Source organism: Variovorax sp. P5_A3, assembly GCF_056400665.1.
The window spans coordinates 1-55,333 of record NZ_JBFUKW010000017.1 but is presented as its reverse complement, the minus strand read 5'-3'; the positions used below and the strand labels follow the sequence as shown (position 1 = coordinate 55,333).

The 55,333-nt window shown below is 66.7% G+C and carries 55 protein-coding genes and 1 tRNA gene (1 of these 56 cut by a window edge); 24 read left to right on the top strand and 32 right to left on the bottom strand.

From position 1 onward, the window contains the following. On the top strand, positions 1–54 hold the 3' portion of the coding sequence (gene gluQRS, locus AC1D3B_RS23555) for a tRNA glutamyl-Q(34) synthetase GluQRS (RefSeq protein WP_478193092.1). It extends 861 nt beyond the left edge of the window; 54 of the gene's 915 nt are visible here — the last part of the coding sequence; the start codon falls outside the window, past its left edge; the stop codon is at positions 52–54. Next, positions 54–803: a tRNA (guanosine(46)-N7)-methyltransferase TrmB gene (trmB, locus tag AC1D3B_RS23550; RefSeq protein WP_478193091.1), complete on the top strand. Its 750-nt coding sequence runs from the start codon at positions 54–56 to the stop codon at positions 801–803. The genes gluQRS and trmB overlap by 1 nt, the downstream gene beginning before the upstream one ends. A 10-nt stretch (positions 804–813) precedes the next feature. On the opposite strand, the gene AC1D3B_RS23545 is transcribed toward trmB, so the two are convergent. Both AC1D3B_RS23545 and AC1D3B_RS23540 read right to left on the bottom strand, forming a co-directional pair. Further along, positions 814–1,293 (bottom strand): hypothetical protein, encoded by a 480-nt coding sequence (locus AC1D3B_RS23545; protein ID WP_478193090.1) that lies wholly within the window; start codon positions 1,291–1,293, stop codon positions 814–816. 207 nt (positions 1,294–1,500) lie between these two features. Further along, a complete protein-coding gene (locus AC1D3B_RS23540; protein ID WP_478193089.1) occupies positions 1,501–1,923 on the bottom strand; it encodes a hypothetical protein in 423 nt (140 codons plus the stop codon). A 240-nt stretch (positions 1,924–2,163) separates the two neighbouring features. Here AC1D3B_RS23540 and AC1D3B_RS23535 point away from each other — a divergent pair, with 240 nt between their 5' ends. The 3 genes from AC1D3B_RS23535 to AC1D3B_RS23525 all read left to right on the top strand — a co-directional run bounded on the left by AC1D3B_RS23535 (position 2,164) and on the right by AC1D3B_RS23525 (position 4,894). Further along, complete coding sequence (locus AC1D3B_RS23535) at positions 2,164–3,342, top strand: ABC transporter substrate-binding protein (protein ID WP_478193088.1); 1,179 nt, start codon at positions 2,164–2,166, stop codon at positions 3,340–3,342. 159 nt (positions 3,343–3,501) lie between these two features. Further along, entirely contained in the window at positions 3,502–4,095 is a 594-nt protein-coding gene (locus AC1D3B_RS23530; protein ID WP_478193087.1) for an HD domain-containing protein, read from the top strand. Positions 4,096–4,126: 31 nt separating this feature from the next. Further along, the gene (locus AC1D3B_RS23525; protein WP_478193086.1) at positions 4,127–4,894 is read left to right on the top strand and encodes a class II aldolase/adducin family protein; all 768 of its coding nucleotides are present in this window, start codon (positions 4,127–4,129) and stop codon (positions 4,892–4,894) included. 17 nt (positions 4,895–4,911) lie between these two features. On the opposite strand, the gene AC1D3B_RS23520 is transcribed toward AC1D3B_RS23525, so the two are convergent. The 15 genes from AC1D3B_RS23520 to AC1D3B_RS23450 form a co-directional block, all read right to left on the bottom strand. Continuing rightward, positions 4,912–6,207, bottom strand: coding sequence for an MFS transporter (locus AC1D3B_RS23520; RefSeq protein WP_478193085.1), 1,296 nt, complete (start codon positions 6,205–6,207; stop codon positions 4,912–4,914). Positions 6,208–6,248: 41 nt separating this feature from the next. Then, positions 6,249–7,217, bottom strand: a complete 969-nt coding sequence (locus AC1D3B_RS23515; protein WP_478193084.1) for a PDR/VanB family oxidoreductase — start codon at positions 7,215–7,217, stop codon at positions 6,249–6,251. Positions 7,218–7,295: 78 nt separating this feature from the next. Then, complete coding sequence (locus tag AC1D3B_RS23510) at positions 7,296–8,321, bottom strand: Rieske 2Fe-2S domain-containing protein (RefSeq protein WP_478193083.1); 1,026 nt, start codon at positions 8,319–8,321, stop codon at positions 7,296–7,298. 41 nt (positions 8,322–8,362) lie between these two features. Next, positions 8,363–8,581, bottom strand: a complete 219-nt coding sequence (locus AC1D3B_RS23505) for a recombinase-like helix-turn-helix domain-containing protein (RefSeq protein ID WP_478193082.1) — start codon at positions 8,579–8,581, stop codon at positions 8,363–8,365. Positions 8,582–8,628: 47 nt separating this feature from the next. Then, complete coding sequence (locus tag AC1D3B_RS23500; protein ID WP_478193191.1) at positions 8,629–9,552, bottom strand: Bug family tripartite tricarboxylate transporter substrate binding protein; 924 nt, start codon at positions 9,550–9,552, stop codon at positions 8,629–8,631. A gap of 140 nt (positions 9,553–9,692) precedes the next feature. After that, positions 9,693–10,664, bottom strand: coding sequence for a VOC family protein (locus tag AC1D3B_RS23495; protein WP_478193081.1), 972 nt, complete (start codon positions 10,662–10,664; stop codon positions 9,693–9,695). Between the two features lie 109 nt (positions 10,665–10,773). Continuing rightward, complete coding sequence (locus AC1D3B_RS23490) at positions 10,774–12,252, bottom strand: aldehyde dehydrogenase (RefSeq protein ID WP_478193080.1); 1,479 nt, start codon at positions 12,250–12,252, stop codon at positions 10,774–10,776. Between the two features lie 23 nt (positions 12,253–12,275). Continuing rightward, on the bottom strand, positions 12,276–13,085 hold the full coding sequence (locus AC1D3B_RS23485) for an aspartate dehydrogenase (RefSeq protein WP_478193079.1): 810 nt from the start codon (positions 13,083–13,085) through the stop codon (positions 12,276–12,278). A 14-nt stretch (positions 13,086–13,099) separates the two neighbouring features. Then, positions 13,100–14,797: a thiamine pyrophosphate-binding protein gene (locus tag AC1D3B_RS23480; RefSeq protein WP_478193078.1), complete on the bottom strand. Its 1,698-nt coding sequence runs from the start codon at positions 14,795–14,797 to the stop codon at positions 13,100–13,102. Beyond that, positions 14,790–15,629 (bottom strand): SDR family oxidoreductase, encoded by an 840-nt coding sequence (locus AC1D3B_RS23475; protein WP_478193077.1) that lies wholly within the window; start codon positions 15,627–15,629, stop codon positions 14,790–14,792. The genes AC1D3B_RS23480 and AC1D3B_RS23475 overlap by 8 nt, the downstream gene beginning before the upstream one ends. Positions 15,630–15,654: 25 nt before the next feature. After that, the gene (locus tag AC1D3B_RS23470) at positions 15,655–16,488 is read right to left on the bottom strand and encodes an IclR family transcriptional regulator (RefSeq protein ID WP_478193076.1); all 834 of its coding nucleotides are present in this window, start codon (positions 16,486–16,488) and stop codon (positions 15,655–15,657) included. A 28-nt stretch (positions 16,489–16,516) separates the two neighbouring features. After that, positions 16,517–17,389, bottom strand: a complete 873-nt coding sequence (locus tag AC1D3B_RS23465; RefSeq protein ID WP_478193075.1) for an alpha/beta fold hydrolase — start codon at positions 17,387–17,389, stop codon at positions 16,517–16,519. An 8-nt stretch (positions 17,390–17,397) separates the two neighbouring features. Beyond that, the gene (locus AC1D3B_RS23460; protein ID WP_478193074.1) at positions 17,398–17,943 is read right to left on the bottom strand and encodes a cupin domain-containing protein; all 546 of its coding nucleotides are present in this window, start codon (positions 17,941–17,943) and stop codon (positions 17,398–17,400) included. A 25-nt stretch (positions 17,944–17,968) separates the two neighbouring features. Next, positions 17,969–18,784 carry an SDR family oxidoreductase gene (locus AC1D3B_RS23455; protein ID WP_478193073.1) on the bottom strand — a complete coding sequence of 272 codons (816 nt, stop codon included), beginning with the start codon at positions 18,782–18,784 and terminating at the stop codon, positions 17,969–17,971. A gap of 3 nt (positions 18,785–18,787) precedes the next feature. After that, positions 18,788–19,768, bottom strand: a complete 981-nt coding sequence (locus AC1D3B_RS23450) for a Bug family tripartite tricarboxylate transporter substrate binding protein (protein WP_478193190.1) — start codon at positions 19,766–19,768, stop codon at positions 18,788–18,790. Between the two features lie 155 nt (positions 19,769–19,923). Between AC1D3B_RS23450 and AC1D3B_RS23445 the strand changes: the two genes are divergently transcribed. The 3 genes from AC1D3B_RS23445 to AC1D3B_RS23435 all read left to right on the top strand — a co-directional run bounded on the left by AC1D3B_RS23445 (position 19,924) and on the right by AC1D3B_RS23435 (position 22,495). Beyond that, the gene (locus tag AC1D3B_RS23445) at positions 19,924–20,283 is read left to right on the top strand and encodes a hypothetical protein (RefSeq protein ID WP_478193072.1); all 360 of its coding nucleotides are present in this window, start codon (positions 19,924–19,926) and stop codon (positions 20,281–20,283) included. Positions 20,284–20,417: 134 nt separating this feature from the next. Next, a complete protein-coding gene (gene tcuC / locus AC1D3B_RS23440; RefSeq protein WP_478193071.1) occupies positions 20,418–21,725 on the top strand; it encodes a tricarballylate/proton symporter TcuC in 1,308 nt (435 codons plus the stop codon). A gap of 17 nt (positions 21,726–21,742) precedes the next feature. Beyond that, entirely contained in the window at positions 21,743–22,495 is a 753-nt protein-coding gene (locus AC1D3B_RS23435) for a transporter substrate-binding domain-containing protein (RefSeq protein WP_478193070.1), read from the top strand. A 12-nt stretch (positions 22,496–22,507) separates the two neighbouring features. Here AC1D3B_RS23435 and AC1D3B_RS23430 read toward each other — a convergent pair whose 3' ends face one another. Continuing rightward, the gene (locus tag AC1D3B_RS23430; protein WP_478193069.1) at positions 22,508–23,524 is read right to left on the bottom strand and encodes a 2-dehydropantoate 2-reductase; all 1,017 of its coding nucleotides are present in this window, start codon (positions 23,522–23,524) and stop codon (positions 22,508–22,510) included. Continuing rightward, complete coding sequence (gene alaS / locus AC1D3B_RS23425; RefSeq protein ID WP_478193068.1) at positions 23,521–26,157, bottom strand: alanine--tRNA ligase; 2,637 nt, start codon at positions 26,155–26,157, stop codon at positions 23,521–23,523. Before alaS ends, AC1D3B_RS23430 begins: the two co-directional genes overlap by 4 nt. A 116-nt stretch (positions 26,158–26,273) precedes the next feature. Here alaS and AC1D3B_RS23420 point away from each other — a divergent pair, with 116 nt between their 5' ends. Continuing rightward, entirely contained in the window at positions 26,274–26,645 is a 372-nt protein-coding gene (locus AC1D3B_RS23420; protein ID WP_478193067.1) for a DUF2784 domain-containing protein, read from the top strand. 36 nt (positions 26,646–26,681) lie between these two features. Here AC1D3B_RS23420 and AC1D3B_RS23415 read toward each other — a convergent pair whose 3' ends face one another. From AC1D3B_RS23415 to thpR, 3 genes are read right to left on the bottom strand one after another with little or no spacing between them, the layout of a single operon-like run. Beyond that, positions 26,682–30,806, bottom strand: a complete 4,125-nt coding sequence (locus AC1D3B_RS23415) for a PAS domain S-box protein (RefSeq protein ID WP_478193066.1) — start codon at positions 30,804–30,806, stop codon at positions 26,682–26,684. Between the two features lie 7 nt (positions 30,807–30,813). Next, a complete protein-coding gene (locus AC1D3B_RS23410; protein ID WP_478193065.1) occupies positions 30,814–31,776 on the bottom strand; it encodes a diguanylate cyclase domain-containing protein in 963 nt (320 codons plus the stop codon). 31 nt (positions 31,777–31,807) lie between these two features. Further along, entirely contained in the window at positions 31,808–32,335 is a 528-nt protein-coding gene (gene thpR / locus AC1D3B_RS23405; protein ID WP_478193064.1) for an RNA 2',3'-cyclic phosphodiesterase, read from the bottom strand. A gap of 206 nt (positions 32,336–32,541) precedes the next feature. On the opposite strand from thpR, the gene AC1D3B_RS23400 reads away from it, so the two are divergent. From AC1D3B_RS23400 to AC1D3B_RS23380, 5 genes are read left to right on the top strand one after another with little or no spacing between them, the layout of a single operon-like run. Continuing rightward, positions 32,542–33,663, top strand: a complete 1,122-nt coding sequence (locus AC1D3B_RS23400; RefSeq protein WP_478193063.1) for a sugar ABC transporter substrate-binding protein — start codon at positions 32,542–32,544, stop codon at positions 33,661–33,663. A gap of 10 nt (positions 33,664–33,673) precedes the next feature. Then, entirely contained in the window at positions 33,674–35,194 is a 1,521-nt protein-coding gene (locus tag AC1D3B_RS23395; RefSeq protein ID WP_478193062.1) for a sugar ABC transporter ATP-binding protein, read from the top strand. Then, positions 35,194–36,177: an ABC transporter permease gene (locus tag AC1D3B_RS23390; protein ID WP_478193189.1), complete on the top strand. Its 984-nt coding sequence runs from the start codon at positions 35,194–35,196 to the stop codon at positions 36,175–36,177. The genes AC1D3B_RS23395 and AC1D3B_RS23390 overlap by 1 nt, the downstream gene beginning before the upstream one ends. A gap of 8 nt (positions 36,178–36,185) precedes the next feature. Beyond that, positions 36,186–37,154: an ABC transporter permease gene (locus AC1D3B_RS23385; RefSeq protein WP_478193061.1), complete on the top strand. Its 969-nt coding sequence runs from the start codon at positions 36,186–36,188 to the stop codon at positions 37,152–37,154. A 32-nt stretch (positions 37,155–37,186) separates the two neighbouring features. Then, positions 37,187–38,125 carry an SMP-30/gluconolactonase/LRE family protein gene (locus tag AC1D3B_RS23380; protein WP_478193060.1) on the top strand — a complete coding sequence of 313 codons (939 nt, stop codon included), beginning with the start codon at positions 37,187–37,189 and terminating at the stop codon, positions 38,123–38,125. Between the two features lie 6 nt (positions 38,126–38,131). On the opposite strand, the gene AC1D3B_RS23375 is transcribed toward AC1D3B_RS23380, so the two are convergent. Continuing rightward, entirely contained in the window at positions 38,132–39,298 is a 1,167-nt protein-coding gene (locus AC1D3B_RS23375) for an acyltransferase family protein (protein WP_478193059.1), read from the bottom strand. An 83-nt stretch (positions 39,299–39,381) separates the two neighbouring features. Between AC1D3B_RS23375 and AC1D3B_RS23370 the strand changes: the two genes are divergently transcribed. Next, positions 39,382–39,455, top strand: a tRNA-Gly gene (locus AC1D3B_RS23370). A 43-nt stretch (positions 39,456–39,498) separates the two neighbouring features. Here the strand turns inward: AC1D3B_RS23370 and AC1D3B_RS23365 are convergent. From AC1D3B_RS23365 to AC1D3B_RS23345, 5 genes are read right to left on the bottom strand one after another with little or no spacing between them, the layout of a single operon-like run. Next, on the bottom strand, positions 39,499–40,158 hold the full coding sequence (locus tag AC1D3B_RS23365; protein ID WP_478193058.1) for a hypothetical protein: 660 nt from the start codon (positions 40,156–40,158) through the stop codon (positions 39,499–39,501). Between the two features lie 38 nt (positions 40,159–40,196). Beyond that, entirely contained in the window at positions 40,197–41,171 is a 975-nt protein-coding gene (locus AC1D3B_RS23360; protein WP_478193057.1) for a Bug family tripartite tricarboxylate transporter substrate binding protein, read from the bottom strand. A 54-nt stretch (positions 41,172–41,225) separates the two neighbouring features. Continuing rightward, positions 41,226–42,182, bottom strand: coding sequence for a Bug family tripartite tricarboxylate transporter substrate binding protein (locus AC1D3B_RS23355; RefSeq protein WP_478193056.1), 957 nt, complete (start codon positions 42,180–42,182; stop codon positions 41,226–41,228). Continuing rightward, positions 42,175–43,551: an amidase gene (locus AC1D3B_RS23350; RefSeq protein ID WP_478193055.1), complete on the bottom strand. Its 1,377-nt coding sequence runs from the start codon at positions 43,549–43,551 to the stop codon at positions 42,175–42,177. The genes AC1D3B_RS23355 and AC1D3B_RS23350 overlap by 8 nt, the downstream gene beginning before the upstream one ends. Then, a complete protein-coding gene (locus AC1D3B_RS23345) occupies positions 43,548–44,216 on the bottom strand; it encodes an RraA family protein (protein WP_478193054.1) in 669 nt (222 codons plus the stop codon). The genes AC1D3B_RS23350 and AC1D3B_RS23345 overlap by 4 nt, the downstream gene beginning before the upstream one ends. Before the next feature lie 74 nt (positions 44,217–44,290). Between AC1D3B_RS23345 and AC1D3B_RS23340 the strand changes: the two genes are divergently transcribed. The 5 genes from AC1D3B_RS23340 to AC1D3B_RS23320 all read left to right on the top strand — a co-directional run bounded on the left by AC1D3B_RS23340 (position 44,291) and on the right by AC1D3B_RS23320 (position 49,844). Beyond that, positions 44,291–45,238 (top strand): LysR family transcriptional regulator, encoded by a 948-nt coding sequence (locus tag AC1D3B_RS23340; protein WP_478193053.1) that lies wholly within the window; start codon positions 44,291–44,293, stop codon positions 45,236–45,238. Between the two features lie 192 nt (positions 45,239–45,430). Further along, complete coding sequence (locus AC1D3B_RS23335; protein ID WP_478193052.1) at positions 45,431–47,269, top strand: CocE/NonD family hydrolase; 1,839 nt, start codon at positions 45,431–45,433, stop codon at positions 47,267–47,269. A 46-nt stretch (positions 47,270–47,315) separates the two neighbouring features. After that, positions 47,316–48,308, top strand: a complete 993-nt coding sequence (locus AC1D3B_RS23330; protein WP_478193051.1) for a Bug family tripartite tricarboxylate transporter substrate binding protein — start codon at positions 47,316–47,318, stop codon at positions 48,306–48,308. Between the two features lie 10 nt (positions 48,309–48,318). Beyond that, positions 48,319–49,302, top strand: a complete 984-nt coding sequence (locus AC1D3B_RS23325; RefSeq protein ID WP_478193050.1) for a Bug family tripartite tricarboxylate transporter substrate binding protein — start codon at positions 48,319–48,321, stop codon at positions 49,300–49,302. A gap of 8 nt (positions 49,303–49,310) precedes the next feature. Then, complete coding sequence (locus AC1D3B_RS23320; RefSeq protein WP_478193049.1) at positions 49,311–49,844, top strand: GAF domain-containing protein; 534 nt, start codon at positions 49,311–49,313, stop codon at positions 49,842–49,844. On the opposite strand, the gene AC1D3B_RS23315 is transcribed toward AC1D3B_RS23320, so the two are convergent. After that, complete coding sequence (locus AC1D3B_RS23315; protein WP_478193048.1) at positions 49,735–50,760, bottom strand: LysR family transcriptional regulator; 1,026 nt, start codon at positions 50,758–50,760, stop codon at positions 49,735–49,737. The two genes, AC1D3B_RS23320 and AC1D3B_RS23315, sit on opposite strands and share 110 nt — an antisense overlap. A 255-nt stretch (positions 50,761–51,015) precedes the next feature. On the opposite strand from AC1D3B_RS23315, the gene AC1D3B_RS23310 reads away from it, so the two are divergent. From AC1D3B_RS23310 to AC1D3B_RS23300, 3 genes are read left to right on the top strand one after another with little or no spacing between them, the layout of a single operon-like run. Continuing rightward, positions 51,016–51,351, top strand: coding sequence for a hypothetical protein (locus AC1D3B_RS23310; protein WP_478193047.1), 336 nt, complete (start codon positions 51,016–51,018; stop codon positions 51,349–51,351). Positions 51,352–51,405: 54 nt separating this feature from the next. After that, the gene (locus AC1D3B_RS23305; protein ID WP_478193046.1) at positions 51,406–51,843 is read left to right on the top strand and encodes an Hsp20/alpha crystallin family protein; all 438 of its coding nucleotides are present in this window, start codon (positions 51,406–51,408) and stop codon (positions 51,841–51,843) included. Between the two features lie 19 nt (positions 51,844–51,862). After that, positions 51,863–52,267, top strand: coding sequence for an Hsp20/alpha crystallin family protein (locus AC1D3B_RS23300; RefSeq protein ID WP_478193045.1), 405 nt, complete (start codon positions 51,863–51,865; stop codon positions 52,265–52,267). Positions 52,268–52,321: 54 nt separating this feature from the next. Here AC1D3B_RS23300 and AC1D3B_RS23295 read toward each other — a convergent pair whose 3' ends face one another. Then, positions 52,322–53,731, bottom strand: coding sequence for a toll/interleukin-1 receptor domain-containing protein (locus AC1D3B_RS23295; protein WP_478193044.1), 1,410 nt, complete (start codon positions 53,729–53,731; stop codon positions 52,322–52,324). A 435-nt stretch (positions 53,732–54,166) separates the two neighbouring features. On the opposite strand from AC1D3B_RS23295, the gene AC1D3B_RS23290 reads away from it, so the two are divergent. Next, the gene (locus tag AC1D3B_RS23290; protein WP_478193043.1) at positions 54,167–54,568 is read left to right on the top strand and encodes a GreA/GreB family elongation factor; all 402 of its coding nucleotides are present in this window, start codon (positions 54,167–54,169) and stop codon (positions 54,566–54,568) included. 22 nt (positions 54,569–54,590) lie between these two features. Here AC1D3B_RS23290 and AC1D3B_RS23285 read toward each other — a convergent pair whose 3' ends face one another. Further along, the gene (locus AC1D3B_RS23285; protein ID WP_478193042.1) at positions 54,591–54,941 is read right to left on the bottom strand and encodes a hypothetical protein; all 351 of its coding nucleotides are present in this window, start codon (positions 54,939–54,941) and stop codon (positions 54,591–54,593) included. A gap of 170 nt (positions 54,942–55,111) precedes the next feature. Then, positions 55,112–55,333, bottom strand: a 222-nt coding sequence (locus AC1D3B_RS23280; RefSeq protein ID WP_478193041.1) for a DUF2950 family protein, incomplete at its 5' end; no start/stop codon positions are given.

Here is a 55,333-nt window from a genome sequence, read left to right as displayed (position 1 = left end):
GCGCTCGCGGCCTGGGTGCCGCAATGGCGCGATCTCTACAATCCCGGGCCGTGATGACCAGCCCCACTACCGACCTCCCCCGCGACCCGCCGGACGACAGTCCCGCCGTCGAAAAACTCACCGGTGAGGCGCACCCGCTCCACCGCCGCCTGAAAAGCTTCGTCAAGCGCGGCGGCCGCACGACCGACGGGCAGGCGCGCGCGTACGAAGAATTCGGCCCGAAGTTCCTGTTGCCCTACGCCGCCGCGCCGCTCGACTTCCAAGCGACTTTCGGCCGAAATGCGCCGACCATCCTGGAGATCGGCTTTGGCATGGGCGAAGCCACGGCGCACATCGCCGCGCTGATGCCGGAGAAGAACTTCCTGTGCTGCGAAGTGCACGAGCCCGGTGTCGGCGCGCTGCTCAAGCGCATCGGCGAGCAGAACCTCCAGAACATCCGCATCTGCGCCCATGACGCGGTCGATGTGCTGGACCACATGCTGCTGCCGGCAACGCTGGCCGGCGTGCATGTGTTCTTTCCGGACCCATGGCACAAGACGCGGCACAACAAGCGCCGGCTGATCCAGTCGCCCTTCGTTCGCAAGCTGGCGGAACGCCTCGCGCCGGGCGGTTACCTGCATTGCGCCACCGACTGGAAGCCCTACGCCGAACAGATGCTCGAAGTGCTTTCGCAGGAGCCCCTGCTTCGCAACACGGCGGAGGCCTATGCGCCGAAGCCCGCCTATCGCCCGCTCACCAAGTTCGAAAACCGCGGACTCAAGCTGGGCCACGGCGTGTGGGACGTGGTGTTCGAACGCCGCTGACCGCTCAGGCTCAGTTCGCCAGGATCGGATTGCGCTTTTCTTCCTCGAGCTGCTGCTGCCTGCGCACCGCTTCGCACTGCGGGTGAGGCTTGAATGCAGGCTTGAGGCATTGCGCAGCCATGCAACGCGCCGCGGAAAAGAAGTTCAACCCGCTGCAGGCCGCACTCGGATCGACCGCTTCGGCATGCTGCCGGTTCGGTCGCAACACTGCGACAGGCTTGGCGACTTCCTCCTGCAGGGATGGCGCAGATGGCGGAGATGGCGGAGATGACGGAGACAGCGAACTGGGCCGCTTCACGGCCGCCACGGGTTCGACCGGAACCGGCCCCGTCGGCCCCGCCGTGGGAGCCGGCAACGCGATCGGCATGGCGATCTGGACCGCGCTCGCCCCCGGCTCCGTCTTGTAGACAGCACCCGGGCCCGCAAGCATCCAGCCTGCCGCCGTACCCACGGTCAGCGCAAGGACGAGGCCACCAACGCTGAACCACAAGCTCCTTTTCGGCGCATCGATCGGAGTGAATGCAGTCGTCGACCGGGATTTGCGTGGCGCTTCCGGCGGCGGGGCATATTCCGTCCGAGCAAATCCGGGCGCGGCGAATGCCGTCGGCAGCGGGTTGACGCATTCGATGCAGAACTTGGCGATACCGCGGTTCTCGGTGTCGCAGATCGGGCATCTCACCTGCATGTCGGCCGTACGTCAGTGGTGCACGGCGGGGACATCTTCCGCTTCCGGCGCAAGGCCTTGCGCCGCAAGGACGTTCTTCTGCGCCGCCATGATGAGCGCCGCCCGGTAGGCGGAGCGGCTCGCGATCTTGGTGTGGGTGATCAGCGCCTGCCAGTCGCGCTCCAGTTCCTCGCGGGACCGATCGACCGGCTTGCTCATGAGCGCCTGGCTGACGTCGACCAGCGCGGCTGCGGAACTGAGACAGATGTTGATGGCGGATTGGGCGGCGCTCGCCCGGAACTGCTGCTCCTCGGTGCGCAGGGCTTCCAGGGGAACGTTGGCGGTGGGCCCGCGATAGGGGGTGCCCTGCAGTTCGCTGTCGGCGTGCGCGAGCACCCTTTCGATGGTGGCCAAGGCGCTTTCCAGCAGTGCGATATCGATTGACGTTTGCTTCATTTCATCCAGCCGGATGGATTCCGGTCCAGGCGGAATGTTGACAGCGGACGGCACTTTCGCACTGTGCAAAAAGCCACACTGAACATACAAAAGTTTACAAATTTCGAGCCATCAACCGGCGATTTCAGGCGCCGAAGGTGCCAGAAGTGCCCCATCCATGGCGTGTGCGTGACTTAGTACCTTCTATTGCGGCATCGAAGTTGCTACATTTTTTTGTCAATTACAACGAAAGGTGTCCCGATGAACCTGTCACGCAGGGCCTGGTTCGGCACGGCGGGTGCCGCGCTGGTGGTCGGTGGAGGCTTGTGTTCCGGCCGGATCAGCCATGCCCAGACGACAACGCGCCCCGCGGGCAGCGCCGGAGGCGCGCGCACCGTGGTTCTGGGTCAGTCGGTCCCGTTGACCGGTGCCGCCAGCGAGATCGGCCTTGCATTCGCCGCGGGTTGCCGCCTTTACGCGAGCGGGTTCAATGAAAGCAGCGCGAGCAGCGGCATCCAGCTCAAGCTGGTGCAGCTCGACGACGGCTATGACGCTGCGCGCGCGACCGCCAATGCCCGCACCCTCCTGACCGCCGACAAGGCGGACATGCTCTTCGGCTTCGTCGGGACCGCCAGCAGCGAAGCCGGCGCGGTCGCCGCGGCGCAGCAGGGGACGGTCCTGTTCGCCCCCTTCGCCGCTGCGGACAACCTGCGCGCAGCGAGCCATCCCAACGTGTTCCATGTCCGGCCCAGCATGGCCGACGAAGCCTTCAAGATCGTTCGCCAGTGCGCCACGGTCGGGCAGACGCGCATCGCGCTGATCGGCGACGACGACGCCATGGGTCGTGCCGGCCTGGCAGCCGTGCAGCAGGCCGTCACCGAACTCAAGCTGTCCCCGCTGGTCACCAGCGCGCTCGTGCCCGCCAGCGGGGACAAGCTGGATGCAGCGCTCTCGGCGGTGCAGAAGGAGTCGCCGCAGGCGATCATCCTGGTGTCGCTGTCGACCACGACGGCCAATGTGATCCGGAAGCTGCGCAAGGGCGGTTATGCCGGCGCCTTCATGGCGTTCTCGATCGTGGGCATCGACCCGCTCTACACAGAACTCGGCAAGGACATCGGCGGCATCGTGATTTCGCAGGTGGTGCCCTCGCCGCGCTCCTCGGCGATCCCGATCGTCAAGGAGTACCTCGCCGCCGTCGACAACTCGGACCAGTCCCCTTCCTATGAAGGCCTCGAGGGATTCATCGCCACCAAGGCGGCGGGCGAAGCCATCAAGCGCGCCGGCCGCGGCTTCACGCCCGCGGCACTGCAGCGCGTGATGGCGGGCATGACGGACTACGACGTCGGCGGCTTCCGCATCAACCTGCGGCCGGGCCTGCGCGACCCGGGGAGGACCATCGATCTCATCAGCATCACCAAGGACGGACGCGTCCTTCGCTGACGACAAGGGCTATCCCGCACTGCCGAGTTGCTGCAGCGGTCGAGGCAGTGAAGGCAAGGGTCGAGTGGGGTTTACGAGGGCGCCCCATTGTCAAATTCCTGACAGTTGAGCGTCACGCACAGGTCTACAGTGGGCCGCATACCCACAGGAGACCCCACGATGAACGCAAGAGCGAATTTCGTCCGCATGCAGGACAGCACACGCGAAGACTGGCAAGTGATCGGCGGCGAATTCATGCAGTTCGCGACCGGCCTGCCCGAGCGCGTGATCAAGCACCTCCAGATCCTCGAAGGCGACTACGGCGGCTTTCCGATCGACCGCTACACGCACTCGCTCCAGACCGCCACCCGCGCCCTGCGCGACGGCCGCGACGAGGAGTACGTGGTCTGCGCGCTGTTGCACGACATCGGCGACACGCTCGGCACCTTCAACCACCCCGATATCGCGGCCGCGATCCTCAAGCCCTTCGTGACGGAGGAGAACCACTGGATGGTCCAGCACCACGGCATCTTCCAGGGGCACTACTTCTTCCACCACATCGGCCTCGACCGCGACCTGCGCGAGAACTTCCGCAGCCACCCGAACTTCGAGCGCACTGCGGAGTTCTGCGAGCTGTACGACAACCCCGCCTTCGATGCCAAGGCCGAGACCTTGCCGATCAGCGAATTCGAGCCCATGCTGCGACGTGTGATGGCGCAGCCCCGCCAGAGCATCTACAAATCGGCGGTGACGGCCGAGACGGCCGCCGCCTGACAGCACCCCCACTCATCCCAGGAGACCCTCGATGAACGCCACCTCCCAAAGCGAAGTACAGAAGCTCGTGAGCGCCGAAGAATGGCAGCTGCGCGTGGACCTCGCGGCCTGCTACCGGCTGGTCGCGCTGTATGGCTGGAGTGATCTCGTCTTCACGCACATCAGCGCGCGCGTGCCCGGACCGGAGCACCACTTCCTGATCAACCCGTACGGACTCATGTTCGACGAGATCACCGCGTCGAGCCTGATCAAGGTCGACAAGGACTGCAACAAGGTGATCGAGTCGCCCTACCCCGTGAACCCGGCGGGCTTCGTCATCCACAGCGCGGTGCATGCGGCACGCGAAGACGTGCAGTGCGTGCTCCACACCCACACGCGTGCGGGCATCGCGGTGAGCGCACAAAAGAACGGCGTGCTGCCGATCAGCCAGCAATCGACCTTCGTGCTCGCGTCGCTGGCCTATCACGACTACGAAGGCGTGGCCTTCCGCGACGACGAGAAGCCGCGCCTGCAGGCCGACATGGGGAACGCGAACTTCCTCATGCTGCGCAACCATGGACTGCTCACGGTCGGCAAGACGATCGCGGACGCCTTCCTGAGCATGTATACCTTCGAGAACACCTGCCAGATCCAGATCGCCGCGCAAGCCGGCGGCGGGGAGCTGACGCAGGTCGACCCGCGCATCGTCGAAGGCGTGGGCCACGCGATGAAGGTGCAGACGGGCGGGATGGGCGGGGCATTCGTCTGGCCGTCATTGATCCGCAAGCTGGATCGCGTCGACCCGAGCTATAAAAACTAAGCCCGCCCCGGGCTGGCTTACGCCAGCGTCGCGCCCACGCCCGGCAGTTCATGCCGTCGCTCGCGCAGCCACAGCACGAAGCCGCACGCGAACACCACGAGTTGCGTGCCAATGAGCAGCGCGAATCCCGCGAAGAAGCCCGATGCGGCGCCGCCGGAAGCGCCCTGGCCGCCTGACACCGCTGTGATCACGCCGCCCATCAGGGCCGGCATGAATCCGGCGACCAGGCTCCCGGTTCCGTTGACGACGCCGAAGGCGCTGGCGACATGCTCGGGGCGCGAGCAATACTGCACCGTGCTCGGAATCGCGGGGCTCTGCAATCCCCAGAAGAAGTTGGCCGCGATCAACGCATAGGCCGCGAGGTAGCGGTCCTGCGCATTGATGGCGAGCAGCACCGACAGCGCCACGCCCACGCTCGCCCACATGAAGATGAAGGGCACACGCTGACGCTCGATCCTGTCGATGATCACGCCGCCCAGCAGCACGGCCAGGACCGTCGCGTATTGCGGCAGCGAAGCCAGCCAGCCCATCTCCTTGAGCGAGAAGCCGCGCGCCTCCTTCAGGTAGGTCGGCAGCCAGTTGCTGCTGCCCCAGAGATAGGCCAGCGTCGCGGAAGTCAGCACCGTGATCAGCACCAGGTAGCGCGTCTGCAGCGCTCCCTTGACGATGTCGCCCACGTGCGTCATCGCATCGCCGAAGGACTTCGGCTTCCGCGTGCCGCCGTATGCGGTCGGCATCTTGACGAAGGCGAGCACCAGCGGAATGCCGAGGGCGATGTTCACCACGCCCAGCACGTAGAACGAGGTTTCCCAATGGAAGCAGGCAAGCATGTAGCCGATGAGCGGATAGCCCAATGCCAGGCCCAGGCCCGTCCCCATGTTGACGAAGGAGTTGGGCTTTCCGTTCTCGTGGCTTTCGAAGTGCGCCTTGATGTACGACGAAGCCAGAGAGAACAGCGGCCCTTCGGAGACGCCGAGCAGCACGCGCGATGCGAGCAGCATCCCGTAGCCGTTGAACCAGGGCGTGATGAAGGTCACGACGCCCCACAGCCCGAGGCCGATGATCAGGCTGCGCCGCACGCCGAACAGCGCCGCGCAGAACGGCGTCAGCACGAAGGCCGACACCCCGTAGCCCACCATGAACGCCGTGGCCAGGAGCCCCTGGCTCACGCGATCGCCCTTGGCGATCCCCACGTGTTCCAGGAACGCCGAGTCGGTGATCAGGACCGCGATGTTGATCCGGTCGACATAGGAGATGGCAACGATCACGAACAGCGTGATGACGCCATACCAACGAAATGCTCTGGCTTGCATTGCCTCTTTCCTTGGGGAAATGTGCTGACGCTGGCAGGCGGCTAAATGTCGAGCACGAGCGGGCCGCGCTTGCAGCCCGATACGCAAATCATCATGGTCTTGTTCGACGCACGTTCCAGCTTGGTGAGGATGCCGTCGTGATGGTCGATCTCTCCATCCAGCACCTTCGTTTCACAAGCGCCGCACACGCCTTCCTTGCAGCTGTGATCGGGATTGAGCCCCGCGTCAATCAGGCTGTCGAGGATCGATTTGCCTGGGGGAACCTCCACGGTCTTGCCACTCTTCGCGCACTCGACCATGTAGCTCTGTGTTGCGCTCGGCGCCTCGACATGAACCGCCGCGAAGCGTTCGATGTGGGCGTGCGGGTAGCCGAGTTGCTCGCAGGTCTTTTCGAAGCCATCGAGCATCGGCGTGGGGCCGCAGCAGTAGTAGTGGCTGTCGGCGCCCTTGTCGCCGAGCAGCGCCGCGAGATTGGGCGGCCCCCCCTTCTCCTCGTCGAAGTGCCAGGTGAGTTGCACCGACTTCTCGGCCGCCAACGCGGTGATGGCCTCGACGAAGGCCGCTTCCTTGCGGGCCCGCGCGCAGTACAGCAGTTCGACCGGCTTGCCGATCGCCACGAGCCGCTGCAGCATGCACCAGATGGGCGTCACGCCGATCCCCCCGGCCACCAGCACCGAGCGCTCGGCGCCCTCTTCGAGCTTGAAGTTGTTGCGCGGCACCGAGATCGGCAGCGTCATGCCCACGCGCAGCTGCTGGTGCACATAGCGCGATCCGCCCCGGCTCTTGCGATCGTTCAGCACGCCGACCACGTAACGCTGGCGATCGGTCGACGGGTTGCACAGCGAATAGCTGCGTACCAGGCCGTTGGGCAGGTGCAGGTCGATGTGGGAACCGGCTTCGAAGGCGGGGAAGTCCACTTCCGGCGTGGCCGGTCGGAACTCGACGCTGACGATGCCGTCGGCTTCGTAGCGCATCGTGTGCACCAGGGCGTTCAGCGTGGGGGATGACATGGCGGGAACCTCGGGGAAACGATTCAGTTCAGGGGGCCGTTCGCGGGTCGATGTCGAGCCGCGCGAATGCGGCGAGGGTCATGACGCGTTCGCGCCTTCCAGTTGTTGCGTCGCCAGGCCGCGCAGGTGGCGGCGCAGGCGCACGACGCCGAGGTCGTGCTGGTAGAGCTGCTCGTGCTTGTTGGCGTCGGGTTCCATGTTTTCGATCAGCACGCGGTCCTGTTCGAGCACGTGCCAGTGGCGCGCCTCGAGGCGGTTCTTGTAGAGGAAGCGCCAGGTGTCGCGCTCCCAGCCGACCGGCAGCTTGCGCACGCGCCAGTGGAAGGCGCACGAGAGCGTCGGCGAGATCGGCGTGTAGCTGCCGACGATGATGAAGTTGCCGCCGGGGCCGCCCGTCTTGGGATACGGGATCTCCAGCCGCATCCAGTGAAGTCCGGTGTCGGCCCATTCGGTCCAGTCGAAGTTGACGTTACGCTGGCCTTCCTTCTCGAACACGAAGCCGGTGTCCGTCGCGCGGATGCCGAACTTGGCCGTGGAGTCGCCCTCGGCCATCGAGTGCGACTGCTTGTGCAGGAAGGTGCCGTGCATGGGGTCCATCACGTTGTCCAGCACGTAGCGGTAGTCGCCCTTCCACTCCGCATAGCAAAGGAAGCTGGAGTACTGCGCGTCGTCGGTCAGCTGCTCGGGGAGCACCAGCGGCGGCGGCGTCTCGACCGATTCCTTGGAGTTGTAGAGCCACACCGCGCCGGCTCGCTCTTCCACGTGATAGAAGCGCGTGGCCTGCGAGCCTTCGAGCTTGCAACCGGGGCTGCCGGGAACGCGGGTGACGACGCCATCGCAGCGCACTTCGACGCCGTGGTACGGGCAGGACAGGCGGTCTCCGAGGATCACGCCCTGCGACAGCGGCGCGCCGCGGTGCGGGCAGCGGTCTTCGAGCGCATGCAGCTTGCCGGCATGGTCGCGCCAGAAGGCGAACTTGCGGCCGAGGCGGCGCAGCGAGACGGGCGATTCCTTGATGAAGCTCGTCGGGCAGATCGGATACCAGAGATCCTTCAGGCCGATCTCGAGCAGTTGGTCGACCGGGTCATCGTGGGTGGTGGTCATGACGGTTCCTCTTGAATGGGGAAAAGGGGACGATCGAAGACTCAGGCGCCGAGGGCGGCCATTTCTTCGCGATAGATGGCCTCGGTCCAGAGCTTGCCGCTGGGGCTGGCGAGGCCGCTCTGGTTGAGCTGTTCGACCAGGCCGGGCAGGTCGTGGATACCGGCCGCGAAGGCGCGCTCGATGGCATCGCCGAGCAGGTCTTCGTAGGTGGTGGGGGTGCGCTGGCGCGCCTGGTGGGGATCGAGATAACGGTCGGTCATGGTTCGCTCCATCGAAGAAAAGGGGTCGTTCGGAATTGATGTTCAAGTCATTCGGCAACGATGTTCCGGGCCTTGATGATTCGGGCCCACACCGCTGTTTCGTCACGCATTGCGGAGGCGAACTCGGCCGGCTTCATCGTGGCGGCCGTCATGCCTTGCGCCTGCAGGCGGTCGCGCACATCGGGCTGCGCCAGGATCTCGGCCGCATCCTTCGCGAGCTGTTCTGCGATGGCGGGCGGCGTGCCGGCGGGAGCGAGAAGGCCGTACCACGAGGTCACGTTCACGCCCTGGATGCCCTGCTCCGCCAGCGTCGGGATCTCGGGTGCGACCGGGCTGCGCTTGGCTTCGGTCACGCCCAGCGCGACCAGCTTGCCGCTCTTGATGAAGGGCAGCGTCGCCGGCAGGTTGCTGAACATCAACGGCACCACGCCGCCGAGCACGTCGTTGAGCGCGGGGCCGGTGCCCTTGTACGGAACGTGCAGCAGGTCGACGCCGGCTTGCTGCTTGAAGAGTTCGCCCGCCAGGTGAAGGCCGCTGCCGACGCCGGGCGACGCATACGACAAGGTGTTGGGCTTGGCCTTCGCCCGCGCCACCAGTTCCTTGGCCGTCTTGATGCCGGAGTCGGGCGAGGCGACCAGCACGTTGGGCGCCTTCGCCAGCATGGTGACCGGCACGAAGTCCTTCTCGATGTTGAACGGGAAGTTCGGCATCAAGGTCGGGTTGATCGTGAGGTTGCCCGCAGGCACCACCAGCAGCGTGTGGCCGTCACCCTTGGCGCGCTTGACCTTGTCGATGCCGATGTTGCCGGCGGCACCCGCCAGGTTCTCGACCACAGCCGCCTGGCCATAGCGCTTGGCGAGGCCGTCCGAGAGGACGCGGGCCAGCGTATCGACCGGGCCGCCAGGCGGGAACGGCGAAACGATGGTGAAGCGATCGCTCGAAAGCTGCTTCTGTGCATCACTCTGTGCCATCGCGGGCACGCAGCACACCGCGGCGGCGAGCGCAGCGATGCCCGTTCGGAGAACACCGCGGAACCGGCTCTGCCGGGCCGCCGGTGTTGCCCCCTGCAAGGGGGTTGGCGTAGCGACACGAAGTGCGCGAAGACTGGGGGTCATTTCTCCTCCGTAAGGAACTTGCCTTGCGGCCCTTCCACGTTCTTCTGGCGGCGGGTGTTCCCGTCGAGGCCGCCATCGACCGCCCATTCGGCGAACACCGTCGGTCCGGGTTCGAACTCACGCGGCTGCCAGTCGGCCGTGAGTTGGTCTTCGTCCGCGTAGTACTCGATCAGGCCGCCGGCGGGGTTCTTGAAGTACCAGAAGTAAGCCGACGACACCGGATGCCGCCCCGGCCCGAGTTGCGTTTCCCAGCCCTTGCGCGAGAAGTGCAGGCCGCCGCCGAACACTTCGTGGATGTCGCGCACGGTGAAGGCCACGTGGTTGAGCCCGCGCTTGCCCGAAGGGATCTGCAGCAGGAACAGGTCGTGATGACCGCCGCTCGGTGCGCAGCGCATGAAGGCGCCGCGGTTGGGGTAGCTGTCCGACGAGACGAAGCCGAATCGATCGCGGTAGAACGCGCTGGTCGCGAGCACGTCGCTCACGAAGAACACGACGTGACCCACTTCGATCGGCAAGGCGCGGTCATAGATCGGCGCGGCCTGGTTGACGCGCGGCTTGGCGTTCCACGTGTTCATCGCGCCGCAGTCGATCTCGATCGGGTGCTTGCGGCTGACCTGCAGGCGCACGGCAAGGCCGTTCGGGTCGATGCAGCCGATGCGGCGTGCGCCTTCGACGATGCTGTCGACGAAGCCGGGGTCTTTCGCGATGGCTGCGGCATAGCGGTCCAGGTCGGCGTCGCTCTCGACGCCCCACACCACTTCACGCAGCGTCGGGCCCTCTTCCATCGCGGGCGGCAGGCCGGGCTTGTCCAGCGCCGCAACGACAACCTTGCAGCCATTGAGGCACTCGAAGACGAGTTGGTCGGATGCTTCCGACTTGAGCGCGAGGCCCCAGTCCTGGAAGAAAGTGCGGCAGGTCGCGAGGTCGTCTGCCGCGTAGGTGATCTGGTCGATGCCCAATACGCTCATTTCAATTCTCCATTCCAGAAATACCGCGGAACCGGCTTTGCCGGGCCGCTGGTATTGCCCCCTTCAAGGGGGTGGGCGGCCACACGAAGTGGGCAAGCCTGGGGGGTGTTCATACGTTCGCCCAGGGCAAGGGCTGCTCGTTCGTTCCCCAGTACATGCTCTTCTGCTCCATGTACTGGAAGATGCCTTCGCGGCCTTTCTCGCGGCCAAGGCCGCTGTCGCGCCAGCCACCGAAGGGCGTCGAGACCGAGAACTGCTTGTAGGTGTTGACCCAGACCGTGCCGGCCTGCACCGCGCGGCCGAGGCGCCAGGCGCGCTTGAAGTCACGGCTCCAAACGCCGGCGGCGAGTGCGTAGATGCTGTCGTTGGCCTGCGCGATCAGCTCTTCCTCGTTGTCGAAAGGCATGGCGACCAGCACCGGGCCAAAGATTTCTTCCTGGCTGATGCGGGCGCTGTTCGTCAGGCCTTCGAGGATGGTCGGCGTGTAGAAATAGCCCTTGTCCAGTCCATTGCCGTGAGGGCGCACGCCGCCCGTGCGGATGCGGCCGCCCTCTTGCACGCCGAGCTCGACATAGCGCTCGATCCCTTCGCGATGGCGTGCGGTGATGAGCGGACCCATCTGCGTGCTTTCCGAAGCCGGATCGCCCACGCGCAGGGCGTTGGCGCGTTCGGCGAGACGGGTCAGGAACTCGTCGTAGATCGAGCGCGCGACGAACAGGCGCGAGCCCGCGATGCACGATTCACCCGACGAGCTGAAGATGCCGTAGAGCACGCCGTTGACCGCATGGTCGAGGTCCGCGTCTTCGAGGACCATCGTGGGCGACTTGCCGCCAAGTTCGAGCGACACCGGCATCATCTTGTCGGCCGCGATGTGGGCGATGTGCTTGCCGGTGGTCGTGCCGCCCGTGAAGGACACGCGCTTGACCAGCGGATGCTTGGTGATCGCATCGCCGATGACCGAACCCTTGCCCGGCAAAACGCTGACGATGCCCTTCGGCACGCCGGCCTCTTCGCAGATGCGTGCGAGTTCGAGCGCCATCAGCGGCGTGACTTCAGCGGGCTTGACGACCACGGCATTGCCGGCTGCCAGCGCGGGCGCCAGCTTCTGCGCTTCGCTCGCGATCGGCGAATTCCACGGCGTGATGGCGGCGACCACGCCCATCGGCTCATGCACGCTCATGGTGACGAAGGAGCCGCGCGACGGGGTGATGGTTTCTTCGAGCGTCTCCAGCGCAGCCGCAAAGAACTGGAAGGTGGCCGCCGCGCTCGCCACCAGCGCGCGCGTTTCGTTGATGGGCTTGCCGTTGTCCAGGCGCTGCTTCTGCGCCAGCGTCTCCGATTGTTGGCGGATCAGATGGGCGACCCGGTGCAGCACGGCGGCGCGCTCGTGCGGCAGCTTTTGCGCCCAGCCGCTGCTCAGGAAGGCCTGGTGCGCGCGGGTGATGGCTTCGTCCACGTCGGCCAGGCTCGCGGCCTGCAGGCGCGCGATCGGCTCTCCGGTGGCCGGGTAGAGGCTCTCATAGATTTCGCCGCCGCCCAGGCGCCATTCGCCGGCGATGTTGAGGGGGAGCAATTCGGAGGAGATCATGGGGTTCTCTCGGTTCGGGTCGTTCAGATCGCCAGTGCCGCGACGCGGTTGCGCACTGCGCGCACGGCGCTGTAGACGGTGAGCGCGGATGTCTTGGGGTTGGCCGCCAGCGGCTTGTTGCGCATGGTCAGCTCGAAGTTGCCGAAGGCGCCCTCGGCCTCGATCACATGGATGTTCTCGGTGACGGCCGGGTCGGCGATCAGCCGCACCAGCGTGCGGTCGAGCCCGAGCCCCGCGAGCGACACCGTCGCGGCGACGTTGGCGTTCTTCGGGTAGAGCATGGCCGCCTCGCGGGCGCTGCCTTCGAAGATCACTGTTTCGCTCGTCAGGGCCGACAGGTCGCGGCCCTGCTCGGCCGGTGTGCCCTTCCACGCGTGCGGCGGCTTGCGGCCGGTGTAGCGCACGGTGTCGAGTCCGCCGATGCGGGCCGCGGCGAGCGCGTCGATGGCACCGATGGCGCCCGCGATCAGTTGCACCTGCGTGCCGCCTGCGACGGCGGCGGCTTCGAGCTTTTCAGCAAGCCCCTGGGCTGAGAGCGCACCGACGGAAGCCACGATGCAGGGCGTCCCGCGCTGCAGGGCCGGAAGGACATGCGCCTCGATCGCCGCATGGCCCGCGGCTTCGACGACGAGGTCGATGCCTTCGGCGGGCACCGCTGACACGACCTGCGCGCGCGGCGCGAGCCGCTTGGCCGTGGCTTGCGCCGATGCCAGCGTATCGGCCTGCGCGACGATGGCCCGGACTTCGAGGTTCGCGTCGGACTGGAGCAATTCGAGCACCGAGGTGCCGATCGCTCCGCAGCCGATGAGAGCGATGCGCGTGATGGACGACATGCGAGTGCCTTCGCTCACTCGGCCGCGCCGAGCGCGGGGATCTGCGTGATCGTGTTGGTCGGCGGGCCCGCGAAGGTGCTCTTGAAGCCGCCGATCGACAGCATGTCGATCTCCAGCAGGAAGGGGCCGTCGATCGACAATGCCTGATCGAGGCGCGCCGGCAGGTCGTCCATGCTCTGCACGCGGGCGTGCGGCAGCGCGATCGACTTGCACAGCAGGTCGTAGTCGGGCGTGTGCAGCTCGGCGTAGCAGCGGCGGCCACCGTACTGCACGTCCTGGATGTTCTTGATGACGCCGTAGCTCTTGTCGTTCATCAGCACGATCACCATGGGCGCCTTCTCCTGCACCATGCAGGCCAGCTCACCCAGGTTGAGGATGAAGCCGCCGTCGCCGGCCAGGCAGAAGGTCTTGCGGCCCGAGCCGGTCACTGCCGCACCGATGGCCGCACCGATGGCCATGGGCATGCCCTGGCCGATGCCGCCGCCGGTGGCGTGCACGCCTGCGCCGGGTTCGAAGACGCGCAGTTCGCGGTTGCCCCAGGTGCTGTTGGAGACGGTCACGTCGCGCACCCAGTTGAAGTTGCGGCCCGCCACGGACTGAATCTGGCGCACGAGTTCTGCGTACGGACCGAGTCCGTCGCGCAGGGTCGCCACGGCCTGGTCGTGCGCAGCGCGCAGGTCGGCCAGCAGCTTGGGATCGGCCTTGTACTTGGCGGTTTCGAGGCGATCGGCCAGCCCTTCGAGGGCCAGCGCGGAGTCACCGCAGACGAAGGCGTCGGTCGCGTAGCAGCGGCCTTCGGCGGCGCCGTCGGCGTCGATGCGGTAGAGCGGACGCGGGAGCTTCAGCTCGTATTTGAGCGTCTCGTTGCCGCGCAGGCGCGAACCGACGACGAGCATGGCGTCGCAGGTCTGGTAGAAGTCCTCGACGGGCTTCTGGATGTTGTAGGCGCCGAGCGAGCCGGCATCGTCCTCGGGCACCGTGCCGCGGCCTTGCGTGGTGGTGACCACGCCGAAGCCCAGCTTCTGCAGGCGCTTGATGGCTGCGCCTGCATGGCGTGCACCGCCGCCGACCCACAGCAGCGGGCGCTTGGCCTTGGCCAGGTCAGCGGCGAGCGCATCGAGACCGGCCTTCGAAGGCACGGCACGCTCGATGGGCAGCGGCGACAGGTCGGCCGGCATCGGGACCAGCGCGGACTGGATGTCGATCGGGATCTCGACGCTCACCGGGCCGGTGGGCGCGGTCATCGCCACCTGCACCGCACGCTTCAGCGTGCCGAGCACGTTCTCGACGCTGCGCACGCGGAAGGCGGCCTTCGAGATGGCCTTGAGCATCGTGAGCTGGTCCGGTGCCTCGTGGATGTACGACATGCCCTTGTCGATGTAGGGCGTCTCGATCTGGCCGGTGATGTGCAGCAGCGGCGCGCCCGCGGTCAGCGCCTCGACCATGCTGCCGGCAATGTTGCCCGCGGCCGGGCCGGTGCTGGTCACGCACACGCCCAGGCTGGCGGTGGAGCGCGCATAGGCATCGGCCATGTTGCCGGCGCCCGCCTCGCCCCGCGCCGAGATGAAGCGGATCGCGCCGCGCTGGGCGAAGGCGTCCAGGATCGGCATGTTGTGGATCGAAATGACGCCGAACGCAGCCTTGACGCCGCATTGCTCGAGGAAGGCCGCGACGACTGCGCCGACGGTCACGGTGTTGTTGGGGTTATGCATGGCGTGAATGGCCTCCAGAGATGTCGATGTGGGCGCCCGTCGTGTACGAGGCGAGGGGCGAAGCCAGGAAAAGAATCGCGCGAGCGGCTTCGATCGGAAGTCCCAGGCGACCCAGCGGAATGTGTTTGTCTTGCGCGAGCTGGCGGCTCCAGGCGGACCAGTCGAGCGACTTGTCTTCGCGCGCGTCGAAGCGGCGGCGCCACTGGCCCGACTCGACGAGGCCGATCAGGATGCCGTTGACGCGCACGCCATGCGGCGCGAACTCGGTGGCCATCGAGCGCACGAGGTTGAGCAGGCCGGCACGCGCAGCCGACGTCGCGACCATGTGCGGCTCGGGCTGGCGCGCGAGCAGCGAATTGGCGCAGACGATGCCGGCGTCGCCGAGCACCACGCGCTGCGCCGTGAGCTGCGGCAGGAAGGCGCGCGTCGGGTTGATGACGGAGAAGAACTTGAGGTGCAGCTCTTCGGTCCAGGCTGCATCCTCGGTGTTGGCGAAGGTGGAGACACGCCCCTGCCCCGCGTTGTTGATCAGCATCGAGGCCGGGCCCAGTGCGGCTTCGCTCTCGGCGGCGAAGCTCTGCACCGAAGCCGCATCGAGCACGTCGCAGGTGCGCGCGAAGATGCTGGCCGCCGGGCGGTTAGCGCGCAGATCGGCCACGGCGCGATCGAGCCGCTCCGCATTGCGTCCGCACAGCGCCACCGCGGCGCCGCAGTCCAGCAGCAGTTCGACCGTCGCGAGGCCGATACCGGAGGAGCCGCCAGTCACGACGGCCACGCGGCCGGCCAGCGCATCGGCTGCGAAGAAGGAGGAGGAAAGGGTCGGCGTCGTCATGTTCGTGATTCGCAAGACTCGGGACTCAGGCGCGCTTGCCGGTTCGGAGCGGAACGACCTTGGGCGAATAGTTCAGGAGGCCCGAGATGGCTTCCGCGGTGTCGCGCACGCGCTGCACCATCTCGTCCATGCGGTCTTCCTCGATATGGCCCGAGGTGATCGTGGCGCCCAGCGCCGCCACGATGTGGCCGGTGTGGTCGCGCACGGGTGCGGCAATGCTGGAGATGTTCGATTCGAAGAAGCCTTCGCCCAGCACATAGCCGCGCGTGCGGTCGGCCTGGACCATGTCGAACAGTTCGTCGACCGACTTCGGCGTGCTCGGCGAAAAGGTTTCGAGCTTGTCCTCGGGGTACAGCGCGCGCAATTGCGGCAGCGTCAGGTCTTCGAGCAGGATGCGCCCGAGGACCGTGGCATGCGCGGGCAGGCGGGTGCCAACGGTGACCGAGCTGGCAAAGGGCGTCGGCGGCGCGACCTTCGCGACGTAGACGATCGAACGGCCATCGCGCACCACCAGGTTGCAGGGCGTGCGCAACTCTTCGCACAGTTGCTGCAGCAGCGGCGTGCCGAGCTGGGTGAGTTCCAGCGAGGCCAGGTACTCGAAGCCGAGGCGCAACACGGCAAGACCCAGGCGGTAGTCGCGACCGCCTTCGGCCTTCTCGAGGAAGCCCATGTTCTCGAGCGTCGTCAGCAGACGGAACACCGTCGAGCGCGGCAGCGCGAAGCGGCGCGCGAGTTCGGGCGCGGAGAGCGAACGGTTTTCGCGGCTGAACTCGCAGAGCACGCGCAGGCCGCGTTCGAGCGCAGGGACGTTGTAGCGGTCCGAGCCCTCTTCCATTTCGTCATTGCCAGTGGTGGTCATAGGTGTCCGATTGCCTCGTTTTGGATGTTCAGGAAGAAAGTGCAACGCGCAGGATCGCGGCGACCGCGGCGGGTTGCTCCACATAGCTCGCGTGCCCCGCGCCCTCGATCAGTTCGAGCGACACGCTGCACGTCTGCGCGACCTCTGCGCAGCCGGCCGGGGGCGTGATCACGTCGAGCGCGCCGCAGGCCACGCGCACGGGCATCGCGGGCGGCAGGTCGGCCAGCAGGTCGCCGCCGCAAAGCAGTTCCACGGCCTGGCGATAGCCGAACTCGTTCAGGCGCGCCATGTTCCAGCGCACCCATTGACGTGCCAGTTCGCTGGCGTTGTCGGACAGCAGGCGGCCAGAGCGCTTCGCGGCCATGCCGGCCACGCCGATCTGGGCGAGCGTGTCGAGGCGTTCGGCGCGAACACGCTGGCTGGCTTCGGCGCGTGCCGGCGTGCCGTAGCCGCTGGCCGGGCTGATGAGGATGAGTTGCTGGATACGGGCTGCAAGCGGAGACGCTGGACGCGCGGCCGAAGCGGCGGTGAGTGCACCGAGCGAATGCCCGACCAGCACGCAGGATTCGATCTTCATCGCATCGAGCAGTGCACCGAGGCGCGCCGCATAGTCAGCGGCGGTCGGCACTTCGGGTGCAAGCGGCGTGGATTCGCCGTAGCCCGGCGCGTCCCATGCAATCAGCCGCGCACACGGCGCGAGCAGCGATGCCGTATCGAGCCACGATGCCGCGCCGGATCCGATGCCATGCAGGCACACCATCACGGGCCCCGTGCCGCATTCGCGCACGGACACCATTGCGCCCTCGCCCACCGAGACGCGACGCGCCGGAAAGCGCGCATCGAGCCGGTCAAGCTCGGCAGGCGGTGGAGACAGTGCGTCGATCACGGCGGTATCGCTCATCTCGAGGCTCAGCGCTTGACCTGGGCCAACGGGTGATCGGCGGGGTACGTCGGCGTCACCGGCTTCTTCGCGCCGAGCATCACGCACATCAGCGCGTCTTCGTCGCCGATGTTGATCTCTTCGCGGTAGACGCCCGGGGGCACCGAGATCAGGTCGCGGTCGGTCATGATGGTTTCGAAGCGCTCGCCATCCTTTTCGATGACGACCTTGAGCTTGCCGCGGATCAGGAAGAACACTTCCTCCACGTCGGTGTGCAGGTGCGGCGGGCCTTCGTGGCCGGCGGGGATCACCATCGTCGAGAAAGTGAAGTTCTCGGCCGGCACGGTGTTGACGTCCTTCGCGACGCCGGTGCCGCCGGTGCCGACATAGCGCATCTGGGCGCGGCGGAACTTGGGATCGAAGTCGGCCTGGAACTTCAGGGCGTCCCAGTCGTACTTGCGGGTCGAATAGCGCGCGATGCGGGTGGCCATCCACGCTTCGAGGCTCGCGCCTTCGGGCCGCTCCCAGGTTGCGGGGGCGCCGTCGATGTTCTGTTGTTCGGACAAATCGCTCATCGGGAAACTCCTTGGTCGAAAAAAATCAATGCATCACAAAGCCGCCGTTGACGGCGAGCAACTGGCCGGTCATGAAACGCGACAGGCCGGACAGGGCGAACAGGACTGCGCCGCAGACGTCGACCGCCTGCTGCTCGCGCGGAATCGCACGCCCTTCGAGGTACTTCTGGTGCCGCGCCATCGGCACGTACTCGGTGGCTTCCACCAGCGTGAGGCCGGGCGCCACGGCGTTGACCGTGATGCCGTCGCCGCCCCACTCGCGCGCGAGCGAGCGCGTCATCGAAATGACGGCGCCCTTGCTCGACGCATAGGCCAACAGGTTCGGTGCACCCCACAGCGCGGTGTCGGACGCCAGGTTGACGATGGCGCCACGGCCGCTCTCGGCCAGCGCCGGCTGGCAGGCGCGGCTCATGAGCCAGGTGCCGCGGACGTTGACGTCCATCACGCGGTCCCACATGTCGATCTCGAGCGCGTGCGCATCGCGGCCGCCGGAGTTGGTGATGGCGGCGTTGTTGACCAGGCCGTCGAGTCCGTCGAGCAGCTTGACCGCATCGGCTGCGCCCTCCGCGATCGAGGCCGGATCGCACAGGTCGACGGTCAGCGCGTGCGCCGTGAAGCCGTCTTCGCGAAGCGCCTGCGCCTCGATCTGCGCCAGGTCGGAGAGGATGTCGGCGAGCACGACGCTGGCCCCAGCCTTCGCGATGCACTTGGCAAAGGCCAGGCCCAGGCCGCGCGCGGCGCCAGTCACGAGCACGCGACGACCGGCGAGCAGGTTCGACGGCAGTTCTGCGAGCAAGCCTTGCAGGCTGGCGGGATCGGCGGTGGTGTTGACTTCGGTCATGGATCAGTCCGCCTGGATGCCCAGTTCCTTGATGATCCTGCCGAAGCGTTCGAAGTCGGCCGCGTTGGTCTTGGCGAGCGTCTCGGGTGCGCCGCCCAGCGGCACGGCGCCGAGCACCGCCATCTTCGAGGCGACGTCCGGCATCTTGAGGATTTCGTTGAGATGGCCGTTCAGCGTCTTCACGACGTCGGCGGGCATGCCCTTGGGCCCGAACAGGCCGTGCCAGGCGGTGACTTCGACGTCCTTGATGCCCAGTTCCGCGAAGGTCGGCACGTTGGGCGCGAGCGGCGAGCGCTTGGCGTCCGCCACGGCAAGCACGACCATCTTGCCGGTCGGCAGGTAGGGAGCGACCGGGCCGAGGGTGATGTAGGTCAGGGGCACATGGCCGCCGAGCACATCGTTGACGGCGGGCGCCACGCCGCGGTAGGGCACGTGATGAATGTCCAGGCCCGTGGCCTTGTTGACCATCTCGCCGAGGATGTGCATCGGCGAGCCGCTGCCGGGGCTGGCGTAGGTGAGCGGCTGGGCCTTGGCGGCGGCCGGCAGGTCCTTGAAGCTCTTGATGCCGGAGGCGGTGCTGGCGACCAGCGCCAGCGGCAACGTGCCCGTCTGGATGATGGGCGTGAAGCCGTGCAGCACGTCGTAGCCGGACCCGCCGGTGGTCTTCAGGACGAGCTGCGCGATCGAGAAGGTGCTGGGCGCGAGAAGCAGCGTGTAGCCGTCGGCCGGCGCCTTGGCGACGAAGGCGCTGCCGATGATGCCGCTGGCACCCGGCTTGTTGTCGACCACCACGGGCTGGCCGATGCGAGTGGACAGCTTCTCGGCGAAGAGGCGCGCGAGCGCGTCGGTGTCACCGCCGGCCGGATAGGCCACGACCAGGGTGATCGGCTTGCTCGGATAGCCCTGGGCCCAGACCGGCGCGGCAACGGTTGCGGCTGCGATCGAAAGGGCGAGCGCCAGGGCCTGGCGACGGGTCTGCTTCATCATGGTCGTTGTGATCCGTGGGTGGTGGAATTTGTTCCACTAATAAAACATCGGTTTATCAATGGAACGGATGACGAAGAATAATCCCGAAACCTTTGCGAAAGATAGGTGGAAACCCTATCTTTTACGTCCCCTTACCCGGTAACGATGGCGGCATGAATCGACTTGCGCCTGCCCTCGCCTTCGTCGCATCGGTGGCCCTTGCACCCCTGCACGCCGCCACGCTCGAGACGCGGACCTACACGGTCGAGATCACGCCGATGTGCGGCGAGCGCGTCACGGATTGCGAGCAGTTCGCCTATGCCGACACGCACAAGCGCAACGGCAGCCACCTCAACATGGTGGGCAAGCCCGGGCAACGGCCCTGTGCGCCGGGCAACGCGCCCTGCGATCCGATGGGCTGGCAGTTCTACGACGGCAACACCAGCTACTTCGTCGGGCAGGACGGCTGGCTGATCGTCACCAAAGGCGGCAGGACAACCCTCCGCGAACAGGGCGCGTGGCGCGAGCGCTAATCCCCAGCGCCTGAACAGCGCCTGACTTTTCGGGGCCGGACATACCCCGAGCAATATGACGGCTGTTCGACAGCTTGTCTCCCTACGATGAAGCGAGCGCGCCGAAGCAGGTGCGTCCACACAAGGAGACACCCATGAGCACCGCCACACTGGCCCCCGGCCACCAAGCGCCGCCTCGCAGCACCTCCAAGCTCGGCGCCGTGCTGCGCGTGACCAGCGGCAATTTCCTCGAACAGTTCGACTTCTTCCTGTTCGGCTTCTACGCGACCTACATCTCGAAAGCCTTCTTTCCCGCGAGCAGCGAGTTCGCCTCGCTGATGCTGACCTTCGCGGTCTTCGGCGCGGGCTTCCTGATGCGGCCACTGGGCGCAATCATCCTCGGCGCCTACATCGACGAAGTAGGACGGCGCAAGGGCCTGATCGTCACGCTGGGCATCATGGCCAGCGGCACCGTGCTCATCGCCTTCGTGCCTGGCTACGCGACGATCGGCGCCATTGCACCGCTGCTGGTGCTGCTCGGCCGGCTGCTGCAGGGCTTCTCGGCGGGTGCCGAGCTGGGTGGCGTTTCGGTCTACCTGTCGGAGATGGCGACGCCCGGGCACAAGGGCTTCTACACCGCGTGGCAATCGGCGAGCCAGCAGGTCGCGATCGTGCTGGCCGCCGCGCTGGGCTTCGCGCTGAACGAGATGATGGCGCCGGCCGCGCTGGCCGACTGGGGCTGGCGGATTCCGTTCTTCGTGGGCTGCATGATCATCCCGTGCATCTTCGTCCTGCGCCGCTCGCTGCAGGAGACGGAGGCCTTCCAGGCGCGCAAGCACCATCCCACCACGCGCGAAGTGTTCCAGTCCATGGTGCGCAACTGGCGCGTCGTGCTGGCCGGAATGATGCTGGTCGCGATGACCACGACCACCTTCTACCTGATCACCGTCTACACGCCGACCTTCGGCAAGACCGTGCTGCACCTGAGCGCCAAGGACAGCCTGATCGTCACGCTGCTGGTCGCCGTGACCAACTTCATCTGGCTGCCGATCGGCGGCGCGCTGTCGGACCGCATCGGGCGCAAGCCATTGCTGCTCGCGGTCACGATCCTGGCCATCTTCACGGCCTACCCGGCGATGCACTGGCTCGCCGCCGAGCCGAGTTTCGGACGCATGCTCGACGTTCTGCTGTGGTTCTCGTTCCTCTTCGGCATGTACAACGGCGCGATGGTCGTGGCCCTGACCGAGGTGATGCCGGTCGAAGTGCGCGTGGTGGGCTTCTCGCTGGCCTACAGCCTGGCGACCGCGGTGTTCGGCGGCTTCACGCCCGCCATCTCGACCTGGCTGATCGAGTCGACCGGCGACAAGGCGGCGCCGGCTTACTGGCTGAGCTTCGCAGCGGCCTGCGGGCTCGGGGCCACGCTGGCGCTCTATCGCAAGGGACGGCGAGCGGCCGTCGCGTAGCGCGGCAGAATCGGGGAATGAGCACCACCCTCCCCCCGGCCGTGGTTTCGGCCTTCACGCCCACCGGCGCGCTGCGCGCCTCCATCAACCTCGGCAACCCGATCCTCGCGAACAGGGATGCCGCCACCGGCGAGCCGGTCGGCGTGTCGATCGATCTCGCGCGCGAGTTCGCGCGGCGCCTCGGCGTCGCCATCGAACTCGTGGTGTTCGAGAAGGCGGCCGCTTCCGTCGACGCGGTGCGCAACGAGCAGGCCGACATCGGCTTCTTCGCGATCGATCCGCTGCGCAGCGAGGGCATGCAGTTCACGGCGCCCTACGTGCTGATCGAAGGCAGCTATCTCGTCCCCGCCGGCTCGCCGCTCCAGCGCAACGAGGAGGTCGACAGCGATGCGCAACGCATCGCCGTCGGTGCGGGCAGCGCCTACGACCTGTTCCTTACGCGCGAGATCAAGAAGGCGCAGATCGTGCGTGTGCAGGGCGCCAAAGCCGTGATGGAGAGTCTGCATGCCGGCGAGGTCGAGGTGGCGGCGGGGATCCGGCAGGTTCTCGAAGCCGAGGCCGATCACGTGCCGGGTTTGCGTCTGCTTCCGGGCCGCTTCATGGTGATCCAGCAGGCGATGGGGACACCCGCCTCGCGCGGCGGCGAAGCTGGCGCAGCCCTCAGTGCGTTCGTCGAGGAGATGAAAACCAGCGGCTTCGTGACCGACGCATTGGCCCGGCATCGCATCCAGGGTGCCAGCGTGGCGCCGGCAGGCCGCGGCCAGGCGTAGCGCCCCCGAAACCTACAAGCGCACTTCCTTCAGCAACTGCTTCGCCGTCCACCGACCCTTGCGCTCGGGCCAGGCCTCCAGCAGTTCGACCATCTTCGCGTTGACGGGCGCCTGCACGCCGTTCGCCTCGGCGAGCCGGACCACCTCGCCGCACAGCGCGTCGATCTCGGTGCGCCGTCCGAGCGAAAGGTCGTCGGCCATGCTCGAACGCGCCTTCGCGTCGATGCGCAGCATGCGCGCTGCGACCAGCCGGAACAGCGGCGTCGGCAGCCGCAGGATGGCGGGCAGGCGGCGGGCCGGCACGGCGGCGAGCTGGGCCGGCGCGATGCCGGCCTTGTCGAGCGCGGCCAGTGCTTCGTCCATCAGCGCCGCGAGGCAGCGCCGATAGCCACGCTGCAGCAGCTCGTCGCGCAACGGCAGGCCCGAAAGCGCGTTGACCGGGTTGTTCAGGTTCAGCAGGAGCTTGCCCCACTGGATCGGCAGCAGATCGGGATGCAGGTCGATCGGCACGCCCGCACGCTCGAACACCGCCACCCAGCGGCGCAGCGCGGGATCGTCCTTCGCGGCAAGTCGGCCCGCGGTTCCGCGATGAAACACACCAGCGCTGATCTCGGCCACGTTGTAGGGCACCATCGCCGGCAGGATGTTGAGATTCGGCGCGGCCTGCGAAGCGACGGCGGCGTTGGAGATGCCGTTCTGCAACGACAGCACCGGCGTGCCCGCCGGCAGCACCGCGGCGAGTTCGGCTGCCGCTACCTGGGTCGCACCGCTCTTGACGGTCAACAACACCAGCGCAGGTCGGACCCCTGCCGGTACCTGTTCCGAAAGCCGCAGGAAACCGGGCGACACCTCGTGGCGTGCGCCGTCGAGATCGGTGACCGTCAGGCCGTGCAGCGCCAGCTCTCCGAGCACACGGGGTCGCCCGACAAATGCGACGCGAACGCCCGCCGCGGCGAGGCTGCCGCCGATGAAGCACCCGATCGTGCCCGCCCCCATCACGAGGACATCGGCGGCTAGCTGGTCGCTCATCCGTTGGACTGAAGACGCTCCGCCACCCAGCCCTGCACCGACTTCAGTGCAGCAGGAACGCCTGCTGCATCGGTACCGCCAGCCATCGCCATGTCGGCCTTGCCGCCGCCCTTGCCGCCGACTTGCTGGGCGACGAAATTGACAAGTTCGCCCGCCTTCACCTTGCCCATGGTGTCGGAGGTGACACCTGCCGCGATCTGTACCTTGGTCCCGTCGACGGCCGCGAGCACGATGGCCGCGGTCTTGAGCTTGTCCTTGAGCTTGTCCATGGTCTCGCGCAGCGTCTTGGCATCCGCGCCGTCGAGCTTGGCGGCGAGCACCTTGATCCCGCCGACATCGACGGCTTGCGCCAGAAGTTCGTCACCCTTGGACGACGCCAGCTTGCCCTTGAGCGAGCCGACCTCGCGCTCCAGCGCGCGCACCTGGTCGAGCACCTGCGCGAGACGCGCCTGCAGTTCGGAAGCCGGCGTCTTGAGCGTGGCCGCGACGCTGTGGACCGTCGCTTCGAGTTCCTGCAGATAGGCCAGCGCGTTGGCGCCTGTCACGGCCTCGATGCGGCGAACACCGGCGGCCACGCCGCCTTCGCTCACGATCTTGAAGAGGCCGATGTCGCCGGTGCGCGAGACGTGCGTGCCGCCGCACAGTTCGCGGCTGGTGCCGATGTCGAGCACGCGCACGGTGTCGCCGTACTTCTCGCCGAAGAGCATCACGGCGCCGGTCTTCTGCGCCGACTCCATGTCCATCACGCGCGCCTGCGTGGCTTCGTTGGCGAGGATCTCGGCGTTGACGCGCCGTTCGATCTCCAGGATCTGCTCGCCCGAAACGGGTGCGTTGTGGGCGAAGTCGAAGCGCGTCTTGTCGGCGTCGACCAGGGAACCCTTCTGCTGCACGTGCTCGCCGAGCACTTCGCGCAGGGCCTTGTGCATCAGGTGGGTGACGCTGTGGTTGCGCATGGTGGCCGCGCGGCGCGCGGTGTCGACACGCGCGGTGACGGAATCGCCCACCTTGAGCGTGCCCTGCGTCTGCGTGCCGTGGTGGCCGAACACGTCGGCCTTGATCTTCTGCGTGTCGTCGACGCCGAACTGCACACCTTCTGCCACGAGCACGCCCTGGTCTCCGACCTGGCCGCCGCTCTCGGCATAGAAAGGCGTGGTGTCGAGCACGACGATGCCGGACTGCCCTTCGTCCAGCTGCTGCACCGGGGCGCCTTCGAAGTACAGGGCGACCACTTTCGCCTTTTCCTCGAGGTGCTCATAGCCGGTGAAGGCATTGCCCGCGCCGGTGTACTCGACGGCGCGTTCCATCTTGAACTTGCCGGCGGCGCGGCCTGCGGCCTTCTGCTTTTCCATGGCGGCGTTGAAGCCGGCCTCGTCCACGGCCACGCCGCGCTCGCGGCACACATCGGCCGACAGGTCGAGCGGGAATCCATAGGTGTCGTGCAACTTGAAGGCCACTTCGCCCGGCAGCACCTTGGCACCATCGGCCAGTGCTGCATCGAGGATTTCCATGCCGTTGGCGAGCGTCTCGAAGAAGCGCTCTTCCTCGGCCTTCAGGGTGTCGGTGATGCGCTTCTCGTCGGCGCGCAGCTTGGGATAGGCATCGCCCATCAGCGCCACGAGGTCGGGCACCAGCTTGTGGAAGAAGGGTTTCTTCTGGCCGAGCTTGTAGCCGTGGCGGATGGCGCGGCGCACGATCCGGCGCTGCACGTAGCCACGGCCTTCGTTGGACGGGATCACGCCGTCGGCCACCAGGAAGGCGGTGGCGCGGATGTGGTCGGCGATCACGCGCAGGCTCTTGTTACCGAGATCCTTCTCGCCGGTCTCGCGCGACCCGGCCTTGACGAGCGCGTCGAACAGATCGATCTCGTAGTTGCTGTGCACGTGCTGCAGGATCGCGGCGAGGCGCTCCAGCCCCATGCCGGTGTCGACGCAGGGCGCAGGCAGCGGCTTGACGCTGCCGTCGGGCTGCATGTCGAACTGCATGAACACGTTGTTCCAGATCTCGATGTAGCGGTCGCCGTCCTCGTCGGGGCTGCCGGGCGGGCCGCCGGCGATCCCGGGGCCGTGGTCGTAGAAGATTTCGCTGCACGGGCCGCAGGGGCCGGTGTCGGCCATCATCCAGAAGTTGTCGGACATGTAGCGGCCGCCCTTGTTGTCGCCGATGCGCACGACGCGCTCGGGCGGCAGGCCGATGTCCTTGGTCCAGATGTCGTAGGCCTCGTCGTCCTCGATGTAGACGGTGGCCCAGAGCTTTTCGGCAGGCAGCTTGTAGACCTGGGTCAGCAGTTCAAAGGCCCATTTGAGCGACTCGCGCTTGAAGTAGTCGCCGAAGCTCCAGTTGCCCAGCATCTCGAAGAAGGTGTGGTGGCGCGCGGTGTAGCCGACGTTTTCGAGGTCGTTGTGCTTGCCGCCGGCCCGCAGGCAGGCCTGCACGGAAGCGGCACGCACGTAGGGGCGCTTGTCGGTGCCGAGGAACACGTCCTTGAACTGCACCATGCCGGAGTTGGTGAACATCAGGGTCGGGTCGTTGGCCGGAACCAGCGAACTCGAGGGCACGACGGTGTGGCCCTTGGTCGCGAAGAAATCGAGGAACGACTTGCGGATGTCGGCGACGCTGAAGGTGGGCTGGCTCATCTTGGGTTTTGGCTTGTGGCTAAGGCGGCCGGTTGCGGGCAGCCCCTGCATCGAACCCACCTAACTGCTTGATCTGCTTGAACATTCCATTATAGGTTTGGGGAAGAATCCCACCTATGAGCAACCGCATCCTGGCCGACGCCCTGCTGGTGCTGCACGGGCTCTTCATCTTGTTCGTGCTGCTGGGCGGCGCGCTCGTGTGGCGCTGGCCGCGGCTGGCCTGGCTTCACCTGCCCGCGGTCGCCTGGGCGGCATGGGTGGCGTGGGCGGGATGGATCTGTCCGCTGACGCCGCTGGAGAACGAACTCCGCCGCGCGGCCGGCCAGGCAGGCTATGAGGGCGGGTTCATCGAGCACTACCTGCTCGGCATGATCTATCCGGAAGGCCTCACACGCGGCGTGCAGGTCGGGCTGGGTATCGGCGTGGCCGTGCTCAACCTCACGGTGTATGCGCTGCTGATGCGCGCTCGGCGTCGGAAACGCAGCTGATGCCGCCGGGGCCGGTGCGGCCATCGGGCGAGCAGACTATGCGCCCTGGGTCACCTGCAGGATCTCCGTGGCCTGCCTGAACTGGAGCGACTGCATCGCGCGGTCGAGCGCCGCGAAGCGTTCATTACCCAGCGAAGCTCGCAACGACGGCGCGAGCTCGTCGAACATCGGCAGCGCCGACATGCTCTGCTTGCGCAGCAATTCGATGAGCGAGGCCAATGCATCGGGATCGACGGGTGCCGCATCTTCCGCAACCGGCTGCGCGTCCTCTGCATCGAAATAGGGTTGCGCCGCGACTTGCAGGTTGCGCAGTGCCGCGCCCAGCGTCCGCATCGCGCGCTCGACGCGATCGGCGTCGCCGTCCTTCAGCGCGGCCTCCCCGTCCGCCGCCTGTTGCCGCACGCCGTCGATGCCGATCACGCCGGCGCTCCCTTGCAGCTTGTGCAAGCGAGCCGCAAGGGTTCCGGAAGATTCGGCGGAGTGCAGGTGATCTCCCTCCCGCGCGAGATCGCCGAACTCGGCGAGCAGGCTGCGCAGCACGCTCAACAGCAGATCGCTGTCGCCCATCAGACGCTTCGATGCGCCTTGCGCGTCGATGCCGGGGATCATCGGCCAGCCCGCTGGAAGGGGCTCTGCTGCGGGGGCTCCTTCATGCCCGGTCGGCACCAGCCGCCCTCTCGCGCGTTCGACGCAGCGACGCACGGTGCGCACCAGCGCCTCGGCATCGAAGGGCTTGCTGACGAAGTCGTTCATGCCGGCTTCGAGAGCACGGTCGCGCTCGGCCACCAGCGCGCTGGCCGTCAGGGCTACCACCGGCAAGGCCGCGAGACCGAGTTCGCCGCGGATCAGGCGCGTGGCCTCGTTGCCGTCGAGCGTGGGCATGTGCACATCCATCAGCACCAGGTCGAAGGCCTCCGGGCTCTCGCGCAGCGTTTCCACGGCTTCACGCCCATTCGATGCGACGGTGACCTGCGCGCCCTCGCGTTCGAGGATGTGCTGGCAGACCTCCAGGTTGACCGCGCTGTCGTCCACCACCAGCACGCGCATCTGCGCGAGCCGCCGGTCGATCGAAGCCTCGCGCGAAGCCGCCGAGGGCCGCTGTCCTTGCTCCACGGGCTGTGCGGCGCCCTCGCCCACAATGTCCAGTGGCAGGATGACCCAGAACTCGCTGCCGCTGCCCGGCGTGCTGCTGACACCGAACTCGCCGCCCATCAGCTCGGTGAGTTGCTTCACGATCGAAAGGCCCAGGCCCGTACCGCCGAAGCGGCGCGTTGTCGACGAGTCCGCCTGCGTGAATGGCGTGAACAGGCGGTCGAGCACGTTCGGCTCGATGCCGATGCCCGTATCGATCACGGCGAAGCGCAGTCGCAGGCGATCCTCCAGCCGTTCTTTCACCTGCACGTTCACACGGACAGTTCCTTGCGGCGTGAACTTGACCGCATTGCTCAGCAGGTTGACGAGGATCTGCCGGATGCGCGTGACGTCGCCGACCAGGTGCGCCGGAAGGTCGGCGTCGGCATCGAGCGACAGCTCGATGCCCTTCGCGCCGGCATTCACACTCATCATGGCGATGACGCCGCCGAGCAGTTCGCGCAGGCCGAACTCCGATTCGTCGAGCGCCATCTCGCCGGCCTCGATCTTGGAGATGTCGAGAATGTCGTTGATGACATCCAGCAAGGCGTTGCTGGCGTCGTCGATCTTCCGCAGGAACTCGCGCTGCCGGTCGTCCAGCGAGGTCTGCCGCAGCAGGTAGGCCAGCCCGATGACCGCATTGAGCGGCGAGCGGATCTCGTGGCTCATGTTGGCGAGGAACTCGCTCTTGGCCTTGCTCGCCGATTCGGCCTGGGCGCTTCGCTCGTTGAGCGCGAGGTTCAGGCTCTCCAGCTGGTCCTGCGCGCGGCGCATGTCGGTGACATCCACCGCCACCGAGATGAAGCCCTGCACCACGCCGTTGTCGTCGAAGTCGGGGATGTAGTGCAGCCAGTAGTGGATCGTGGACCCGTCGGCCAGCGTGCGGGTGCGCATCACGCGCTGGTCGCTGCCGGCCAGTGCGGCGCGGATGAAGGGCTCGTTCTGGCGGAAGAGTTCCGGGCCCAGCAACTCGCTCTGCGTGATGCCGATCATTTCCTTGGGCGAGCGGCCCAGCCAGCGGCGGTAGGCGCTGTTCGCGAAGGTGCAGCGCATTCCGGTCGTCCAGTAGGCGCAGATGCCAGGGATGTTGTCGGTCACGATGCGCATGAAGCGTTCGTTCTTGCGCATCCTTTCCTCGGCCGCCTTGCGCTCGGACAGATCGGTCGCGATCGCGATGAAGCCGACCACGCTGCCGGCCGAATCACGCAAGGGGCTCACGTTCAGGTGCACCGGAACGCGGCTGCCGTCCTTGCGCACGTAGGTCCACTCTCGCGGGCGGGCCCTGCCGGTGCCCGGCGCGGGCGCGAACACTTCGCACACTTCCAGCGGACGCCCCAATTCAGTGGTGAGCGCCATCGCGCGGCTATGGACCTCGAACGCATCATGGAAACTGTTCATCTCCATCCGGTCGACCACTTCGGCGGCCGAGTAGCCCAGCAGTTCCTCCGCGGCGGGGTTGAACAGGGTTACCACGCCGTCGACATCGGTCGCGATGATGGCGCTCGCGGCACCGTCGAGAATGGCCCGCTCTCGCGTCGACAGCACCGCAAGCTCGGCGGTGCGCTCGACCACCTGCTGCTCCAGCTTTGCGTTCAGTTCGAGGATGTGCGCCTTGGTCGCCCGCTCGTGCGTGATGTCGCGCACGGTCTCCGCTGCGCCGATCACGCGGCCGTCCGCGGAGCGGATCGGCGCCGCCGCCACCGAGACCGCCACGGGGGTGCCGTCACGGTGACGACGGAAAGTCTCGAACGCGGCGACCGACTTTCCGTCAGCGATGTGGCGCAGCAGCGTCTCTTCCTCCTGCACATAGTCGGTCGGCAGCAGCAAGTCCTGCAACGGCTGGCCCAGCGCCTCGCCGGCGGTGTGGCCGAAGATCTTGGCCGCGGCGTCGTTCCAGTCGGTGATCCTGCCGTCGAGCCGACAGCCGATGATGGCGTCGTTGGAGCTGGTCACGATCGCCGCGAGCCGGGAACGCTGTTCGCCCGCCTGCTGCTTGCGGCGCTGCGTTGTCTGTTCGATGTACGACAGCAGCGCCATCAAGAGGGCCAGCGTCGAGCCGATCAGCACCACGGCCCAGGGGCTGCGCAGGTTCAACTGGCTGAGGAACAACGGCTGCGCGCTCACCGCCACCTCCCAGGTGCGACCGTAGAGCTGCAGCGGCAACACGCTCTTGATCGCATCAGCCTGGACCGACGCGTACCCCGGCGACCTGAAGAACGGTTCGGGCCTGTCTCGCCGGGTCACGTCGGCCAGCGCGAGCGCGAACTCGCCGTCCTGGAAGTCGAAGCCCTTCAGCACCTCGTCGATGAGCAGCGGCGCGTAGATCCAGCCGATCGTCTCGTCCGGTGTACCGCGCACCGCGGCGGACGGGCGTTGCCGCTGCTGCAGGCGCCCGAGCTGCGCTTCTGCCTTGTAGACAGGCAACAGCAGCAGGACGGAGCGCTGGCTCGGCGGCGCCCGCGCAGCCTGCATCAACGCGATCGGTGCCGTCATGGACGCCTCGCCGGTCTGCATGGCGCGCTCGGCGGCGGCGCGACGGTTGGGCTCGGAAGCGATGTCGAGGCCGATTGCGGGACTGGTGGAATCGGAGGGCTCGAAGTACTGGATGACGAAGCGATCGCCCTCGTTCACGCCCAGTTGGCGTATCCGGAAATCGGGCTTGCCGTCGAGTCGCGCCGCGGCCACGAAAGCGGCCTCCTGCGCGGCCGGCACGCGACGCACGAAGCCGAAGCCGCGCGCCCCGGGAAACTCCCGCTCGAGGTCGCGCGCTGCGCTGAACTGGGCGAAGCGCAACCGCGTGATGCCTCCCTCCCCGCCCGCCGCAATGACGGCACCGCGCGCACCGCGCAGGCCGAACGCGTAGGCGTGCATGCGCGACGTGAGCTGATCGACCGCGCGCCGCGCGACCGTATCGAAGCGGGCCTGCGCGAGCTCATCGTTGTACCGTACCTGCCACCAGCCGGCGCCAGCCGCCATGCAGAGGCCAACGAGCAGCCAGATCAGCGAACGCGAATGCTGGCGAATCCCCACGGAATGGTCAATCGGCCTCGGTGCCGGGCTCCGGCAGGGCCTTGGGAGCCATCAGGGACGCCTGGGCCCGCCCTGCCCTTGCGGCCTCCGCGAGCGCGGCATCGGCGGCGAATTCAAGGGCGGCCCTCGCATCGCTGCCCAACGCTTCGCGGGCAGCGGCATCGAGGCAAGCGACGCCCGCGCTGCACGTCACGTGGCGCGACACGGCCGAACCCTGGTGGCTGATGTCCAGCGCCTCGACCGCCCGCAGTGCGCGGTTAGCGACGTGCAATGCATCGTCCGCCGAGGTGTCCGCGAGGATCAGCGCAAAGCGTTCGCGATCCAGCCGGGCAACGAAGTCGCCGGGCCGACGCGCGCTGCGATGCAGGGCTTCGGCGATCGAAGCGAGGCAGGCGTCCGCGGCCTTGCGCTCGTAGAGCGCCTCGAAGGATCGGAAGAAGTCGACCTCGACCGTCACGACCGACAGCGCCTGGCCTGCCTCGATCGCGCGGAGAATCTCGCGCGAGAGGATTTCCGCATGGGCGTCGGCATTGGCGAGGCCCGTGAGGCCGTCGATCCTGGACAGCCGGCGCAGGTCGTCCGACAGGCGCTTGAGCTTGAGCTGGGTATTGACCCGCGCCGTCACCTGCGATGCGTTGAACGGCTTGCGGATGAAGTCGACTGCGCCGAGCTGCAGCACCGCCACTTCGAGTTCGGATTCCTGGTGGCTGCTCACGAAGATGACAGGAATATCCGCCAGCGACGCGTCGGCCTTGAGGGCCTCGCACACCTGGAGGCCGCTCATGTCGCCCATCTGCGCGTCGAGCAGGATCAGGTCGGGCGGCGATTCGCGGCTGAGTTGCAACGCGTCGGCTCCGCTGGTCGCGAATCGAACCGTGGTGTAGTCCGAAAGTATCCGACTCAGGACCTGGATGATGGCGGGGTCGTCGTCGACGAGAAGCAGGCTCGCTTCGACCGGAATTTTCTTCATCGCGAGATTCTGCCGCAATCGATTTCAGACACTACTTGCGCGAGGGGAAGCGCGCCAATATCTCGTAGTGGGCCGGCATGGACAGGTGCGAGCAAACCAGTGCGAACTCGTTGACCGGCCAGACGATCGGCGGGGGTTCCACCGGCGGCACGGCACCCAGACATTTCCGCGCGATCGTCAGATGCGGTGCCCATCTGCCGCGCTCGGGCGCCAGCCCCGCATGGATGAGCGGCTGTTTCAGGCGCTCGCGCAATTCGCGCAGCCCTTCGTCCTCGTCGGCCCGCAACACCGCGACGGGATTGCGCCAGACCTCGGGCGTGTGCAGCACCAGCGTCAACGCCGGCATCGGCACTTCGGCGAGTCCGTTCAGCAATGCCGTTTGCTGCACCGCCGCAACTTCGCCGAGAAAGTGCAGGGTCATGTGCACGCGCGCCAATGAAGTCATTCGGGCACCGCGCGGCCACCACCATGTCCTGCGATGCGCTTCGATGGCCGACTGCACTCCCGGCTCGGGAAACAGGCCGATGAAGAGGCGGCGGGTGGACCCTGGGGATGTCATCTGCAATCAAGGTTTGCGTTTCCGGCCGCGTCGAGGGCCACTCGAGACGGCCCGGCAAGGGTATGTCCCAAGCGGGCGGTCGCGCACCGAATTCGTATGATGATCGTGCAACCTGCCCACCGGACGATGTGTAGGTGTGCGCAGCATTGTTTCGCCCGTTGGCCGGTCACGTGCAACCGGGCCCTACGTCCAACAAGGAGACAGCAATGATCATTCGCGCTCGCATCGTCGCCGCTGCTGCGGCATTGGTTGCCACTTCCGCCATCGCGGCCGGCCCATCGGTCGTCAGCGGTCCCGGCGAGAACCCGGCCTGCTTCAAGCCCTGGGACGCCAGCACCAAATACTTCCAGTGGCCCGCCAAGAAAGGTCCGTATCGGATCGCGCTGGCCAACGGCTTCGTCGGCAACACCTGGCGCATCCAGATGATCAAGATGGCCAAGGCCTATGCGGCCACGCCGGACATGAAATCGGAGATCAAGGAGTTCAAGATCGTGTCCACCGGCACCGACGTGGCGGCGCAGATCGCGGCGATCGACAACTTCATCAACTCGGGCTACGACGCAATCGTCACCATCGCGGTCAATCCGACGGCCTTCGCGCCGGTGATCAAGCGCGCCAACGCCGCCGGCGTGGTGGTCGTGCCCTTCGACAACGTGCTCGACAGCGACCAGGTGATGATGGTCAACGAGGACCAGCTCGCCATGGGCCAGCAGTCCGGAGAGTGGGTCGTGAAGAACATCCCGAGCAAGAGCGGCAAGCTGCTCGAGGTGCGCGGCGTGCCGGGCAACTCGGTGGACCGCGACCGCCATTTGGGCTTCCGCAAGGTGGTCGAGGCGCCGGGGAACAAGTTCGAGGTGGTCGAAGTCGTCGGCAACTGGGACGACGGCACCGCCCAGAAGGCCGTGGCCGATGCCGTGGCCGTGCACAAGAACTTCGACGGCATGTTCGTGCAGGGCGGCTCGACCGGCGCCGTGCGGGCACTGATCGATGCCAAGCACAAGATGATCCCGGTGGCGGGGGAAGCCGAGAACGGCTTCCGCAAGCTGTGCGTCGAGCATGCCAAGGAAGGTCTGCTCTGCGCCTCGCTCGGGCAGTCGCCGGGCCTGGTGGCGATCTCGATGAAGGCCGCCGTGGCCGCGCTGCAGGGCAAAGTGATGCCGCAGATGATCTCGGTGCCGATCCCGATGGCATCGCATCCGAACTTCAAGGCCGGCGAGAACTACTTCCCCGACCTGACGGACAACTTCTTCACCACCAATGACTTCCCGCCCTGCGGCGTGAACCTGAAGGCCACCGACATCATGTCGAAGGACGAGAAGAACAACTGACGGCTCGGCCTTGCAACCGATCCTCCACCTGGTCGACGTCTCCAAGCGCTATGGCGGGGTGCGCGCGCTCGAGCACGCGAGCTTCGCCTGTGCACCTGGCCGCATCCACGCGCTGCTCGGCGAGAACGGCGCCGGCAAGTCGACGCTGATCAAGATCCTGGCCGGCGTGGTGCAGCCGGACGAGGGCCGTATCGTGCTGGAGGGAATGGAGCGCCGCTTCGCGCACCCGCAGGAGGCGGTGTCGGCCGGCATCGCCTGCATCTTCCAGGAGCTGTCGCTGATGCCGGACCTGAGCGTGGCCGACAACATCTGCATCACCAACCCGCCGCTGCGCCACGGCCTGATCGACCGCAAGGCCCAGCGCCGCATCGCGGAGGCCGCTCTGGCCCGCGCGGGCGCAGAGGACATCCATCCGCTGGCGCCCGTGGAGAGTTTGACCCTGTCGCGCCGCCAGATGGTCGAGATCTCGAAGGCCCTGGCGCGCAACCCGAAGATCCTCATCCTCGACGAAGCGACCTCGGCGCTGACAGCGGCCGATGTGCGGCGCGTGTTCGCCCTCCTCAAGCGCCTGCGCAGCGAGGGGCTGGCGATCGTCTACATCTCGCACCGCATGAACGAGATCACGGAGCTGGCGGACGAGTGCTCGGTGTTTCGCAATGGCAGCCACGTCGCGACCTTCGACGCGGGTACGCGCAGCAATGCGGAGACCATCGAGATGATGATCGGCCGCGACATCGCGCATGCATTTCCTCCCAAGCCCGCCCCGATCGCCGCGTCGGACGGCGCCACGCCCGCACTCGAAACGCGAGGCCTGTCGTGGAATTCGCGGCTGCATGACATCGACATCGCCGTGCGGGCCGGCGAGATCGTCGGCCTCGGCGGACTCGACGGCCAGGGCCAGCGCGAACTCTTCCTGGCCCTGTTCGGCGTGCTGCGCGGCGTGACAGGCGACGTGCTTCTGGGCGGCAAGCCCACGCAGGTGCGCGACCCGAAGCACGCCAAGAGCGCCGACGTCGGCATCGCGCTGGTGCCGGAAGATCGCAAGACCGATGGCCTGATGCTGCCCATGTCGGTGAACGACAACCTCAGCCTGGCGGCCCTCGACCGACTCAGCCGCGCGGGCGTGCTGGTCGCCGCCGAGGAAGCCGAAGCCGTCGCCGACATCGTTCGCCGGTTGTCCATCAAGGTCGCAGGCATGGGCGATTCGGTGGGCACGCTGTCGGGCGGCAACCAGCAGAAGGTCGTGATCGGGAAGTGGCTGGTCAACGCGCCGCGCATCCTGCTGCTGAGCGATCCGACGCGCGGCATCGACGTGGGCACCAAGCAGGAAATCTACGCGCTGGTGCGCAACCTCGCCGACGAGGGCGCCGCGGTGATGCTCTATTCGACCGACTATGCGGAGTTGATCGGCTGCTGCGACCGTGTCGCCGTGTTCTACGACGGCCGCATCGTGCGCTGGCTCGCCGGCGCCGAATTGACCGAGCATGCGCTGGTGTCGAGCGCGCTCAACCTCGAGACGGCGGCGGCGTGATGCGATCCGACGGGTACTACCGCCTGCGCGAACACCGCGCCACCTTTGCGACAGTGATCATGTTCGTCGCGATCTTCACGCTGTACATCGTCAAGCATCCGGTGGGATGGAATGCGGCGGTACTGACCACGGCGGCGAACAAGGGCGTGCTGCTCGCCATCGTCGCCATGGCGCAGACGCTGCCGGTGCTCACCTCGGGCATCGATCTCTCGGTGGGCATGGTGTTCGTGCTGGCCAATTGCCTGGCCTCGCACCTGGTCGTCGGCTCGCCGTTGCAGGCCGCACTGGGTGTCGTCGCCGTGCTTGCGACCGGCGCGCTGTGCGGCTGCATCAACGGCGTGATCATCGTCTACGGACGGCTGCAACCGATCATCACCACATTGGCGACCGGCATCATCTACTTCGGGCTCGCGCTCGGCCTGCGTCCGGTGCCGGGCGGCGACGTGCACGCGGGCCTCGCTGACGCGTTGACGGGCGCCCTCCCCGGCGGCATCCCGACGATGCTCATCGTGCTGGTCGCGGTCGTACTGCTGGTGTGGGTGCCGTACCGGCGTTCGGCGCTCGGGCGTGCGGCGCTGGCGATCGGATCCTCTGAGACTGCAAGCTACATGTCGGGCGTGGCGATCGGGCGCACGAAGATCGTCACGTACACGCTGGCCGGCCTGCTCGCTGCAATCGGCGGACTGCTGCTGACCTTCGTGACCTATTCGGGCGAAGCGTCCTCGGCGATTGGCGGCGTCTACACGCTGAATTCGATCGCGGCCGTGGTCATCGGCGGCACGGTTCTATCAGGCGGAGCGGGGAGTGCCATCGGCTCGATCTTCGGCGCCTTCGTGCTGCGGACCATCGGCGACCTGCTGTTCGTCTTCGACCTCGAACCACTCTGGCAGCCGCTGTTCCAAGGGGTCATCCTGCTGACCGCGGTCAGCTTCGGATCGCTCCGTCTGCTCAAGGTCAACAATCGACTAGAACTCTTCAGGTGACCACGCGTATGACGACCCTCGCGTTGCGTCTGAAGAGGTCCGGTCACCTTCCCGTGCTCGCGGGCGCCTTGTGCACGATCGCGCTGCTGCTGATCGGAAGCCTCTACTCGAAGAACTTCCTCTCCCCGGACTACCTGCTGCTGCAACTGCAGATCGCGTCCTTTCTGGGGGTCATCGCCACGGGCGCCATGCTGGTCATCCTGCTGGGTGGCATCGACCTGTCGGTGCCCTGGCTCGTCACGGTGGGCGGCATGATGTCGGCCGCTGCGGCGGGCTGGTGGGGCGGCGCGGGCGCCGCGCTCGCGATCCCGTTCGGCATCCTGTGCGGAGCGGCGCTGGGCCTGCTCAACGGAATCGGTGTTGCGTACCTTCGCGTGCCTTCGATGATCTTCACGCTCGGCATCAACGCCGTGGCCCAAGGGCTCATCGTGCTGCAGACTGGCGGCTTCGCTCCGCAGGACCGCGCCACGCCGGCGATGCACCTGATCGCCACCGGCCGCTCGTTTCTGGGCATTCCCAATGCACTGCTGGTGTGGATCGTGGTCGGCGCCGGCGCGATGTTCATGCTCCACCGCACGACGCTGGGTCGCGCGATCTATGCCGTCGGCAACCGGGAGCGCGCGGCGTACCTGTCCGGCATCGACACGCGCCGCGTCACGCTGCTGTGCTTCGTGATCGCGGGGGCTTGTTCCGCGGCAGCGGGTGTCTTGCTGACCGGCTATTCGACCAAGGCCTACCAGGCGATGGGCGACGCCTATCAGTTGCCTGCGATCGCGGCAGTGGTGCTGGGCGGCACGAACATCCTCGGCGGGCAGGGCTCGTACCTTGGCACCGTCGTCGGCGTGATCCTCATCACCCTCCTTCAATCCATCCTGTCCGTGATGCAGATTCCCGAGATGGGACGACAAGTCACCTATGGCGTGGTCATCATCGCGATGCTGCTGGTGTACGGTCGTGGCCGGCGGCATTCTCAATAAACTGGCGGCAAGGACCCCCTCAGGAGCGACCCATGGTCATCGAACTCACACCCAGCTTCGAATCGCTTGATTCGCGCTTTCGGCAATTGGTCTTTCCCAATGTCCATGTCGAAAAGCTCCATGGCGGCTGCCGCTGGGCCGAAGGGCCGGCTTGGTTCGCCGCCGGTCGGTACTTGGTGTGGTCGGACATTCCGAACGACCGGATGCTGCGTTGGGACGAGACCGACGGGTCGGTCTCCGTGTTCCGGCAACCGGCCTTGAACACCAATGGGCATACCGTCGACCTGCAAGGCCGGCTTGTATCGTGCGAGCACCGCGGGCGTTGCGTGTCGCGCATAGAGCATGACGGCACGCGCACCGTGCTCGCGTCGCATTTCGAGGGCAAGCGGCTCAACTCGCCGAACGATGTGGTCGTCAAGTCGGATGGCAGCGTCTGGTTCTCGGACCCGAGCTATGGCATCGACAGCGACTACGAGGGGAATGCGGCGCCGGGCGAGATCGGCGCCTGCTGTGTCTACCGCATCGATGCGGACAACGGTGCCGTCAGCAGGGTCGCCGAGGATTTCGTGCAGCCCAATGGGCTCGGCTTTTCACCGGACGAGCGCTTGCTGTACGTCGCGGACACCGGCGCCACGCATGTCGCTGATGGGCCGCGCCACATCCGGCGTTTTCGGATCGAGGCCGATGGCCGCAGCCTCTCGGGCGGCGAAGTCTTCGCGGAGTGCGACTGCGGATTGTTCGATGGCTTTCGCATCGATGCGAAAGGCAACGTCTGGACGAGCGCGGGGGACGGGGTGCATTGCTACGCGCCGGACGGCAAGCTGCTCGGGAAGATCCGGGTGCCCGAGGTAGTGGCCAACGTGTGCTTCGGCGGGCCGAAGCTCAATCGGCTGTTCATCTGCGCGACGACGTCGTTGTATTCCGTGTACCTGAATACCCGTGGGGCAGTTCGACCTTTGGCTCCCAAGTAAGGGCCATCACGCGCTTCGAGGCCCCAGCCCCGCCTCCGGCGCCTTGCGCGCGCCTCGCTTTCTCCCGCGCATCCGCCGCAACATGGGCCGTTCGATCGCAAGGTGGAACGCCACCGAGGCGAGCACGCAGGCAACGCCGATGGCGACGAATGCCACCCCGCTGCCCGCCCGCCCGCGCAAGCCCACCGCCACCACGAGCTTGCACAGCACGGCGATCAGCGGAAAGTGGATCAGGTACAGCGCATAGGAGGCATCGCCCAGCAGCGCCATCGTGCGGCTGGCGAAGCGAGCCGGCTGCGCCCGCTCCGCCTGCGTCAGCGCCACGATGGCGACCCCACCGAAAAGTCCGTAGGCCAGGTTGAACCACGGGTTGTGCGGATCGTTGCGCCAGACCGCCCACGCACCGATGGCAAAGAATGCCGCGGTCGCCAGCGCGGCGACGCGGCCAGGCCAAGCAAACCGCCACGTGCCACGGGTCAACAACGCCGCACAGACGCCCATTGCAAATAGCAGCATCAACTCGTTCGCAAAGAACGACACCGGAAACTGGGGGGTCCCGCTCAGCGCCGCCCACGCAACGCAGCCCGCCAACGAGATGACCGCCGCAGCGCAGAGCGCCGGATGGACGATCGCCAGCGCGATCGCGGCATAGAACACCATCTCGTACTGCAGGGACCAGGCCACCACGATCACCGGTGCGCCGGTGCCGCCCACGACAGCCGGATCCTGCGGCAACAGCAGCAGCGACTTGACCAGCACCCCGACATCCGTCGGCATGGCTTCGCGCAGCGAGGGCACGAGCAGCGCCGCCCCATAGACCGCCGCAAAGATCAGCAGATAGGTCGGGTAGATCCGCACCAGCCGCTTGCGCAGATAGGGCCACAGTCGCGCCGGGCGCCCGACATCGCGGCCATGGATCAGCACGATGATGAAACCGCTCAGCACGAAGAAGAAAGCCACCCCGGCCGCACCGCCGAAGACGAATGCGCGCTGCAGCGGTTCCGCGGCCTCGCCGAAGTACTTGTCCTTGGCCAGGTTGGCGCCCAGATGGAAGAACAGCACCAGCAACGCCGCCACCGCACGGCAGGCCTGGATCGACTGGTACATGGGCGCATTCGCCCCGGCATCGGCAAGCTGCGGCGCGAGGTCGACGTTCTTCGCTGGCAGATTCATGCGACTCCCGGATGGTTGAAGACCGCTTGCGCGCTGCAGGAATCATGCCCTGCGAAGAGTGCCAGTAGAATCCGCTTCGGTCTGCGGGTGTAGTTCAATGGTAGAACGGCAGCTTCCCAAGCTTCATACGAGGGTTCGATTCCCTTCACCCGCTCCAATTGTGGGCCCAAAGCGATCCTAGCGCTTCCCTACCAGCGCAGTCAGCGCGTCGCAAGCGCCGATGCGCTGATATCCATGCGATGCCGAAAAACTCGCGCGTCGATGAGTTCTCCATACTTCTGCACTGGCGCTTCCAGTCGGGCGATGATTTTTCCGGCGGCGGCCTCGCTGATGCACTCGATGAGCACATAACAGTCCTCGCTGCCCGCGTAGCCCGAGTCCGCCGTCACCGGCCTGGAGAGGCCGGCATCGGCCTCGACAAAGTGGATCGAAGCCGTGCCCGGTTGGTCGAGCACTTCCAGAACGCCTGCAAGCGCCGGCATCATGGCCGGATCGCCGGACGGTCGCAGCCGTATCAGTGCGACTGCGACGCCTCGCGCGACCCCCGCGCTGTGCACCAGGCGTCCGACCACGCGCGTCGGCGCGATGAACCTGGAGATGTGGTGATTCGACCATTCGGTCTGGTTCGCCAGAGCCGCCTTGTATGGCGCACCGTCCAGCACATCGAAGCTGGTGGTGCTGTAGATCTGCAGGTAGCGCGTCGGGACGCCGACGGATTCGTACCGTCTCGCCTCGAGAAAGCCGGGAATTGCCACTCTCTCGGCCAGGTGCTCACGGTCGAACCACTCATTGAAGTCGGCTTCCTCCTCCGGGAGCACTTCCATCGAAGAAATCAGAATGCCGTCGCCAGCAAAGACCATGTCGATTCTCTCTTTCGGATGATGTGGGTCGGTGCGGATCAATCGATCCTGATGTTCGATTCGACGATCACCTTCTCCCACTTGAGGCGGTCCCGCTTGATCGCTTCGGCCAATCGCTGCGGCGAGCCGCCTTCGAGCTCCATTCCCATCTCGAGCAGCTTGTTCTTCACCTCCGGGTCCTTCAGGATGTCGTTCACGTTCCTGTTCAGCAGTGCAATGACGGCGTCGGGCGTACGGGCGGGTGCCAGCAGAGCAAACCAGTGCAGCAGCTCGAAATTGGCAAAGCCCTTGGTCTCGGAGACTGCGGGCAATCCGGGATAGGCGGGCGAGCGCTTCGCCGTGGTGACTGCGAGCGCCTTCATCCGGCCTGCCTTGGCCATCGGCATCGACTCCGGACCGATGGCCATCATCACAGACACCTGGCCGGACATCAGATCCTGAAGCGCGGGCGCGCCACCCTTGTAGGGCACATGCGTCATCTCGATGGACGCCGCGCGCTTGTACAGCTCCATGCCCAGGTGGCTGGGGTTGCCGGCGCCACTGGAGGCGTAGTTGATCGGTGTCGCCGAAGACCGCGCGAACGCCGTGAGCTCGTCGAACGAATTGACCGGCATCGAAGGATGAACCATGACCACGCTGGGAAGAGTCACGGCCATCACGATCGGCGCGAGGTCCTTTTCCGGGTCGTAGGCGAGCCGTCCCTTGTAGAGGGTCGGATTGACCGAAAGCCCGGCGGTGGAGGCCAGCAGGATCGTGTAGCCGTCCGGGTTCGCCTTGGCGACGAAGCTGGCCGCGATCTGTTCGGTGGCGCCTGGCTTGTTCTCGACGACGACGGGCTGCTTGAGTCGCTGCGACAGCTGCTGCCCGATCAGGCGCGACACCGTGTCGGACGCACCGCCCGGCGGATAGGGAACCACGATGCGGATGGGCTTGTCCGGGTAGTCCCCTGCGAACGCCGGCCCTGCCATGGCCAGCGAGAGTGCGCACGCAGCACGCATCAAGGCAATCTTCATATCAGCATCCAATCAAGAGAGTGAAAAATTCGTCGTCCCGACCGCCCCGCAAGATCACTGGGGCGTGATCTTCGCGGCCTTCACCAGGCGCGCGTAGCTGTCCGCGTCCTTGCGCATGAACTCCCGGAAGGCCTCAGGCGAGTCCCCGACCGGAATGAGGGAGGTCTCTTCGAGCTGCCTGCGCAACTCGCCGCGCAGCGCGGTCTTGATTGCGGCGTTGAGCCTGTCGATCACGGCCTTGGGCGTGCCGGCCGGCGCGGCAATGCCGGTCCAGGTGACGACCTCGAAGTCGGGCAGCCCCGCTTCCTTCATCGTGGGAACGTCCGGAAGCAGCGGCGAACGCTGTCGGCTGGTGATGGCCAGCGCACGCAGCTTGCCGCTCCTGGCGTAGGGCAAGGCCGTCGGCGAGGTGTCGAACAGCATGTCGATCTGCCCGCCCATCAGATCCACGAGGGCCGGCGCGCCTCCCTTGTAGGGAACGTGCAGGAGCTCCACGCCGGCCTGCTGCATGAAGATCTCGGTGGAGAAATGCTGGGCGGAACCGACGCTGGCGCTGCCGAAGCTCAGCTTTCCCGGGCGTGCCTTGGCCAAAGCGATCAGGTCCTTGACATTGTGGGCCGGCGATTGTGTGCCCACGACCAGGATGTTGGGCTGATCGACGATCCGCATGATGGGCGCAAAGGCCTGCAGCGGATCGAATGGCGGATTGGCATACAGGAACTGATTGGCGGCGAAGACACCGGCGCTGCCGACCAGCAGCGTGTAGCCATCTGCCGGAGCCTTGGCGACGTAGGCGGCACCGACGTTGCCGGAGGCACCCGGCTTGTTGTCGACCACGAAGGGCTGCTTCAGCGCGTCCTGCAGGCTCTTGCCGACCAGGCGCGCGACCAGATCCACGCTGCCGCCCGGAGGAAACGGGACGATCAGGCGCACCGGCTTGTGCGGGTAGTCCTGGGCGGCCGCGCACGGGACGACGAATGCCAGCAGGACGAAGGCCAGCTTGCTAAGCATTGCGCATCTCCTGCGGTGGAATTCGAGACGGATGCAGCGCGGCGGCGACTTCGGCAGCGACACCCAGCAGTGCGTGATCGCCCCCCGCGCACCCGACAAGTTGCAGCCCAATGGGCCGTGCGTCGTCGTCCTCACCCGCGGGAAGCGAGATACCGCACAGCGCGAGCAGGTTGACCGGGCGGGTGAAGTGGACCGGCGCCACGTTGTGGTCGACGTCCTCGAGGCGCGGTGCGGTCATCGCCGTGACAGGCATGGCAACGGCGGACAGCCCAAGCCTGTGCATCTCGCCGGCAAACTCCTGCTGCCAGCGCGACGCAGTGGCCCGAGCCTGCAGGTACTGCACGGCCGTGGTCGCCCGGGCGGCGAGGAGCCGCGACCGCACCGACGGATCCATCGGCGCGTCCGGGTCGTCCAGGAATCGGTCATTCACCCAGGCGCCTTCGGCGATCATGATGGCATTGGTGGGTTCCTTGAACGCCGCCAGCGACGCCGGAAACCGGAATGGCACCAGACTGAAACCCGCCTGCTCGAGCCTTTGCAGGCTCTGGGCATGACATCGCGCGACGGCCGGCGCGAGTGGCGCGAGTTCGTCCGCCTCCAGGACGCCGATCCGCCGGCGAGCGTCCGCGCCCGGACCGGGCGCGCGGACGAGCGCCTCGAAGCACAGCCGGGCATCCTGCACCGACGAGGCAATGAGGCCCACGCTGTCCAGGCTCTCGCTGAGCGCATAGACGCCCTCGCGCGGCAGCGCATCGATGGTGGGCTTGAAGCCCACGATGCCGCAGAAGGCTGCGGGTACGCGAACCGAGCCACCGGTGTCGGAGCCGATTGCCCACGGCACCAGGTGGGCTGCCACGGCCACGGCCGATCCGCTGCTGGAGCCGCCTGCCACCAGCGTGTCCGTGGCGCGGCCGGCCGGATTGCGTGGCGTGTCCATGTGCGTATTGGTGCCCCAGGCGCCCAGCGCGAACTGCACCATATGGGTCTTGCCGACGATGACGCCGCCGGCGTCGGCAATGCGCCGAACGATGGCTGCGTCCTGCTTCGCGATGTTGGTCGACAGCAGCGGGGAGCCCGCCGTCGTGGGCTTGCCTTGAATGTTCACCAGGTCCTTCAGCGCCAACGGAATGCCGTGCAGCCGGCCGCGGTCGTGGCCCGCGCGGAGCTCCTCGTCGGCGAGGGCCGCCGCCGCCAGGGCCTCTTCTTCGTAGACCGCCAGAAAGCTCTTGAAGACGGCGTCGTGCGCCGCGATGCGGCGAAGGCACTCCCGCGTGAGGATCACCGAACTCGTCTCTCCGGTTCGCAAGGCACGCGACAGTTCCGCCATCGGCGCGAAGGCGGGCGGCCTGGTCTGATGGGAGCTCGTCATGCCGCTGCCTCCTGGAAAACAAGGCGCGTGTCCAACACGTCGGAATAGGACTCGCCGGCGCGCAGCCGTGCCAAGGTCTGTTGCTCCGCCTGTTGCAAGCCGATCGCGCTGCGGGCCAAGGCCCAGGCCTCGTCGGGCGGCATCACCAGAACGCCGTTCTCGTCAGCCAGCACGGCATCGCCGGGACGCACGCGCACGCCCCCGCAGTCCACTGGCCGGCAGAAGCTGCCCGACTGCCCGCCGGTGCGGGTGGTGCGGGCGCTCAGGCCGCGGGCCCACACCGGCACGCCGAGCTCGCGCAGCTCCGCGATGTCCGTGACGCAGCCATCGACCACCACGCCTGCGACACCACGAAGGCGCGCCGCCAGCATGCTGGCGCCTCCCATGCACGCGATCGTCTCGTCGCCCGCGCGATCGACGAACAGGAAATCGCCGGCCCGCAGCTGTCCCAGCGCGTGATGCAGGATGGATCCGTCCGAGCCCTCGCAACGCACGGTGACGGCGGTGCCGACGCTGCGCGCCACCGCGGTCATGGCCTTGATCCGTCCATGCAGGAAGCCGCGATCATGAAAGTGGCCGATGGTGGCCGGCTCGACCTCCTTCAGCAGGGCCAGCAGTTGCAGCGTGCAAGGCGGCGGCAACTCTCCTCGTTCGATGGCAGTCATTTCGGATATCGTGGTTGTGAATGACGGCAATCGTAGGCAGCCGCTCCCGGCACCGATACTGATCAATTCTCACGATGGTTGATACAAGTTCCTTATCAACGAGGTTCACCCTCCACCAGCTGGAAGCTTTCGTGTGGACCGCGCGTCTCGGCACGGTGCATGCGGCGGCGCGCCACCTGCATCTCACCCAGCCGGCGATCTCGCACCGCATTCGCGACCTGGAGGAGGAACTGGTTATCCAGCTGTTCGAACGCCAGAACCAGCGCCTGCTGGTGACGGAGCTGGGCCGCAATGTGCTGGTGTATGCGGAGCGCGTGCTGGCGTCGGCGCAGGAGATGGCGCGGCTCGATCTGCGGCGCACCATTACCGGCCTGGTGCGCATGGGGGTGGACGAGTCCTGCGCGATCATCGGGATGCCGCAGATCCTCAAGGACATCAAGGACAGCTATCCGGCGCTTCGCGTGGACCTGACGGTGGGCGGAGGCGCCCAGCTACTTCAGAAAATCAACAGCCACGAGTTGGACATGGCGCTGCACACGGGGCAAAGCAGCCAGCCCGACGTGACGAGCCAGTTCATCGGACTGACCGAACACCAGTGGGTGGCGGCCCACGACCTGATGATGTTGGAGGGAGACTTTCTGCCGACCCACGCCCTGAACCACCGCATCGTCTGCAATGCGCCGCCGTCGACCCTGCATGAATCGGCATCGCGCTGGCTGGCCTCGGACGGCTACTCGTTCGAGGAGTACAGCAGTTGCAACTCGCTCTCGCTCATGGTGGCGCTGGTCGCCTCCGGCCATGCGATTGCCATGCTGCCCGCATCGATCACGCGCCGCCAGGTCGCCGAAAAATCGCTGCAAATTCTGCGCGCCAAGCCGGCGGTGCCGAACGTGCCCTACTACTTCTCGTACCTGGCGCACCACCGCAGCGACACGACGGCGCGCATCCTGGACATCGTGCTGCGCAACCTGCAAGACGCCGGGTTCTTCCAAGCCGGCGGATCGTCCCGGGACAGCGGCTGAGAAAGCTTTGAGAGCGACTGTCGGGTTCTGATGTTTCGGCAGGTTGCTCGGCCGCTAGAAGCATCACTTCCTCCCATAGGTCCAGCCTATGGAAGGATCGGGATTTCGCATTTTTCAACGCGAGCGGGCATTCCCAGAATGACGGAACGGTGGCAACACCATCCCTCTGTCTTCAGGAAAGCACTTCGCCTCATGTCGGACCGCGATAGCACGCCAGGCGCCTGGCACCTGCCGCCCAGCGCCTACCTCTCCAGCCGCGAGGCCGCCTTCGGCCTGCCCGGGCGGCCAGAGTCGCTCTACGTCACGATGCGCGACGGCTGCCGCATTGCGCTCGACTACTACCTGCCCGAGGCGCGCAACGGCGCGCAGCCGCCCGCCCGCCTGCCCACCATCGTCATCTTCACGCCCTACTACCGGCGCTTCGTGACCACCGACCCCACGGTGGAGGCCAGCCCCAACTGCGGCCGCTACCGCGACTTCTTCGTGCCGCATGGCTACGCGGTGGTGGTGGTGGACGTGCGGGGCACCGGCGCGAGCTTCGGCACGCGCGACGCATTGCGCTCGCCGAAGGAGCGCGACGACTACCACGAGATCGCCGAGTGGATCGTGCAGCAGCCCTGGAGCGACGGGCGCATCGGCTCGACCGGCATTTCGTACCTGGGCGCAGCGGCGGTGTTCCTCGCAAGCACGCGGCACCCCGCCGTCAAGGCGATCGCACCGCTGTTCGCCGTGACCGACATCTACACCGACCAGCTCTACGTGGGTGGCGTGCTCTCGACCATCTGGACCGGGCGCTACGACGAACTCATGGTCGCGCTCGACCAGGACGACCGCCCCGCCCTCGTCAAGTTCGCGTACTACGGCAATCCGCTGTTCGCGGGGCCGCAGCCGGTGGACGCCGACGCCGATGGCCACCTGCTGGCCCAGGCGCTGCACCAGCACCGCAGCAACTGCCGGCTGAACGACATGGCCCGTGAGCTTCCGTTCCGGCACGACGCAACGCTGCACGACCCCGCATTGACGCTGGACGTGTGCAGCCCCGGCCACTATGCGCGCCAGATCCCCGAGGACGTGGCGATCTACTCCGTCTCGGGCTGGTACGACGGTGCCGGCTACAGCAACTCGGCGATCACGCGCTTCCTGACGCTGCCCCGGCACCAGCACCGCCTGCTGCTTGGCCCCTGGGACCACGGCGCACGCAGCAACGTCTCGCCCTGGCGCGAGCAGACCGGTTCCGACTTTCCGCTGCTGGCCGAAGTGCTGCGCTTCTTCGACCACCATCTGCGCGGCATCGACACCGGGCTCGACGAGGAGCAGCCGGTGCACTACTTCACCATCCACGACGAGAAGTGGCAGGCCGCCGATGCATGGCCGCCGATCGCGGGAACCCGCCGCGTCCATCCCGATGCGGATGGCGTGCTGGCGCTGCGCGCGCCCGCCACCCCGGGCCGCGACAGCTACCAGGTCGACTTCTCCGTCTCGACCGGCCGCCAGACGCGGCTGGAACGGCTGGGCGCTATCGGCATCGAGCACTACTACCCCGACTGGACCGAGCGACAGGCGCAGTACCTGCACTACACCAGCGCGCCGCTGGCCGCGCCCGCCGAATTGACCGGCCACGTGAGCGCGAGCCTGCTGCTGGCATCGTCGGAGACCGACGCAGCCGTCTACGTCTATCTGAGCGAGGTGCTGGCCGACGGCACCTGCCGCTACGTCACCGAAGGCCTGCTTCGGGCCCTGCACCGCGAGGGCCTGTCGCAATCACCAGACTACGTGGCGAGCTGGCCTGTGAACACCTGTGACCGTGCTTCTGCCCGGCTGCTGGTGCCTCATGAGCCCGTGCGCTTGAACTTCGCGCTGCTGCCGGTGTCGTGGACCTTTGCCCCGGGCAGCCGCATACGGCTGTCCATCGGCGGCAGCGACGAAGGCCACGGCCCGCAGGTGCCGCACGGGCGGCCGCCGCGCCTGGAAATCCTTCGTGGCGCCGACGCCAGCTGGTTCGATCTTCCGCTGCGCGGCGCACTGCGCTAAGCACTGCGCTCTCCCGTTCTTCAACATGCCAAGAGAGAGGCACGCCATGCCCCACATCACCCGCCGATCGTTCGTTCCCATGCTGGCGCTGGCCGGCACGCCGCTCCTGTCCGTGCCGCTCGCGGTGCAGGCCCAATCGCCCTGGCCCGCGCGGCCGGTCAAGCTCGTGGTGCCGCAGGGGGCGGGTTCGGGGTCGGACGTGATCGCGCGCCTGCTCAGCGACCGGCTCGCCCAGCAACTGGGCCAGGCCGTGGTGGTGGAGAACAATCCGGCGGCCAACGGCCTCGTGGCCCTGAGCGCCGTGGCCAAGGCGCCCGCCGACGGCTACACGCTGGTGCTCGCGGGCGTGTCGCAGATCGCCTTCAACCCGGCCCTGTACAAGAGCCTGCCCTACGACCCGCTGAAGGACTTCACCTTTCTGGCACCGGTGGCCGACACGCCCTTCGTGCTGGTGACGAGCAACAAGAGCGGCATCAAGACCTTCGCGCAGTTTCTCGAACGAGCGAAAGAGAAGAAGGGCGAACTGACCTTCGGCAGCGCCGGCATCGGCAACTCCACCCATATCGCGATGGAACTGATCGCGGCGACCGCGGGCGTCAAGCTGATGCACGTGCCCTACAAGGGCTCGGCCGCGGCGCTCACGGCCGTGCTGGCGGGCGAGGTCGACGCCATGGTGAGCGTGGTCGGCCCGGCGCTGCCGCAGGTGCAGTCGGGCAAGGTGCAGGCGGTGGCGGTGCTCGGCGCCAGCCGCGTGCCGCAGTGGCCCCAGGTGCCGACGGTGAAGGAAGCGGGGCTGAACGTGCCGCCGATGCCCGGCTGGTACGCCGTTGCCGGCCCGGCGCGCCTGGATCCGAAGATCGTTGCCACCTTCAATGCCGCACTGCAGAAGGTGATGGCGGACCCGGCCGTCAAGGCCCGGCTCACCGAACTCTCGCTGCCGGCCATGAGCGGCGGCGAAGCCGAGATCCGCCGCCGCGCGGTCGACGACCAGGCTTTCTGGAGTGCCTTCATCACCAGAAACAACATCCGCGTGGAATAGGGAGCGCCTCATGCAAAGACGCACAGTCCTCCTCTGCATCGCCACATTGCTCAGCAGTGCCGGCACTCTCGCCAATGCGCAGGGTGCGTATCCTCAACGTCCGGTCAAGCTGATCGTGCCCTTCTCGGCAGGCGGCTCCACCGACCTGGTGGCGCGCCAGCTCGCGCAGGAGATGACGGTGCGGACCGGACAGCCCTTCGTGGTCGACAACAAACCCGGCGCGGGCAGCACCATCGGTGCCGACTTCGTCGCCAAGGCGCCGGCGGATGGCTACACGCTGCTGCTGGGCACGATCAGCTCGCATGCGACGGCGGTGGGCCTGTATCCGAAGCTGCCGTACGACCCGCTGAAGGACTTCGCACCCATCACCGAGATCACCGCCATTCCGAACGTGATCGTCACCAGTCCGCAGAATCCCCGGCTGGCCAACGTGCGCTCGCTCGCGGACCTGGTCGCGCTGGCGAAGAAGCCGCCCGCTCTGACCTATGCCTCGAGCGGCTCGGGCAGCTCCAACCACCTGGCGACCGAGTCGTTCAAGTCGGCCGCGGGCATTACGTTGACCCACATTCCGTACAAGGGATCGGGCCCCGCGCTCACCGACGTCAGTGCCGGCCACGTGGACCTGATGCTCGACGTGGTGCTGACTTCGCTGCCCCAGATCAAGGCCGGCCGCCTCAGGGCCCTGGGCATCACGAGCCTGCAGCGCTCGCCGCTGCTGCCCGACGTGCCGACCGTCGCGGAGCAAGGCTATCCCGGCTTCGAGGTGCTGGGCTGGTATGGCCTGTTCGCGCCGGCCGGCACGCCGCCGGCCGTGCTCGAGCGACTTAATCGGGACTTCACCGCCGTGCTGCGCAGCGACAGGATGCGCGCCACGCTGGAGTCGCAAGGGGGGCCGGCCATCGCGAGCACGCCGGCCGAATTCGGCGCGCTGATCCGTACCGAGATCGCGCGGTGGAAGAAGGTGGTCGAGCAGTCCGGCGCCAAGCCCGATTGATCGCATCCATGAGCGATCCCTTCATGCAGGCGACCGAGCGTGCCGAACGCGAACTGGGCGCGGAGGCGCTGCCCGCCGTGCTGGCGGCGCAGCGCGCGGACGATGCGGCGCTGGCGCTGTTCCGGGCCCTGGACGCCGGCCTGGCGCGCGCGCCGGGCCACCTATTGCTGACGGTGCTCGTCTACCACAGCGAACTCGGCGAGTCGCAGCGCGCCTACAGCAGCCGGCCGTTGGAATATCCCGTCGGCGGCCGCAAGACCCTGGGCCAGGCGCCGCGCATGCGCCATGTGCTGGCCTCGGGCGAGCCGTTCATCGGCCGCGGCCGCCAGGACATCGTCGACAACTACGCCGACCACGCTACGCTGCTGGCCATGGGTTGCGAGAGCATCGTCAACATGCCGGTGCGTTGGGGCGGCGAGGTGCTGGGCACCGTCAATCTGCTGCACGCGCAGGACCACTACGTCGAGGCCGACCTGCCGCGGATCGCGGCGTGGGCGCAGCTGTCGGTGCCGGCTTTCCTGGCGACGCTTCTGCGTCGCTGAAAAGCCGCACGCCCTTCCAGCGCTTGCTTGCGATCTCCTCCTCGATCACCCGCAGCAGCAGTTCGCGCACGCATTGCACGGCGGGGCTGCGTGCCGCCGAGACCGACAGGCTCAGCGACAGCTCGCGCAGCAGCGGCCGCCCCTTGATGGGAACGCCGCGCACGCGGCCATGCTGCTGCGCCAGCGCAAAGGCGGCGGTCGGCAGCACTGTGGCGCCCAGCCCGCGCTCGACGGCCAGAATCAGGATCTCCACCGCACTGGTTTCGGCCACCAGGCGGAACTTCAATTGGCGATCGCGCAGGAGCCGCTCGGTGGCCACGCGCACCGAGTTCGGATGCGTGGGCAGCAGCAGCGGCAGCTTGGCAAAAGCCTCGATGCCGAAGGCGCGCGGTGCCGTCTGCGAGGAGGCCACCACCACGAAAAGTTCTTCCTCAAGGATCGGCTCGATGCGCAGGCGCGAATCGGCCCGCGCGTCCATCGTGACCGCCAGTGCCAGCCGGTCGGCCGCCACCTGCCCCGTCAAGTCTCCGCTGGAGGCCTCCACCATTTCCAGTTCGATCAGCGGATAGCGCTCCTGCAGCCGCGCCAGCAGCGGCGCGGCCAGGATGCGCGAGGTGCTGGTCGGGAATCCGATGGCCACCCGCCCCGAAGGTGATTCGCTCTCCTGCCGGATGGCCGAGCGGGTATCTTCGAACTGCCTCAGGATCGTCTTGGCGTGCCGATAGAGCAGCTCACCGGTGGCCGTGGCCCGCGTGCCGTGAACGCTGCGCTCCAGCAGTGTGACGCCGAGCTCCGACTCCAGATTGGCCATGTGCTGGCTCAAGGAAGGCTGGGCGATGAAAAGCGCCTCTGCCGCGGTCGTGATGTTCCTGAGCTCAACGACCTTGACGAAATAGCGCAGCTGACGGATGTCCATGTTGAAAGTACTGCGTGCGATAAAGTTACGGCAAGTATCCTGTTCCAGTAGGGCCATCGTCGTAAATTCCCGGCTCCTACGGTATCCGTGGGCTTGCTATAAAACGTCCGCCCGGCCCTCAACTGCCGGGCTTTTTTTTGCACGCTTGGGGCTGGCAGGCGTCGCGATGCTGTCGAAAAATCCCTCTTGAAATCGGTGGCAGCCGGCCTATCTTTTCCTCGTCGGAAATTGGTCAACCGAAAAGGAGGTACTGCAATGACCATGAACTTGCTCAAGCAAATCGCCGGCTCCCGCCTACCCGTCACGTTCTATCGCAGCGGAGACATCGATCAGGTCCGGATACTTCGAGCCGCCGGGCTCGTCGTCGCCCTGGTGCCGTCACCCTCGAATCCTCTATTGTTATCCGGCTCCGTTCCGGCAGCCCAAGTTCTGGCTGTCACTCAGAAGGGGCATGAGGAACTGGCGAAGTTCAACTATCCGGAATCACGCCCTCCGCGCTGGCGAGCCCGCACGCCGCGCATCACCGCTTGGCGACACTCGAATGCAAGCGCTCCGCCACTATCGGCCGGCGCGCATCGCCTGCCGCAGTGAGGGGTTCGGCCCACCGTCGTTCAACTTGATTCCAGGTTTTTTGGAGGCTCAGCCATGTACAGAACTTTCTTCCCACGCGACATGCTTGCCGAGATGGACCGCTTGCAGCGGGATATGCAGCAAGCGTTCGATCTGGCGCCCACGATCCGCGGCTTCGGCAGCAACGGTTTTCCTGCGCTGAATGTCGGCGCAACGCCGCAGACGGTGGAAATCTATGCATTTGCGCCAGGTGTCGATCCGGGCACATTGGAGGTCCACCTTGAGCGCGGCCTCCTGACCATCGCCGGCGAACGCAAGAGCGTGCTGCCTGGGGCGGATGCAAAGGCCGCAGTGCACATCAACGAGCGCTTCGACGGCGCATTCCGCCGCATGCTCACGCTCCCCGACGATGCAGACCCGGACGCGGTCGATGCAAAGCTCACTGACGGTGTGCTTCGCATTACCGTTCGCCGGCGCGCGTCAGCCCAGCCTCGCCGCGTCGAAGTCCAGTGAGACAAAGGAGATGACAAGCATGAACAACGACATCCAGACCCGTTCGACCCGTGCGCCCGAGAGCACCGATGCGAAGTCGTCGCGGTACGGCAGTGCGGCTCTGACGCCGCCAGTGGACGTGATCGAGGACGCGGGTGGCATCACGCTCTACGCGGATCTCCCGGGCGTTGCGCGCGAGAGCCTCTCCCTTCACGTCGAGGCTGCCACCCTGACCATCGAGGCCGAGTCGAACCTGACAGTGCCTGATGGCCTGAAGACCAGCCATACGGAGGTCGGGCTGGGACGGTTCCGCCGCGTCTTCACGCTCAGCAAGGAGTTGGACACCGAAAAGGTGTCAGCGGAGCTTGCGCAGGGCGTCCTGAAGCTGCGGATTCCCAAAGCGGAGCACGCGAAGCCCAAGCGGATCAACGTCGAAGTTACCTGAGTGCATGAGCGTGCAGCCTTTGCGGCTGCACGCGGTCGAGTGCGCCAACTCCTTTTAGGTCTCAAGGCGGGAATCGAATCCGTGCGAACGGGGCTGCGCCGCCCGCCGCGCCCCAGGCCTCGGCTTGCCCGGCAACACCGGCGCTGCCGGCTTTCCTGCCTTCCCGTTCCCGCCCGCGTCGCGCCACATCTCGCCGACCATCTCATGGAACCGTCGCGTCCCGAGGTTCATGAACCGGTAGTTCACGTCGGTCATCGTGTCGATGGCATCCCGGATTTCCTGCGGCGTCGGCCCCGGGTCGCAGCGGAACAGCATGGCACGCGCCATGTCCCATGCGTCCTGGATCTCCACCATCGTCTCCTGGTCCTTCCCGGGCGCGAAGATCGCCGTGACCGCACCGCGATCGAAGTTCTGCGCGCCGCGCGACAGCGCGTCGTTCTCGATGATCTCGACGGCGGAGCGCAGGTGCGCGAGCTTCTCGTCGTCGCTCCTGCGTGCGGCCGTCATCTTGCGGTAGCTCTCGATCACCTCGTAGCGGAAGCGCAGGCCCAGGCGCAGCATGGTGGCAAGCAGGCCGAAGTCGTTGTCGACTTCCGACAGCGGCGCCACGACCGTCTCCACGAAGTGCACATGAAAGCGCCGCTTGCCGTTGTCGAAGGTCTCGACCTTCGACAACTGCGGCTGGTAGGAGCCGTCCTGGGTGTGGTAGACCGCCTGCACCGGCCGGAACCACTCGTTGTTGCTCGCCAGGTAGACGCATTGCTGCAGTTGCTTGAGCCAGCGCCGGTCCGCCGTCTTCTGCGCGGCCCGCACGATGTCCTTCCATTTCAGGCCGCTGCCCCTGATGAAGCCGAAGAGCTGCAGCGATGTCTCATCCGATTCGATGACGGCATCGTCGGGGATGGCCGCACTCGCGAGTTGGCCGGGCGCAGGCAGCACGATGTTGATGTAGCGCTCGAACTGCTGGACCTCGCTCGGCATGAAGCGCTTTTCCATCTCGCGGATCTGGACCAGTCGCTCGGACATGTCCCTGGGCGTCGGCGTGCGGCCTAGCCTGAGCTGGTCCTTGACCATCTGGTAGAGCCGCTCGAGGCCGCGATCGGTGCCGAGTTCGACGCCCTGGTGAAGCACCAGCGGCACCGGCAACTGGTCGAGCGTCATGCCCGAATGACAGACCGGGATGATCGGCATGTCCTTCATCCATGCCGCGCCGACTTCGAACTGCACCCACGGCCGTTGCACGGATGCCTTGCTGCACAGCACGATGACCGCCGAAGCCTCTCTCATGGCCTTTTCGACGGCTTCGAGCCAGTTCGAGCCGAGGTTGATGCTGCCCACGTCCGACGACGTGAAGAACTTGACCATGTCGAGGAAGTCCTCTTCCATGATGTGCTTGAGCAGCGTGGCAACGTCGCCCTCTTCGGAAATGTGGCTGACGAACAGCCTCGTCGGTTTGATGGCCATGGCCGACCTCGCTCTGCAAAATCCCCGACACCAGGAACCCGGATCACGCACGGCCCGATGCGTATCGGGGCCGATACGAAGGTATAGCACCGTAACCGCGATTCGGCGTCCCCAACACTGCCTATGCCCGACGCCCAGCCCGAGAGCCGCGGCACGCCTCGTGCTACATCGATAGTGAGAGGCGGGCCCCTCGCGGGCTCCTACAATGGGCCCATGTTCCTCCCGGCCCCCAACCTCATCGACTGCCAGGCGCGCGCGCGTCTGCCTGGCCGCGTGGGCATGCCGGGACTGCGCCAGCCGGCCGCACATTCCTCGGCCCGGCGATCCCCTCCTTCTTCCGTTTAGCGCAAGCATCGATCGCCGGGCCCCAGCCCCGCGCGTCAGCGACCTCCTCCGAGACGGGCGGCAGGTCGCGTTCCAACAGGAGTGCCTTTCATGCATACGAAGAATGACGGCGATCGCACGCTCACCGAGCTGGATCACGTTCGCCTCGGCAAGCTGGTCGACGCCAGGTCCCATCCGGACCTCGAGGCGTTGCTGGACCAGGTCGACGTGCTGCCCTCGCGCGAGATTGCGCCAGAACTCGTCACGATGTACTCGCAGGTCACGATCGCGGACACGCGTTCGGGCCAGCGCCAGACGCTGACCGTGTGCTACCCAGCCGACGCCGACCCCGGCAAGGGCCTGGTGTCGGTGCTGTCGCCCGTGGGCATGAGCCTGATCGGGTTGCGCGCCGGTGCGACCGCCCGATGGAGAACGCCCAGTGGGGACGCATTCAGCGCGACGGTGACCGAGGTCCACTTCCAGCCAGAGGCCAGCGGCGACTACACGACCTGAGCCCGGCAAGCCGGCGCGGCGTTCAGGGGGCGGTAGCGTGCACGGCCGTCGCCTTGCTCGGCGCCGGCCTGGGCGCCGGGGGCACTTCGGTCTGGCTCACGTAGTCCGCCAGCAATTCGAGTGCAACCGCATCGGGCTGGCTTTCGAGCCGTATCACCATCTGCTCGCCGACGCACAGCCCTTCGTAGCGGATGTAGACACGCGCGAAATAGGTCAGCGCCTCGGCGGCGTCGCGAAGGCAGTCGGCGAACGAGTTGAGCCCCAGGTCCACATAGCACGCCTCGGGCGGCGGCTCTCCCGCGGAACGGGGTGCGCGCACGGTGTAGGTGTAGGAGCGCTCGCCGAGCTTGCGGATTTCCAGGACGGGTTGCATCGGGTACTCCTCTTTTTTCACTGCGCGAACGGACTTGGCGCCGTTTTCGTTTCGGTGTGCCTAGTCTACGTTCTGTCGCATGTGTGACAAGCGGACTACGACTTCCGTCTGGCCCATGTCCGCCACGTACCCGGCACGTTTGCAACAGTCAGACAACAGTCAGCCCCGGGTCAGCTCCCTGGGACGGCGACCTTGGTCCAGCTCGGATCGGGATTGAAGCGGGAGAGTGCGTGAGCCACGGCATCGCTGCCAGGTCCGAGGTCCTTCTCGTACAACGTGCCGTCGTGGCTGACCATGAAGCTCATGACGCCCGTTTCGCCGTAGCGGATCGGCCATGCCACCAGCGCGAACCCGCTGCGCATGCGGTTGCCGATCACGTAGTCGTAGGTAGG

Coding starts and splice junctions, on each gene's coding strand:
- trmB (WP_478193091.1), top strand. CDS start 54: ATGACCAGCCCCACTACCGACCTCCCCCGCGACCCGCCGGACGACAGT.
- AC1D3B_RS23540 (WP_478193089.1), bottom strand. CDS start 1,923: ATGAAGCAAACGTCAATCGATATCGCACTGCTGGAAAGCGCCTTGGCC.
- AC1D3B_RS23535 (WP_478193088.1), top strand. CDS start 2,164: ATGAACCTGTCACGCAGGGCCTGGTTCGGCACGGCGGGTGCCGCGCTG.
- AC1D3B_RS23530 (WP_478193087.1), top strand. CDS start 3,502: ATGAACGCAAGAGCGAATTTCGTCCGCATGCAGGACAGCACACGCGAA.
- AC1D3B_RS23525 (WP_478193086.1), top strand. CDS start 4,127: ATGAACGCCACCTCCCAAAGCGAAGTACAGAAGCTCGTGAGCGCCGAA.
- AC1D3B_RS23520 (WP_478193085.1), bottom strand. CDS start 6,207: ATGCAAGCCAGAGCATTTCGTTGGTATGGCGTCATCACGCTGTTCGTG.
- AC1D3B_RS23515 (WP_478193084.1), bottom strand. CDS start 7,217: ATGTCATCCCCCACGCTGAACGCCCTGGTGCACACGATGCGCTACGAA.
- AC1D3B_RS23510 (WP_478193083.1), bottom strand. CDS start 8,321: ATGACCACCACCCACGATGACCCGGTCGACCAACTGCTCGAGATCGGC.
- AC1D3B_RS23505 (WP_478193082.1), bottom strand. CDS start 8,581: ATGACCGACCGTTATCTCGATCCCCACCAGGCGCGCCAGCGCACCCCC.
- AC1D3B_RS23500 (WP_478193191.1), bottom strand. CDS start 9,552: ATGGCACAGAGTGATGCACAGAAGCAGCTTTCGAGCGATCGCTTCACC.
- AC1D3B_RS23495 (WP_478193081.1), bottom strand. CDS start 10,664: ATGAGCGTATTGGGCATCGACCAGATCACCTACGCGGCAGACGACCTC.
- AC1D3B_RS23490 (WP_478193080.1), bottom strand. CDS start 12,252: ATGATCTCCTCCGAATTGCTCCCCCTCAACATCGCCGGCGAATGGCGC.
- AC1D3B_RS23485 (WP_478193079.1), bottom strand. CDS start 13,085: ATGTCGTCCATCACGCGCATCGCTCTCATCGGCTGCGGAGCGATCGGC.
- AC1D3B_RS23480 (WP_478193078.1), bottom strand. CDS start 14,797: ATGCATAACCCCAACAACACCGTGACCGTCGGCGCAGTCGTCGCGGCC.
- AC1D3B_RS23475 (WP_478193077.1), bottom strand. CDS start 15,629: ATGACGACGCCGACCCTTTCCTCCTCCTTCTTCGCAGCCGATGCGCTG.
- AC1D3B_RS23470 (WP_478193076.1), bottom strand. CDS start 16,488: ATGACCACCACTGGCAATGACGAAATGGAAGAGGGCTCGGACCGCTAC.
- AC1D3B_RS23465 (WP_478193075.1), bottom strand. CDS start 17,389: ATGAGCGATACCGCCGTGATCGACGCACTGTCTCCACCGCCTGCCGAG.
- AC1D3B_RS23460 (WP_478193074.1), bottom strand. CDS start 17,943: ATGAGCGATTTGTCCGAACAACAGAACATCGACGGCGCCCCCGCAACC.
- AC1D3B_RS23455 (WP_478193073.1), bottom strand. CDS start 18,784: ATGACCGAAGTCAACACCACCGCCGATCCCGCCAGCCTGCAAGGCTTG.
- AC1D3B_RS23450 (WP_478193190.1), bottom strand. CDS start 19,768: ATGAAGCAGACCCGTCGCCAGGCCCTGGCGCTCGCCCTTTCGATCGCA.
- AC1D3B_RS23445 (WP_478193072.1), top strand. CDS start 19,924: ATGAATCGACTTGCGCCTGCCCTCGCCTTCGTCGCATCGGTGGCCCTT.
- tcuC (WP_478193071.1), top strand. CDS start 20,418: ATGAGCACCGCCACACTGGCCCCCGGCCACCAAGCGCCGCCTCGCAGC.
- AC1D3B_RS23435 (WP_478193070.1), top strand. CDS start 21,743: ATGAGCACCACCCTCCCCCCGGCCGTGGTTTCGGCCTTCACGCCCACC.
- AC1D3B_RS23430 (WP_478193069.1), bottom strand. CDS start 23,524: ATGAGCGACCAGCTAGCCGCCGATGTCCTCGTGATGGGGGCGGGCACG.
- alaS (WP_478193068.1), bottom strand. CDS start 26,157: ATGAGCCAGCCCACCTTCAGCGTCGCCGACATCCGCAAGTCGTTCCTC.
- AC1D3B_RS23420 (WP_478193067.1), top strand. CDS start 26,274: ATGAGCAACCGCATCCTGGCCGACGCCCTGCTGGTGCTGCACGGGCTC.
- AC1D3B_RS23410 (WP_478193065.1), bottom strand. CDS start 31,776: ATGAAGAAAATTCCGGTCGAAGCGAGCCTGCTTCTCGTCGACGACGAC.
- thpR (WP_478193064.1), bottom strand. CDS start 32,335: ATGACATCCCCAGGGTCCACCCGCCGCCTCTTCATCGGCCTGTTTCCC.
- AC1D3B_RS23400 (WP_478193063.1), top strand. CDS start 32,542: ATGATCATTCGCGCTCGCATCGTCGCCGCTGCTGCGGCATTGGTTGCC.
- AC1D3B_RS23390 (WP_478193189.1), top strand. CDS start 35,194: ATGCGATCCGACGGGTACTACCGCCTGCGCGAACACCGCGCCACCTTT.
- AC1D3B_RS23385 (WP_478193061.1), top strand. CDS start 36,186: ATGACGACCCTCGCGTTGCGTCTGAAGAGGTCCGGTCACCTTCCCGTG.
- AC1D3B_RS23380 (WP_478193060.1), top strand. CDS start 37,187: ATGGTCATCGAACTCACACCCAGCTTCGAATCGCTTGATTCGCGCTTT.
- AC1D3B_RS23375 (WP_478193059.1), bottom strand. CDS start 39,298: ATGAATCTGCCAGCGAAGAACGTCGACCTCGCGCCGCAGCTTGCCGAT.
- AC1D3B_RS23365 (WP_478193058.1), bottom strand. CDS start 40,158: ATGGTCTTTGCTGGCGACGGCATTCTGATTTCTTCGATGGAAGTGCTC.
- AC1D3B_RS23360 (WP_478193057.1), bottom strand. CDS start 41,171: ATGAAGATTGCCTTGATGCGTGCTGCGTGCGCACTCTCGCTGGCCATG.
- AC1D3B_RS23355 (WP_478193056.1), bottom strand. CDS start 42,182: ATGCTTAGCAAGCTGGCCTTCGTCCTGCTGGCATTCGTCGTCCCGTGC.
- AC1D3B_RS23350 (WP_478193055.1), bottom strand. CDS start 43,551: ATGACGAGCTCCCATCAGACCAGGCCGCCCGCCTTCGCGCCGATGGCG.
- AC1D3B_RS23345 (WP_478193054.1), bottom strand. CDS start 44,216: ATGACTGCCATCGAACGAGGAGAGTTGCCGCCGCCTTGCACGCTGCAA.
- AC1D3B_RS23340 (WP_478193053.1), top strand. CDS start 44,291: ATGGTTGATACAAGTTCCTTATCAACGAGGTTCACCCTCCACCAGCTG.
- AC1D3B_RS23335 (WP_478193052.1), top strand. CDS start 45,431: ATGTCGGACCGCGATAGCACGCCAGGCGCCTGGCACCTGCCGCCCAGC.
- AC1D3B_RS23330 (WP_478193051.1), top strand. CDS start 47,316: ATGCCCCACATCACCCGCCGATCGTTCGTTCCCATGCTGGCGCTGGCC.
- AC1D3B_RS23325 (WP_478193050.1), top strand. CDS start 48,319: ATGCAAAGACGCACAGTCCTCCTCTGCATCGCCACATTGCTCAGCAGT.
- AC1D3B_RS23320 (WP_478193049.1), top strand. CDS start 49,311: ATGAGCGATCCCTTCATGCAGGCGACCGAGCGTGCCGAACGCGAACTG.
- AC1D3B_RS23315 (WP_478193048.1), bottom strand. CDS start 50,760: ATGGACATCCGTCAGCTGCGCTATTTCGTCAAGGTCGTTGAGCTCAGG.
- AC1D3B_RS23310 (WP_478193047.1), top strand. CDS start 51,016: ATGACCATGAACTTGCTCAAGCAAATCGCCGGCTCCCGCCTACCCGTC.
- AC1D3B_RS23305 (WP_478193046.1), top strand. CDS start 51,406: ATGTACAGAACTTTCTTCCCACGCGACATGCTTGCCGAGATGGACCGC.
- AC1D3B_RS23300 (WP_478193045.1), top strand. CDS start 51,863: ATGAACAACGACATCCAGACCCGTTCGACCCGTGCGCCCGAGAGCACC.
- AC1D3B_RS23295 (WP_478193044.1), bottom strand. CDS start 53,731: ATGGCCATCAAACCGACGAGGCTGTTCGTCAGCCACATTTCCGAAGAG.
- AC1D3B_RS23290 (WP_478193043.1), top strand. CDS start 54,167: ATGCATACGAAGAATGACGGCGATCGCACGCTCACCGAGCTGGATCAC.
- AC1D3B_RS23285 (WP_478193042.1), bottom strand. CDS start 54,941: ATGCAACCCGTCCTGGAAATCCGCAAGCTCGGCGAGCGCTCCTACACC.